We start from the raw sequence: 55,813 nt of genomic DNA on the forward strand, positions 1-55,813 counted from the left end.
CGACTTCACCGCATTGGGCGTAATGGAGTCGATGGTCATCAGCACCTTGGAAGAGGCGATCTGCTGGGACAGGAAGGGCATGCCAAGGGTGCCGATGCTGAACGCCAGCATGGACATCACCAGGGCGGCAACCACCACGTTCAGCGCGCCGCCTAGGATCCGGTCCAGGGCGCGCAGCGGCGCGAAGTTGAACCAGCGCCGCACTGCCGCACCCAATGCAGCTCCGGCAGCGTGACCCACCAGGACCAGCACGACGGCGGTCGCGATCACCGCTGCCAGCCGCCAGCCTTCATCCGGGACCCAGCCTGAAACCAGCGGAATGGCGAAGAACGCTGCCGCAGCCCCGGCAACGAAGCCCACAATGCCGCCAAGCGTTACCGCCAGACCGTTCCGCAGCCCTGCCAGCAGGTAAAAGAGCAGGGACAGCCCCAGAATGATGTCCAGAACGGTGAATCCGAGCACAAAGAGCTCCAATATGATGTAAGTACACGTGCGTGGCGGGGCGGGTTTACGCTTTTGCCTCCCGAGTCTAGCGGTCGGCGCTGACGGTTCCCGGGGCGCTGTAACGGCGCCCACACCAGCCGGGGCGTTTTATCATCCGAGGGCGAACAAAGCTATTACGGCTGTCACATGCCCGTTCGGTGCGGCAAGATAGTAGAAGCGACAACTATTAACAGGAGATTTCATGGATATCGAGGTATTGCGCCGCGCGCCTTTGTTCGCCTCACTGGGAGACGACGTCTTCGCCGCACTGACCGACGAACTCACCGAGGTCGATCTGTCCCGCGGAGCCTCTGTCTTCCGCGAGGGCGACCAGGGCGACCAGCTCTATTTCATCGTGTCCGGAAAGATCAAGCTGGGGCGTTCCGCTCCTGACGGCCGCGAGAACCTGCTGGCCATTCTTGGCCCGGGCGAACTGTTCGGCGAGATGGCTCTGTTCGACCCGAGCCCCCGCACCGCCACTGCAACCGCTGTGTCAGAAACGCGCCTGGCAGGCCTGCGCCACGAGAACCTGCGCGCCCTGATCGAGACGCGCCCGGAGGTGTCCGTCCAGCTGCTGCAGGCACTGGCCCGCCGCCTGCGCCGCACCAACGAGTCCCTGGCCGACCTGGTGTTCTCGGATGTTCCGGGCCGTGTAGCCAAGGCGCTCCTGGACCTTGCGGACCGCTTCGGCCGCCCCGCGACCGACGGCATCCTGGTGGCCCACGAACTGACGCAGGAAGAGCTTGCCCAGCTGGTCGGCGCTTCCCGCGAAACCGTCAACAAGGCCCTGGCCGAGTTCGTTCAGCGCGGCTGGCTGCGCCTGGAAGCACGCGCCGTCGTCATCCTGGACGTGCAGCGCCTCCGCCAGCGCTCCCGCTAGGTTTTTCCGGCATACAAAGCGGCACCGCTTCCTTTCGGAAACGGTGCCGCTTTTGTATGCAGCTCTTCTCAGCGCCCGCGGTGCCCGGAACCTTCCGCGGCGTCGGTGGCCGTCACGCGCAGGGCGTATCCGTCACCGGCCTCCACAAGCTCGGGCTGGAACACTTCGTTCGCCCGCCGGTGCGCCAGGTAGGCGATGCAGCCGCGGGCCTTGGCCAGCTTCTCGATCATCAGCGCAACGGCAGGAACGGTGAGCTGTTCCAGGGTCAGTCCCACGGTGTCCGGCTGGCCCACTTCATCACCGAGGGCCGTGGTCCCGGCACGCTCCATCTCCACCGAAGCTACCCGCCACTGACCCCAGACGCCCTTGGATTCAAGCAGCGAAGTTTCCTGCCCCAGCGGCTGGACGGCAGCGAAATAGCGGGTATCGAAGCGGCGCAGCGCAAAGTCTGCGGTCAGCCAGTGCGTCAGCGGGCGCAGCAGGTCACTGCGCAGCCCCAGGCCACGGCGGGCCAGCAGGGCCGGAAAGGACTCATCGCCGGAGGCAATGCCAACCCGCGCCGCCATCCAGTCCGGTCCCCGGTTGCTTTCCAGCAGGGTGGACTCGTCCGGCCCTGCCAGCAGCACACCGGTTTCCTCGAACAGCTCCCGTGCCGCAGCTACGACGTGGCGGCGGGCTTCCTGCGGATCGTCCATCCCCAAGGTTCGAGCCCACTCGGCCGGTGACGGCCCGTACCAGGGCAGCGAATCGCTGTCGGATTCCTCCAGGCTGCCGCCGGGGAAGGCGATCTTGCCCAGCGGGGATTCGCCTCGTCGGTAGCGCAGAAAGACTTCGGCTCCCTGGCGGGAGTCGCGCAGCAATAGGACGGACGACGCCGCCCGCGGCTTGCGGGCGGCTCCTTCACCGCGTTCAAACCAGCTTTGAGCTGCGCCCTGTTGCCAGGGCGGCAACTGGAAATGCCGGGTGGAGACGTTAGGCAAATTCGGCGATCACTTCCACTTCCACCGGGGCGTCCAGCGGCAGCACTGCCACGCCGACGGCGGACCGGGCATGGCTTCCGGCTTCGCCGAACACCTGGCCCAGCAGCTCGGACGCTCCGTTAATAACTCCCGGCTGTCCGGTGAAGGACGGGCTGGAGGCGACGAAACCAACAACCTTGACGATCCGGGTTACCCGGTCCAGGTCGCCGATCTGCGCCTTGATGGCGGCCAGCGCGTTGACGGCGCAGCGCGCGGCGTAGGCCTTGGCTTCCTCCGCGGTGACCTCCTCGCCGACCTTGCCGGCAGCCAGCAGCGCACCGTCAATGAACGGCAGCTGGCCCGAGGTATACACGTGGTTTCCGCTGACTACGGCCGGAACATAGGCCGCGACCGGGGCTGCGACCGGGGGCAGTTCCAGGCCGAGTTCAGCCAGGCGCTGTTCGACGGCGGAAACCGCCTCCGGTGCAGCGCTCATCAGGCCTTCTCCCGCTTCATGTAGGCCACCGAACCGGTGCCGTTCGGGGCCGGGGTAATCTGCACCAGCTCCCACCCTTCCTCACCATGCATGTTCAGCACGGCACCGGGGGTGTGCAAAGGCAGCGGTGTAATGAAGTATTCCCATTTGCTCATGATCCAAAGACTAGCGCGTGCTTGTAGACTGATCGGCATGGCAGCTCGCAAATCCCCTTTTTTTGACACTGCTACCACTCTGGGCAAGATCGTCGCCTTCTTCGGCGTGAGCGCATTGTGCGGTGTCCTGGCCGCCGGGCTGCTGGTGCCGGCCGCGGCTGCCGCAGGCACGGCTGCCTCCGGTTCCATTCAGTTCTTCGACCAGCTCCCCTCCGAGCTGCAGCGCGGGGCACTGGCTGAACCCTCCCGTATCTATGCAAACGACGGCTCGCTGATCGCCACTCTGTATGAGGAGAACCGGCAGCCGATCACGCTGGACGAAGTCTCCCCGCACATGATCGACGCGATGCTTGCCATCGAGGACGACCGCTATTACGAGCACGGCGGTGTGGACCTGCAGGGCATTTTCAGTGCCATCGTCTCCAACGTCACCTCTGACCGAACCCGCGGCGCGTCGACCATCACCCAGCAGTACGTGAACAACGTGATCATCGATACCAACCTTCAGGAAGGCGGGGAGGTAGTCTTCAGCGGCCAGAAGACCGTCGGCGACAAGCTGCGCGAAATCAAGCTGGCGATCGCAGTCGAGAAGGAACTCAGCAAGGACGAGATCCTGGAGGGCTACTTCAACATTGTGCCGTTCAGCGGCACCACCTTCGGAGTCCAGGCTGCCGCCCGCTACTTCTTCAACGTTGATGCCAAGGACCTGAGCATCGCCCAGGCGGCCCTGCTCGCCGGCGTCGTCAACGGACCGACTTTCTACAGTCCGGAACTGAATCCCGACCGCTCCCTGGCCCGGCGGAACCTGGTGCTTGAAGCCATGCTGGAAAAGGGACGCATCACCCAGGAGGAGCACGACACCGCCGTCGCGACGCCCCTGGAACTGGTCCTGACTCCGGTCCCCAGCAACTGCGTGGGAGCAGCCCAGGCACCCTACTTCTGCGACTACGTGGAGCACCTGATCCTCGGCGACCCGGCTTACGGTGCTGAGCTCGAAGACCGCAAGAAGCTGCTGTACCGAGGCGGGCTGAACATCACCACCACGCTCAACCCGGTGCTGCAGGAAGCCGCTCAGGCAGCGATCAACGAAACCGCGAATCCGGACACCACCGATCCCGAAATCGGCCACTCAATGGTCAGCGTTGAGCCGGGAACCGGCAACATCCTGGTCATGGCCCAGAACACCCGGTATACCCCGGAGCTGGCGGACGGCAACTCCGTGCAGAACTTCAACGTGGACGTCTACCAGAACGGCGATCAGAGCAAGTTCCTGAACGGCCTGGGCGGATTCCAGCCCGGCTCCACGTACAAGCCGTTCACCGTCGCCGCGTGGCTGGATTCCGGCAAGACGCTGAACGCCACCCTGAACGGCAACAAGCGGACCTACCCGGCCGGACACACCTGGAATGCCAGCTGCCTGCCCGGCGGCAGGTACGCCATCCTGGACCCGTGGACTCCTATTAACTACGGCGACACGAACTACCGGACCACCACCGTGCTTGAAGGCCTGGCCCAGTCGCTGAACACCATCACGCTGGCCTCCGCCAATGAGCTGGACCTGTGCAAGTTCCAGCAGATGGCCTTTGCCTCCGGCGTACACAACGGCAAGAGCGCCGGCGGTGAACCCGAGATGCTCGCCGTGAACCCGCCGTCCACCTTCGGCGGCGGCGGCGATGCTTCTCCGCTGTCCATGGCCACCGGCTTCGCAACTTTCGCCGCCGAGGGCCTCAAGTGCGAACCCCGTGCGCTCGTTTCCGTGAAGAGCAGCGACGGAACCGAATTCCCGGTCCCGGAGGAGAACTGCGAGCAGGTCATGCGCAAGGAAGTGGCGCAGGGCGTGAACATGGCAACGCAGCGCGTGATGACCAACGGCTCCGGCCTCAACCTTCAGGTTGGCGTGCCGATTGCCGGCAAGACCGGCACCAACGACTACCGGTCCCAGACCTGGTTCATGGGCTACAGCACCGGCCTCTCCACCGCATCCTGGATCGGCAACTGGAAGGCCAACAACACGTCTATGTCGGACAAGCTGATCGGCGGCCGGTACTACCCGGAGATTGACGGCTCGCTGATCGCCGGACCGTCCTGGAAGAACTTCATCCAGCGGGTCCCGGGCCAGTACGAAGCGAACCCGTTCGCCAATCCGCCGGCGAACATCGTGGGCCAGGCACCTGCCCCGCGGCCGGCTCCGAGCTCCCCTGCCCCGAACCGGGACAACAATCGGGGCAACGGGAACAATGGCAACAACCAGAACAACGACGACTGATCTTGGCAGCTGAAAATCCGGTGGCCCCGGTCCTTCGATCCGCCGCGTGGACTGCCGGCAGCCTCGCTGCTGCCGGCGCCGCGGCCTTTGCCTACGGGTCCCTCATTGAGAGGAACCTCTTTGGCATCCGCACCGAGACGCTGGCCGTGCTGCCTCCGGGCAGCAGGCCCATGCGCGTCCTGCACCTCTCGGACATCCACTACGTCCCGGGACAGGACCGCAAGACCCGGTGGCTGCAGTCCCTGGCGGATCTTGAACCCGACCTCGTGGTGAACACCGGCGACAACCTGAGCCACCAGCAGGCCGTGCCGCCGCTGCTGGAAGCGCTCAAGCCGCTGATGCGTTTCCCCGGTGTGTTCGTTCCCGGGTCCAATGACTACTACGCGCCGGTGCTGAAGAACCCGTTTACCTACTTCACGTCGCCGTCCAAGCTGCGGAAGAACCCGGCCAAACTGCCCTGGGCTGACATGTTCACGTCCTTTGGGAATGCCGGCTGGATCGACCTGACCAACCGGAACCAGTCCGTGGTCCTGAACGGACTGCGCCTGGACTTCTCCGGCGTCGACGATCCCCACCTCAAGCGTGACCGGTACGCCGGCTTCCCCGCGGGCAGTTCGACGTCGGGCTCCGCCCGGCACCTGCGCATCGGCGTCGCCCATGCCCCGTACCAGCGCGTGCTGGACTACTTCACCGACGGCGGCGCGCAGCTGATCCTCGCCGGCCACACACATGGCGGCCAGGTCTGCATCCCCGGCTACGGTGCGCTGGTGAGCAACTGCGACCTTCCCACCTGGCGGGCCAAGGGCCTGACGGACTGGGAGCACAATGGACGCACCGTGCCGCTGAACGTTTCTGCCGGCATTGGCACGTCCCGGTTCGCTCCGGTGCGCTTTGCCTGCCGCCCCGAGGCCGTCCTCCTCACCCTCACCCCCGCCGAAAGGCCAGTTACGGCTCCTTAGAGCGCCGAAACGAGCCGCAACTGGCCTCTCGGCGGGAAGGGCCGAAACGGGCGCGCGGCGTCGTAACCACGCCCGGCGTGGCCTAGGATTGAGCGGTATCCGGCCCGCACCCACCGGCGCGGACCTCTCCGTCTTGAAGAGGATTCATGCCCCCGCAGACATCATTGTGGCAATCCCTGGGGCGCCTGTACCCGCACATCAAACCGATCCTCCCCCGCCTGTTCCTGGGTTTCCTCTGCGCAATCGGGGCCAGCGTCGTCGCCCTGGCCATCCCGCAGGTGCTCCGAGTCCTGGTGAACTCCTACCTGCAGCCCGGCGGGGCGGTGACCGCACTCTGGTGGGCCACCGGCATCGTCCTGGCGCTGGGCACGCTGGAAGCAGTGTTCATGGCGCTGCGGCGGCAGTTCGCCGTCGCGCCGTCCACAATCGTGGAGACCAGCCTCCGGACCTCCTTCTACCGGCACCTGCAGGCCCTTTCCGTTGCGTTCCACGACCGCTGGGGATCCGGCCAGCTGCTCTCCCGCGCCATGAGCGACCTGAACCTGATCCGCCGCTGGATGGCTTTCGGTGCCCTGATGCTGATCGTCACCGCGCTGACCGTGCTCATCGGCGTGACCATCATGTTCTTCACCGCCTGGCAGCTTGCCATCGTCTTCCTGCTCGCCGCCGTGCCGATCATCGTGTACGGCTTTCGGTTCCGCCGCTTCTACGGCCGGGTATCCCGCCAGAGCCAGGACCAGGCCGGTGATCTGGCCACCACCGTCGAGGAATCGGTGCACGGCATCCGGGTCCTGAAGGCCTTCGGACGCAGCTCCGAGGCACTGGACGCGTTCGAGGAGCAGGCCGAGGGCCTGCGCCAGACCGAGGTGTACAAGGCCAACTCGCTGGCAAAGTTTTCCCTGGTGGTGACCCTGCTGCCCGAGGCGGCGCTGGCAGTATCACTCGTACTGGGCATCCTGCTGGTCAACGACGGCCAGGTCAGCATCGGCGCCCTCGTCGCGTTCTTCGCCACCGCCGCCGTCGTCGCGGGTCCCGTGGAGTCCATGGGGCCGCTGCTGTCCATGACCCTGACCGCGGCCACCGCAATCGACCGGCACTTCGAGGTCATGGATGCCCGCCGCACCATCACTGATCCCGAGCACCCGGCGAAGCCGGATGAGGTCCACGGGCAGCTCTCCTTCGAGGACGTGCATTTCGCCTACCCGGACGCCGCTGCCGATCGGAAGGACGTGCTCGACGGCGTGAGCCTGGATCTGCGCGCCGGTGAAACGATGGCGCTGGTTGGCATTACCGGCAGCGGAAAGTCCACGCTGCTGCAGCTGGTCCCCCGGCTGTACGACGTCACGGCCGGCAGCATCCGGATCGACGGCATCGACGTGCGGGACTATCCGCTGCAGGAACTGCGGCGGATAGTGTCCGTCGCCTTTGAAGACACCACACTGTTCTCCAGCTCGGTCCGCGAAAACGTCCTGCTCGGGGCGGACGCCGCCACCGACGCCGAAGCGGAGCACACCCTGCGTGAAGCCCTGGAAGTCGCCCAGGCACAGTTTGTCTACTCCCTGCCCGACGGCGTGGACACCCTGATTGGCGAGGAGGGCCTCAGCCTCTCCGGCGGCCAGCGCCAGCGTGTGGCCCTGGCGCGGGCGATCGCTGCCCGGCCCACGGTGCTGATTATGGATGATCCGCTCTCCGCGCTGGACGTGCGCACTGAGGAACTGGTGGAGCACCGGCTGCGCGAAGTCCTCGCGGACACCACCACCCTGGTGGTCGCGCACCGTCCCTCCACAGTTTCCCTGGCCGACCGGGTTGCCCTGATGCAGGACGGCAGGATTGCCGCCGTCGGCACCCATGCCGAGCTGCTGGCTGGCAGCGAACACTACCGCCATGTGATTGCCAGCCTGCCGGCGGCGCCGCAGGACCTGGACAGCGGGCTTGAAAATGAGAGCGAGGTTCTCCGGTGAGCCGGTTCAGTATCCGCCGCGGCGGCGCTCCCGTCCCCGGAACCCAGTCCGGGCCCGGGGAGCAATCCGGAGCCGGCGTCGGCACGGCAGGTGAGGACAACCTGGACCTGGACCGGGAGCAGAACCGGGCGGTGCGGCGTCGTTCGCTGTCCCTGCTCACGTCCCTGGTCCGTCCCAACCGCGGCCGGTTCATCTTCACCATCGCCCTGGTGGTTTTCTCCCAGGCTGCCCGGGTGGCCGGACCCGCGATCATCGCTTTCGGCATCGACCATGCACTTCCTGCCTTGCAGGACGGCAGGTCGCTGCCGCTGCTGGCGGCCGGCGGAACGTACCTGCTGGCTGCGGTCCTGGCGGCCGGGCTGACCGCGGGCTACGTCCGGTCCACCGCCCAGCTCAGCCAAGCGATGCTGCTGGACCTGCGGCTGCGCGTGTTCCGGCACACCCAGCGGCTCAGCCTTGAATTCCACGAACGCTACACCTCCGGCCGGATCATCTCGCGGCAGACCTCGGACCTCGAGGCGCTGCGCGAACTATTGGATTCGGGCATCAGCTCCCTGACCTCCGGAGCGATGTACATGGTGTTCGTAGCCATCAGCATCTTCGCGCTCGACTGGCGTACCGGCGTGCTGCTCTGCGTCGCGTTCGTGCCGATGTTCCTGCTGACCCGCTGGTACCAGAAGCGTTCCCAGATCGCCTACCGCGCCTCACGGGTCACCTCCGCCCGGCTGATTGTGCACTTCGTCGAAACGATGACAGGCATCCGCGCAGTGAAGGCGTTCCGCCGCGAAACCGTGAACGCGCAGAAGAATGACGAACTGGCCGAGGACTACCGCCGGGCCACGCTGCGCTCCATCAATCTCAACGGTGTGTTCCAGCCCGGGCTAATCTTCATCGGCAACGCCACCGTGGCGGTGGTGCTGCTGGTGGGCGGCTACCGGGTGCTCGACGGCGGCCTCGAAGTCGGCGCGCTGCTGGCGCTGCTGCTCTACGCCAAGCGGTTCTTCCAGCCCGTGGACCAGATGGCCATGTTCTACAACTCCTTCCAGTCCGCGTCCGCGGCCCTGGAAAAGGTCTCCGGCCTGCTCGAAGAGGTACCGACCGTGCGCCCGCCCAAACACCCGGTGGAACTCCGGGACGCCAAGGGGGACGTAAGGTTCGACGGCGTGGAGTTCCGTTACGGGGACGGCCCCCTGGTACTCCCCCGCCTGGACCTGCACATCCCCGCCGGCCAGACCGTGGCGCTGGTGGGCCAGACGGGCGCCGGCAAGTCCACGCTGGCCAAGCTGATCGCCCGGTTCTATGACCCGTCCGCCGGCGCGGTCCTGCTGGACGGCACCGATCTGCGGGACCTCACCCAGCGGGACCTGCGCCGCGCCGTCGTTATGGTGACGCAGGAAGCGTTCCTGTTCAGCGGCTCCGTGGCGGAGAACATAGCGCTGGGCAAACCCGGTGCTTCGCCCGAGGAGATCGAGGCCGCCGCCCGCGCCGTGGGCGCCCATGACTTCATTGAATCCCTGCCCGAGGGGTACGAGACCGATGTAAACAAGCGCGGCGGCCGGGTCTCGGCCGGGCAGCGGCAGCTGATCAGCTTTGCCCGCGCGTTCCTCGCAGATCCGGCGGTGCTCATCCTGGATGAAGCGACGTCGTCCCTGGACGTTCCCAGCGAACGTCTGGTGCAGCAGGGGCTGAAGACCCTGCTGGGCAACCGCACCGCGCTGATCATCGCGCACCGGCTCTCGACCGTGGAAATCGCGGACCGGGTGCTGGTGATGGATTCCGGCGAGGTGGTGGAGGACGGCACCCCGGCCGAGCTCACCAGCGGCACCGGACGTTTCGCGGCCCTGAATGCGGCCTGGCAGGACTCGCTCGTGTAACGCTGCAGCACCGGACCGGAGGCTGATTTCGCGCTCCCGCAGGTTGTCGAGTACACTTGTAAAGTTGCTTCGCCGGGAGGGAAACCTCCGGATAGGCAGTGGTTACGGGGTGTGGCGCAGCTTGGTAGCGCGCGTCGTTCGGGACGACGAGGTCGCAGGTTCAAATCCTGTCACCCCGACCAAAACAAGAAGGGTCCATCGTTTTCGATGGGCCCTTTTTGCTGCCCTTTTTCTCTGTTTGCCCAGCTGCCGTTCCGCAGTTTTCCCTTCGGACCCGGGTACGCTTCATCCCGGGCCACAGCCGCCTGCCAGCAATGACCACGGAGGACACATCCATGAGCATCACCCCTGACATGATCCGCTCGCTCGTCCCCTTTGCTGAACACCTGGGCGTGGATTTCCCGGATCTTGGTCCGGACCGCGTCGTCGCACAGCTTCCCGGGCGGCCGGAGTACGGGACCATCGGCGGCGGCGTACACGGCGGTGCTGTTATGGCCCTGGCTGACATTGCCGCAGCAGTCATGGCGGTTATGGCTTCCGGGGACCCTTCCGCTGCACCGGCAACGATGCAGTCCTCGACCAACTTCCTCAGCCCGGCACGCGGGACCCTTACCGCTGAGGCGCAGGTGACCCGGACCGGGCGCACCACCGTGGTCGATGTGCGGGTAACGGACGGATCCGGGGAAACCTGCGCGCTGGTGCGCCAGATCGTGTCAGTGAAACGCGCTCAGCAGCCGGTTTCCGCCGCCTCTTGAACCACTGACCTCGGCGGGTATGCTCGGTTCCACGCCGCCCCTACCGCCCAGGAGTTCCCATGGCCGTCCGCGTGGATCTGAACATTTCCGTGGATGGGTACGCCACCACCACGGACCAGACGCCGGAGAGCCCGTTCGGGGAAGACTGGGGCCGGCTGGTGGGCCCGTACACGGCCACCCGCACGTTCCAGGAACGCGTCCTGCAGCGCAGCGGCACCGGCACCACCGGAGTGGATGAGAAGTATGCCGCCGCCTACTTCGAAGGTATCGGCGCAGAGATCATGGGCGCGGGAATGTTCGGGCTGCACAACTTCCCGGACGATCCCGAGTGGAAGGGCTGGTGGGGCGACGAGACGCCGTTCCAGTACCCGGTCTTTATCCTCACCCATGATGCCCGTGAGCCCATCGAGATGCCGGACGGAACCCGCTTTGAGTTCCTCTCCGCCTCACCGCAGGATGCCCTGGACCTGGCGGTCGACGCCGCGGGCGGCCAGGACGTGCGGATCGGCGGCGGACCCACAGTGGTCAAAGCGTTCCTGGAAGCGGGGCTGGTGGACCGGATCCATGTGGGCATCACGCCAATCCTGCTGGGCCGGGGCATCAACCTCTGGGAGGGTCTGCGCGGCCTGGAAGACGGCTACGAGGCCGTCGCCGAAGCGGCCGACGACGGCGTCACTCATCTGACGTTCTCCCGCTGAGTTCACGCACCACGCGTTCAAAACACTGCAGGCCCCGGGAAACTCCCGGGGCCTGCGGTGGAAAACCTAAACGAAAGTCTTTCCGGTCAGCCGTTCGTACGCCTCGACGTACCGGGCGCGGGTGCGTTCGATGACGTCGGCGGGCAGGGCCGGCGGCGGGGTATCGGATGCCTTGTCCCAGCCGGATTCGGCGGAAGTCAGCCAGTCCCGGACGTACTGCTTGTCGAAGGACGGCTGGGCCTTGCCAGGTTCGTACAGGGACGCGTCCCAGAACCGCGAGGAGTCCGGGGTCAGCACCTCATCGCCCAGAGTGACCAGGCCGGTGGCCGGGTCCAGCCCGAACTCAACTTTGGTGTCCGCCAGGATGATTCCGCGGTCCCGGGCAATGGCCTCGGCCGTGGTGTAGATCTCCAGGGTCAGGTCCCGGATTTTGGCGGCCGTATCGGCACCGACAGCTGCCACGACGGCGTCGTAATTGATGTTCTCGTCATGCTCGCCCACTTCAGCCTTGGCCGACGGAGTGAAGATGGCCGGTTCGATCCGGGAGCCGTCAACCAGTCCCGCCGGAAGCGGCACGTCGCACACGGTCTGCGACTGCCGGTACTCGGCCAGCCCGGACCCGGTGAGGTAGCCGCGGGCAATGGCTTCTACGGGGTACATTTCCAGCTTTTTGCAGATCATGGCACGGCCGGCCACTTCGGCCGGTATGCCCTCGTCCGCGGAAAGAACGTGGTTGGGGACGTTGGCCAGCTGGTCGAACCACCACAGGCTCAGCTGCGTGAGGATCCGGCCCTTGTCCGGGATGATGCTGGAGAGCACGTGGTCGTAGGCACTGATCCGGTCGCTGGCCACAACCAGCACCCGGTCCTGGGCGGCATCCGGGCCGGCGGGCACGTACAGGTCCCGCACCTTGCCGGAGTAGATATGTGTCCAGCCCTGCAGCTGGGGTGCGCTGCTCATGCCAGGTCCTCTTCGATGTCCACTCCCGCGCTGCCGGCAGGCACCACGATTTCGCCGCGCTCGGCTTTCAGTGCGATGTCCCGGCGGTGCTGGGATCCCTCAAGCTCAATGGCGTCGACGCCTTCGTAGGCCAGCTGCCGGGCCTGGGCCAGGTTCTCCCCCAGCGCCACGACAGCCAGGACACGCCCGCCGGCGCTGACGATTTCGTTGGCTTCGATGGCGGTACCGGCGTGCAGGACGTGCACGCCCTCGATCGCCTCGGCTTCCACCAGGCCCAGGATCGGATCTCCGGTGCGTGGGGTGTCCGGGTAGTTTTCGGACGCGACGACGACGGCGACGGCCGTGCGCGCGTCCCACTTCAGCTGTTCCATGGCATCCAGTTCGCCCTTGGCTGCTGCGAGCAGCAGCCCGCCGAGCGGGGTCTTGAGCCGGGCCAGCACGGCCTGGGTCTCCGGATCGCCGAACCGGGCGTTGAACTCGATGACCCGCAGGCCGCGGGAGGTCAGTGCCAGACCGCAGTACAGCACGCCCACGAACGGGGTGCCGCGGGATGCCATCTCGTCCACGGTGGGCTGGGCCACCCGGGCAATGACGTCTTCCACGAGGTTGGCCGGTGCCCATTCCAGCGGCGAGTAGGCACCCATGCCGCCGGTGTTGGGACCTTCGTCATTGTCGAAGATGCGCTTGAAGTCCTGGGCCGGTGCCAGCGGCACCACATGCCGTCCGTCGGAAAGGACAAAGAGGGAAACCTCGGGGCCGTCCAGGAATTCTTCGATCACAACGGTTCCACCGGCGTCGAAGCAGGCCTGCGCGTGGGCCAGGGCTTCGTCGCGGTCTGAGGTGACAACCACGCCCTTGCCCGCTGCCAGCCCGTCGTCCTTCACCACGTACGGAGCGCCAAAGGTGTCCAGTGCATCGGCGGCTTCTTCGGCGGTGGCAGCAACCCGGGCCATGGCGGTGGGCACGTTCGCCTCGGCCATGACCTGCTTGGCGAACGCCTTGGATGCCTCCAGCTGGGCTGCTTCGCGGGACGGACCGAAGACCGGAATCCCGGCTTCCACCAGGGCGTTCGAGACGCCGGCGGCCAGCGGAGCTTCCGGGCCCACGACGACGAGGTCGGATCCAAGCTCGCGGGCGAGAGCGGTGACCGCTTCCGGATCGCTGGCGTTAATTGAATGGACTGGCACTACCTGCGCGATACCGGCGTTGCCGGGAGCCGCATGGACTTCCGTAACGTAGGGGTCGGCCAGCAGGGCCCGGACAATGGCATGTTCGCGGCCGCCGGGGCCAACAACGAGAACCTTCACAAGAGTTCAGACTACTGGCTGCGATGCACGCCTCGAAAGCCGCCGCGGCTCCGTGACGCGGCCCCTGCCGGTACGGTTTTTGTCCTGAACCGTTGCCCGGGAGGTTCGGCCGCCGGATAGTGAAACGTGGCGGTGCTTTCGGCCCGCCGGTCCGGGCAGTGAGGCAGGCTGCCTCGATGGCGGTGCCGGGGCGGTCATCGCTCCCCTGCCTCGCTGCCCGTGCCGTCCGCCCCGGCAAGGCCCGTTCCGCGCCCCGCCGGAGACGTCCCGGCCCCTCGCCCGGACTTCCGTAGACTGGCAGTATGTCTGCCACTTTCACTGCCTCCGACGCCGTTGAACTTGCTGTCCTGGAGCGCAACGGCTTCATTGAATCCCGTCACGTGGGTTCCGCCGTCGTGCTCTCCGGTGACGGGTCGGTGGTGACCGCCCTGGGCGACATCACCACCCCGGTTTTCCCGCGTTCGTCCCTGAAACCCTTTCAGGCGGTGGCCGCTATGCAGGCAGGTGTGCCGCTGCGCGGACCGCAGGTGGCGCTGGCCGCTGCCAGCCACATCGGCGCGAAGGAACACACCGACGTCGTCCGCGGAATGCTGGAAGCCGCCGGCGTCACCGAAGCGGACCTTCAGTGCCCGGTGGACTGGCCGCAGGACGAACAGGCACGGACCGAGCTGATCCGCTCCGGCAAGGGCAAACAGCGCATCGCCTTCAACTGCTCCGGCAAACATGCGGCATTCCTGTGGGCGTGCACCGAGAACGGATGGGACACCCGCACCTATCTGGACCCCGCCCACCCGCTGCAGCAGGGAATCGTCCGGGTCTTCGAGGATTTCTGCGAGGAGAAGGCCGCGCACTGGGCAGTGGACGGCTGCGGCGCTCCCCTGGCCGCGGTGTCGCTGACCGGCCTGGCCCGCGGAATCGGGAAGCTGGCCAAGGCGCCGTCGGACAAGCACGGCGACGCACGCGCCGCTACCGTTGCGACGGCCATGCTGGACTACCCCTGGGCCGTCCACGGCACCGGCCGGGAGAACACCGTGGTCATGGAAGACCTTGGCATCATCGCCAAGAGCGGTGCTGAAGGCGTACTTGTCCTGGGAACCGAAACCGGAGTGTCGGTCGCCCTGAAGATGCTTGACGGCAATGGCCGCGCCGCCACGTTGGTGGGCCTGACCCTGCTCGCCGCCAGCGGTGCCATTGACCCTGAGGGCGTCTTCAAGGTTCTGGCCAAAACCGTTCCGCCAGTCCTCGGCGGCGGAGAGCCCGTAGGCAGCCTTCGGCTGGCCGCGCCGGTCACCGCCCTGCTGGATTAGTCATGGCACGGCGCAGGATTTCTTCGGCCGACGGCATGGCTGCCCTCACCACGGCATCGGCTGGGCCGGCAGACCGGAACACCACGGCGACGGCGGTTCGCTACGCCCTGGAGGAACTCGCAGAACGGGTGCCGGGCAACTCCGTGGAGGTGCGGGTGCCGCCCTTCGGCGTCACCCAGTGCATTCCCGGGCCCCGGCACACCCGGGGAACTCCCCCGAATGTAGTGGAGACCGACGCCGCCACCTGGCTGGGGCTCGTCACCGGCACCCTGGCGTGGGCGGACGCGGTGGCGGGCGGCAGGGTTTCGGCCTCCGGACTGCGTGCCGACCTGTCCGAATGCCTGCCGCTGTTTCCCCGCCTTGCGCCCGGCGGAACAGCATAATCTCTACTGCCGGTAGAATTTGGGCATGACTTCCGAGCAGCACAGCCCTGAACGCCGCGAGATCACCATCCGCCGTGCTCCCCGCTTTGTACCTTTTATGGCCCTGGGCGCGGTCGTTGCCTTCATTGTGGCGCTGTTCATGGCGTACAGCGGTCCTGAAAATCCGCAGTACACGCGCGAAGCGGTGCTGGGATTCTTCACCGTGATGTTCGCACTGCCCGGCGTCGCCCTGGGCTCCATTGCCGCCCTGATCCTGGACCGCATCAGCATGCGCCGCTCCGAACATGCAGTGGTTGAAGCAGCCGACGACGAGCCCGGTAGCACAGGCACTTCCCCCGCCGCGTAACGCTCTGTCCCGGAGCCGGATGAAACCGGCGGGCGTGAGAGAATGAGTTCCATGGCACGCGGCGACGGAATGCTTTCCCACGATCTTATGCCCGGCGAAAAAGGACCGCAGGATGCCTGCGGAGTCTTTGGCGTCTGGGCCCCCGGCGAAGAGGTAGCGAAGCTTACCTATTACGGCCTGTATGCGCTGCAGCACCGCGGACAGGAGTCCGCCGGCATTGCAACCAGCGACGGCAGCCGGATCAGCGTCTACAAGGACATGGGACTGGTCTCCCAGGTCTTTGACGAGACAACCCTGAACACCCTCCTGGGCCACATTGCAATTGGGCACTGCCGGTACTCCACCACCGGCGCCTCGCACTGGGCCAATGCCCAGCCCACCCTCGGCGCGACGGCAGCCGGCACGGTAGCCCTGGCCCACAACGGAAACCTGACCAACTCCGCTGAACTTTATGAAATGATCCTGGCCCGGCAGGGCCGTCCCCGTTCGGGTGAAATCGCCCAGGGCAACACTTCTGACACTGCGCTGGTCACCGCCCTGCTCAACGGCACCGACGGCCGTTCACTGGAAGAAACCGCGCTGGAGCTGCTGCCCAAGCTCCGCGGCGCCTTCTCCTTCGTCTTTATGGATGAAGGCACCCTGTACGCAGCACGCGACACTTACGGAGTGCGCCCGCTGGTCCTGGGCCGGCTGAACCGCGGCTGGGTGGTGGCCTCCGAAGGTTCCGCCCTGGCCACCGTCGGTGCGAGCTTCATCCGCGAGATCAAGCCGGGTGAATTCATCGCCATCGATGAGAACGGCATCCGCTCCCAGATGTTCGGGGAGCCGACGCCGGCAGGCTGCGTTTTCGAGTACGTCTATCTGGCGCGTCCGGACGCCTCCATCAACGGCCGTTCGGTGTACGAATCGCGCGTGGAGATGGGCCGCCAGCTCGCCCGCGAAAACAACGTCGAAGCGGACATTGTCATTCCGGTCCCTGAATCCGGCACTCCCGCCGCCGTGGGCTACGCTGAGCAGTCCGGCATTCCGTTCGCGCACGGGTTCGTGAAGAACTCCTATGTGGGACGTACCTTCATCCAGCCGAGCCAGACGCTGCGCCAGCTGGGCATCAAGCTGAAGCTGAACGCCCTGGAATCAGTGATCCGCGGCAAGCGCGTAGTGGTGGTGGACGACTCGATCGTGCGCGGCAACACCCAGCGCGCAATCGTTCGGATGCTGCGCGAAGTCGGCGCCAAGGAAGTCCACGTCAAGATCTCCTCCCCGCCCGTGCAGTGGCCCTGCTTCTACGGCATCGACTTCGCCTCCCGGGCAGAGCTGATCGCCAACGGCGCCAAGGTCGAAGAAATCTGCACCTCGATCGGTGCCGATTCACTGGCCTACATCTCCGAAGACGGCATGATCGGCGCAACCCAGCAGCCCCGCGAAAAGCTCTGCACGGCATGCTTCACCGGCCAGTACCCGATCGAGCTGCCTCCGGCCGACCGGCTGGGCAAGAACCTGCTGGAGACCCCGTCCGATGCGGACGGCTCCAACGGCTGCGACCCGGGCCCGGACAGTGAATTCGAGACCCTCCTGACCCCAACAGACAAGAAAGAATCGGTATGAGCGCGAGCGAAAACGCCATCACCTACGCCTCCGCAGGGGTGGACGTCGAGGCCGGTGACCGGGCCGTCGAACTGATGAAGGCAGCGGTCAAGGCCACCCACAATGATTCCGTGCTTGGCGGGGTGGGCGGATTCGCCGGCCTGTATGACGTCTCCCGGCTGCTGACCTACAAGAAGCCGCTGCTGGCCACCTCCACCGACGGCGTCGGCACCAAGGTCGCCATCGCCCAGGCGCTGGACATCCACCACACCATCGGGTTCGACCTGGTGGGCATGGTGGTGGACGACATCGTGGTTGTGGGTGCCGAACCCCTGTTCATGACCGATTACATTGCCTGCGGCAAGGTTGTCCCCGAGCGCATCGCGGACATTGTCCGCGGCATCGCTGCCGCCTGTGAGGTTGCCGGCACCGCACTGGTGGGCGGCGAAACCGCCGAGCACCCCGGCCTGCTGGGCGTTGATGAGTACGACGTCGCCGGTGCAGCCACCGGCGTGGTGGAAGCAGCAGACCTGCTGGGCCCGGAGCGCGTGCGGGAGGGCGACGTCGTTATTGCCATGGCGTCTTCCGGCATCCACTCCAACGGCTACTCGCTGGTGCGCCGCGTGATCAACCACGCCGGCTGGCAGCTTGAGCGCCAGATTCCCGAGCTGGGCCGCACACTGGGCGAAGAGCTCCTTGAACCGACCCGTGTCTACGCTGCCGACTGCCTGGACCTGGCCCGTTACGCCCCCGCCGGCGTGCACGGCTTCAGCCACGTCACCGGCGGCGGCCTGGCCGCCAACCTGGCACGCGTGCTGCCCAAGGGCCTCGAAGCAACCGTGGACCGTTCCACCTGGGAACTGCCGCCGGTCTTCAAGCTGGTCAGCGAACTGGGCAACGTGCCGCTGCCGGACCTGGAGCGCACCCTGAACCTCGGCGTCGGAATGGTGGCCATCGTGGACGCCGCCGGTGCCGACGCCGCTCTGGCCCGCCTGGCCGAGCGCGGTGTTCCGGCCTGGACCATGGGAACCGTTGGCGCTGTATCGGATTCCGAGACCGGCGATCCCAACTATGTGCAGGGCGCCAAGGGCGTCGACGGCGGTGCCGTCCGCCTGGTGGGCAGCTACGCGTAAGTTCCCGCGGGGAGCCGCCCACACTTCATCGAGATGACAGAAACTGCCTGTATCAGCCTTGATACGGGCAGTTTCTGTAATCTCGCGGGGGGAATGGGAGGCCCAGGCTTCCCGGGGCGGGCGTCCGCCGGGGGAAATTTCGCCCCTTAACGCCCTTCAGCGGATCCACCATGATGGTGATCCGCTGAAGGAGGGCAATTAGCTTGCCGAAGAATGAAAGTCTGCCGGCATCTATCCGATGCGGCGGGAACCCTCATCCTCGTCGTCTTCATCGCCAAATTGATCTGCGTACTTATCCTCGTACGCCGAGTAATCCGGCTCGGCCGGTTCCTCGGGATATCGACTCGACGGACGGCTCGAGGGTCCTGACAGCTCGCGCTGCAGGGCTGAGTAATCCGTGGCAGGAGTGAAGTACTTCATCTCGCGTGCCTGCTTGGTTGCTTTTGCCTTTTGACGGCCGCGCCCCATGGCGTGACCCCCTTTTTGCGTCGATCCGGAGGTGGTCGCTCGGGCAGGAGAGCGAGGCCCCGGAATATTTGGTCAATTTGTCGTAACTACAGGTTACATGTTTTCCCGCTGGGTTGTGCCCCTCAGGACCCGCAGGCGCACTCAACTTCCTAGTTTAGTCCTTTCCCCCTCCCGGCGCGTACTGCGCCCCGACCTGCAAATTCGCTAAAGTCGGGGAGGAACAGATACCGCGGGACACCTTCGCGGCCATGGACAGGGAGGACCGGCGTTCACCATGAGCGATCAAAAGAGGACACCGCGGCAGGGACCGGCCCTGCCCGGGAAGTCCCATCGCCCCTCCCCCGCGAACGGGAGCACCGCTGCAGGCAGCGGCGTTTCCAAGGGATCCGGCTCCAAGCCACCGCCCCGCAAGACCGCACCCCCGGTCCGGAACAACCCCTCCACAAGGAGCATTCCAGTTATCAAGCCCCAGCAGCCTGCCTCCAACGGGCGCCCCGGCCCCGGCGACCCCGCTGACCGGACGTCCGGCCCGGCGAAGCCGCTTAAGCCGGCTAAACCCGGCAAACCCGGCAAGGCCGGCAGAACAAAGCCCGCCGGCGCCAAGCGCCCGGCGGCTGCAAAGCAGGGCACAGTTCCGAAGGGCCTGCTTGGTTCCAAGGGAGCAAAGCGCCCCGCAGTCCGTCCCGGCCCCGGAGCCAAGCAGAATTCCGGGCCGGCAGACGAGCCCACCTCAAGCCCGGCCAAACCGAACAAACCGAACAAACCGAACAGCCAGGCTGAGCGTAAAGACGATTCTGTCCAGAAGGACCCCGCGGGCAGCACCCCCGGTGGCGGTGCCGGTGCCGGTGTCCCGGCAGGTTCGCAGCTACCCGGCGGCAGCGGGGCCCCGCCCGCCGCAGCTGCCGACGCGGAACGCGGCACCGGCTCCGCGGAGCCTGCCCGGGGCTCAGTCCCAGATCTGTCCGCGCACACGGACTCCCCCGAGTGGCTTTCCGGTTCCCATGACGCGGACCTGTGGGAAGGCGCTTTCGACGCCGAGACGCAGGACGCAGCCCCGGCGGAGCCCAGCATTGTCCCGGCTGAAGACGTGCATCTGGAAGAGCCGTCCCTCGATACACCGTCCATCAGTTCGGATGCCGCAGAAGCCGCTTCCCTTCCCGAGACCGCTGCCGAAGTCCGCGCGGTTTCCGAGGAAGCCGTTGAAGCAGGCAAGCAGGCAGGAATTTCCGAGCCCGCGCCGGAAGGCACGGAAGTCGCAGTCGAGCCCGGCACCGGCCTCACCGACCTTGAGCCGGCCATTGAGAAGCCTGGTGAAGCAGCGGACGGCATGCCGGCAACGAAGGACAAGCCGTCCGGAGAGGGCAGGACTCCCGGCAAGCAGTCCGACGACGATGAACCCGGTGGACCTGGGAAGGACACCGCACCCGGGAAAGCAGCTGAACCCGAAACATTGCCGGACAGCCCGGCCGGGGCGCCGGCCGGGGAATCCGGCGACGGCAAACCCGAAGACGAGTCCGGTGAAGACAAGCCCGGCGCCAGCACATCCGCAGACAACACGTCCAGGGAGAAGCCGGGCGCAACTGCAGTGAGCGAACCGGCCGGGAAAGCAGCCGGAGACCAGGCAGCAGACAAGTCCGGCCCTGCCGGGGACCCGAAGGCATCGGCAGGCTCCGGTCCTGCGAAGGACCCGGAACCCGCCGGGGACAAGAAGTCGCCGAAGCCGGAGGTGGACTCCAAAGCGAAGACCGGACCTCCGTCGATCCGGACCTCGACCGTTCAGAGCGGCAGCACGGACATCGCTGCGCCCGTCACCGATTCCTTCGAATCACTGACGCTGACCAAGAAGGATCCCGTGGAAACGGGCCTCACCCACACGGTGAATCCGTCCGGTTCCAGCGCGGTCCCGGCTGATTCCCGCCGTGCACGGCGTACCCGTGAAGCGGAGGAAGCTGCGGCCCGCGGCAAGGGCCCCGGCAAGACGACGCGTGCCCTGGTGCTGCTGGGTTCCATCCTTATTGTGGTGCTGCTGGGCATCTGGCTCGCCACAATCATCGCGGACAGCAACCGCGAAGAAGGCGTGCTTGAAGATTCGGTAGCTCCGGTGGACCTGGAAGCAGGCGCCTGCCTGCAGGACTTCCAGAGCGTGAACTCCGAGGTGACTGTGGTGACCTGCGAAACGCCGCACAATGCGCAGCTGGTGGCCAGCCAGTCCTACGCGGACTCCGACACCTTCCCGGGCACCGACGCCCTGGCTGCTAAGGCCGAAGAGGTCTGCTCCTCCGTGATCTACACCGATGCTGCTTCGAAATACACGGATCTGGAACTGAACCGGGCAGTTCCCACGCAGAGTTCGTGGGACGCCGGTGACCGGCGTGTTGACTGCTTTGTGGTGGCACCCGGTGAGGACCTGACTGAGTCCCTGATCGTCCAGCCGTAAGTCCACGGCGAAAAGGGAGGCCCGCTAAAAAGCGGGCCTCCCTTTTTTGCTGTCTTGGCTCTCCGGTGGAGAACCTAGCCGACGGGCGCTGCTGTCTGGACACTCAGCCCCGGCTCTGCCAGCTCGTCGCCCATGACCTCCTGGCGGTCCACCAGCACGGTGTCTCCGTCCGAAATCCGTCCGGCCAGGATGCCCTTGGCCAGCTTGTCGCCGATCTCGCGCTGCACCAGGCGGCGCAGCGGGCGGGCGCCGTACGCCGGATCGTAGCCGGTCAGGGCCAGCCATTCCCGTGCGGCGTCAGTGACGTCCAGGGTCAGACGGCGGTCCCGCAGCCGTGCGGCCAGCGCCTTGACCTGCAGGTCCACGATCTCGGAGAGTTCTTCGAGGTTCAGCGGATCGAAGAGGATGACGTCGTCAAGGCGGTTCAGGAACTCCGGTTTGAAGTTCGCGTTGACCATGGACATCACCGATTCTCGCTTCTGTTCCTCCGTCAGCCCGGGATCGACGAGGAACTGGGAGCCGAGGTTGGAGGTCAGGATCAGGATCACGTTGCGGAAGTCCACGGTGCGGCCCTGCCCGTCGGTGAGCCGTCCGTCGTCGAGCACCTGGAGCAGGATGTCAAAGACGTCCGGGTGGGCCTTTTCGACTTCATCAAGAAGGATCACGGAATACGGACGCCGCCGAACGGCTTCCGTAAGCTGGCCGCCCTCCTCGTAGCCGACGTACCCCGGAGGGGCACCAACCAGGCGGGAAACCGTGTGCTTCTCCGCGTACTCACTCATGTCCAGCCGGACCATGGCCCGCTCATCGTCGAAGATGAACTCTGCGAGCGCCTTGGCCAGCTCGGTCTTTCCGACGCCGGTGGGACCCAGGAAGAGGAAAGATCCGGTGGGCCGGTCCGGATCGGCAACCCCGGCACGGGACCGGCGAACGGCGTCCGAGACGGCCTGCACAGCCTTGGTCTGGCCGATCAGCCGCGACCCGATGACGGATTCCATGTCCAGCAGTTTCTGGGATTCACCCTGCAGCATGCGGCCGGCCGGAATGCCTGTCCAGGATGAAACCACCTCGGCGATGTCGTCTGCCGTAACTTCCTCCGAGACCATCAGCTCCCGGGCGCCGTCGCCGTACTTGTCCTCCTCAGCTTCCTGCGCGGCGTCGAGCTCCTTCTGCATCGCAGGGATTTCGCCGTAGAGGATGCGGGAGGCTTCGGTCAGGTCCCCGTCACGCTGGGCCTTCTCGGCAAGGGAACGCAGTTCGTCGATGCGTGCCTTGATGTCGCCCACCCGGTTCAGGCCGGCCTTCTCCGCCTCCCAGCGGGCGTTGAGGGCAGCGAGCTGTTCCTTCTTGTTCGCCATGTCCTCGCGCAGGACTTCCAGGCGTTCCAGCGAAGCTTCATCCGTTTCGCCGCTGATGGCCAGCTCCTCCATGGTGAGGCGGTCGACGGCGCGGCGCAGCTCGTCGATTTCCTCCGGTGCGGAGTCAATCTCCATGCGCAGCCGGGACGCTGCCTCATCCACCAGGTCGATCGCCTTGTCGGGGAGCTGGCGGCCCGTGATGTAGCGGTTGGAAAGGGTGGCTGCGGCAACCAGGGCGGAGTCGGCGATCGCCACCTTGTGGTGTGCCTCGTAGCGTTCCTTCAGGCCGCGCAGGATCCCGATGGTGTCCGGGACGCTGGGTTCGCCGACGAACACCTGCTGGAAGCGGCGCTCAAGCGCGGCGTCCTTTTCGATGTTCTCCCGGTATTCGTTCAGGGTCGTGGCGCCGATGAGCCGCAGTTCACCGCGGGCCAGCATGGGCTTGAGCATGTTTCCGGCATCCATGGACCCCTCGGCCGCGCCGGCGCCGACCACAGTGTGGAGTTCATCAATGAACGTGACGATCTGGCCCTCGGAGTTCGAGATCTCTTCCAGGACAGCTTTGAACCGTTCCTCGAATTCGCCGCGGTACTTTGCCCCGGCCACCATGGACCCCAGGTCCAGAGAGAGCAGGGTCTTGCCGCTGAGGCTTTCCGGGACGTCACCGGCAACAATGCGCTGGGCCAGGCCCTCAACCACTGCGGTCTTGCCGACACCCGGTTCACCGATTAGGACCGGATTGTTCTTGGTACGCCGGCTGAGGACCTGGATGACTCGGCGGATCTCCGAGTCGCGTCCGATCACCGGGTCAAGCTTGCCGGCACGTGCCATCTCGGTGAGGTCGGTGCTGAACTTCTCCAGCGCCTGGAGGGTATTCTCCGGATCGGCATTGGTCACTTTGCGGTCTCCTCGCACACTAGGAAGGGCACTGGCCAGGACGTCGTGGCCTGCATTGTTATCCCGCAGGGCCTTGCCGGCGGGACCGTTGTCCACCGAAAGCGCCAGCAGCAGGTGCTCCGTGGAAACGTAGGCGTCCCCCAGCTGCGCGGCCTCCTGCTGCGCAGTATTGATCACCTGCAGCAGCGGCCGGGAAAACTGCGGCTGCTGGACGGAGGAACCGGAACTGGAGGGAAGGTCGTGGATGGCGTTGCTGGCGGCAACGCTGACGGCGTCGGGATTCGCGCCGGCCGCTTTCAGCAGCGCGACCGCCACGCCCTGGCGCTGGTCCATGAGCGCTTTAAGCAGGTGCGCCGGTTCGATCTGGGGATTGCCGGCGGTGGTTGCGTTCATGGCCGCAGCCTGCAGCGCTTCCTGGCTCTTGTTCGTGAACTTGGTCTCCACGGCGGGCTCCTTTTCAGGCTCAGGTAAACCGTTCAAGCTCCCGGCGGACTGGCCAGCACCTGCAGGAACAGGACACGCAACCCAGAAGGTTCCCAGCTCCGGCTGGAGCCCACTGAGCCTGCTCGCTTCATCCGACCGTACTCAACTAACTTGAGTGTACTTCACTCAACCTTGCCTGTAAAGTTTTCCACAGGCATCAACCCGTCGCTGACCTGCGCTTATTCTGGGCCAGGCAACGGCGCATGCTGCCGCTCAAATTCATCCCAGACACGCTCCCATTCCGTGTTGCGCGCCCGGTACAGCTCCTGCTCCGCTTCCTCCATCTGACTCCAGCTCACAACATTGGGCCCTGTCTCCCTGCCGTGAACATGCGCGTCCAGGCGGTCCAGGAAAAACTCCCAGCCTGGGCCGGCTGCCCAAGCGGTGGCTTCGGGATCTATGACCGCGAACCTCTTGCGGACGGAGGCATAAAGCAGCTCCACCCGGGTTGAGCCATCCACATCTGTCAGGTGGATCTCGAGCTCTCCCGGATTGCCGTGCGGCGGAAGCCAGGTGACTGTGAGCATGCGGGGAGGATCGCAGCGCAGGATCGTCCCGGTGGAGAAGCCGTCGATTTCATAATCACCGCCGCGCCGCAGTTCACCCCTCGGCTCCGCGAAGTAAACAGCCAGCCGGGCGGGGTCGGAGAGTGCATTCCAGACTTCCCCGATCGGCTGGTGCAGGTCCCGGCCGATTACCAGCATCCGTGCATGTCCGGCCTGGATTTGGCGAAGGCCAAAAGTCCGCTCTGTCTCGGATAGCAACACGTCCAACTCGGACATTCCCGCTCCTTCAGCTTGCCGTCATCACGGTCCCAAAGGAGGCTTCCGGATCGATCCAGCGGTCCGGCCGGAGGTCCCCCGGAACCGGTAAGTGTGAGGTGCACCACGTATTCCGCACCTCTTTGGAGGTTAGCAGGACAGTACCCGGACAGGACAGGCCCGGCAGCATGGTTGCCGTGATCCGGAGCAGTGACGACGGCTGGGGACCCAGGCCGGCGAGTTTGACCCGTGTCACACAAATCCGCGCCAAACAAGGGCACTTGCTAGGGTAAAAGTCACGACTAAGGGACCTTACTTTTTATTCGCACAGCCTTGAAGGACGTCATGACCAAGACTGCAGAATCCGAAGCGCCGCCCGCGGCCGTGGAGAAAACCCGGACAAACAAGGTGGTTTTTACCGGCTCGGCCGTGGGAATCACGGCGATTGCGCTGTGGGCCATGATCTCCACCGAATCCGCCGAGGAAGTCATCGGAACCATGGTTGGCTGGGTCTCCACCAACATGGGCTGGTACTACTTCCTGGTGGTGACCATGGTGGTGGTTTTCGTCCTGGTCCTGGCACTCTCGGGGATCGGCAAGACCAAGCTCGGACCCGACCACTCCAAGCCGCAGTTCGGCCTGTTTACCTGGGGTGCCATGCTCTTCGCGGCGGGCATCGGAATCGACCTGATGTTCTTCTCGGTCTCCGAACCGGTCACCCAGTACCTTGCCCCTCCGACCGGTGACGGCTCTACCGCAGAAGCCGCACGCCAGGCACTGGTGTGGACTCTCTTCCATTACGGCATCACCGGCTGGGCACTCTACGCACTGATGGGCCTGGCCCTGGGCTACTTTGCCTACCGGCACAACCTGCCGCTAAGCATCCGCTCCGCGCTCTATCCCATCTTCGGGAAGAAGATCGACGGCCCGCTGGGGCACGGCGTGGACATCGCTGCCCTGCTGGGCACCATCTTCGGCATCGCCACCTCACTGGGCATCGGCGTCGTGCAGCTGAACTACGGCCTGAGCTTTATGTTCGGCCTCCCTGAAAACCTCACCGTGCAGATCGCACTGATCGCCCTCTCCGTGATCATGGCTATCGTCTCCGTGGTCTCCGGCGTTGAAAAGGGTATCCGCCGCCTCTCCGAACTCAACGTCATCCTGGCTCTGGGCCTGATGGTCTTTATCCTCATTGCCGGCAAGACGAGCTTCCTGCTGGACGGGATCGTGCAGAACATCGGCGACGTGCTTAGCCGCTTCCCCGGGATGACCCTGGACACCATGGCCTACGACCGGCCGGATGAATGGCTCTCCGGCTGGACCCTGTTCTTCTGGGCCTGGTGGATCGCCTGGGCACCGTTCGTCGGACTGTTCCTGGCCCGCATCTCCCGCGGCCGCACCATCCGCCAGTTCGTGCTCGGCGTCATGATCGTGCCCTTCGCGTTCATCCTGCTGTGGATCTCCATCTTCGGCAACAGCGCCCTGGATCTGGTCATGGGAGGCAACGCAGCGTTCGGCGAGGTGGCCATGAACCAGCCGGAGCGGGCCTTCTACGGACTGCTGGAGCAGTTCCCCTGGCTGCCCGCCACCGCAGCCATCGCCACCTTCACCGGCCTGCTGTTCTACGTGACCTCCGCAGACTCCGGCGCCCTGGTGATGGCCAACTTCACCTCGCACCTCAAGGACGCCGATTCTGACGCACCGAAGTGGATGCGCGTTTTCTGGGCTGTCATTACCGGCCTGCTCACCCTCGCCATGCTGATGGTGGGCGGCGTGACCACCCTGCAGAACGCCACCATCATCATGGGCCTGCCGCTGTCCATCCTGCTGCTGTTCATCATGCTCGGGGTCTACAAGGCACTAAGAGTGGAGAACTCCCTTGCCGCCAGCTTCCGCGCCTCCCTGCCGAGCATGATCGCCGGCCGCAGCCCGGATCCCCGCGGCGGACGCACCTGGCGCCAGCGCCTGACCCGCGCCATGTCCTATCCCGGACGCCGGCAGGCAGCACGTTTCGTGGAAACCGTGGCCTGCCCGGCGCTGGCCGAGGTGCATGACGAGCTCGAGGCCAAGGGCGCCGAAGTCTCGCTCTCCCAGTCGGAGGCCGGCAGCGGCATCCTGTCCGCTGACCTGACCGTTGGCCTGGGCGATGAACGCCCGTTCAAGTACCAGGTCTATCCCGTGGAGTACGAGACCCCGTCCTACGCCCTGCGCAGCGCGTCCGCCGAGACGAAGTACTTCCGCATGGAGGTGTTCTCGCTGGAGGGCAGCCACGGCTACGACGTCATGGGCTACACCAAGGACCAGCTGATCACCGATGTCCTGGACCACTACGAGCGCCACCTTGAATTCCTGCACCTCAACCGGGAGATGCCCGGAAACACCGCAATCACCGAAGACCCGGTTGTGAAAGACAACTGGGACGCCGACTTTGTCGGCGGGGAGGAGAAACGATGAGTACACCGGCAACACTTTTCATCGACGGGGCGTGGGTTCCCGCATCCGACGGCGGCACCCGCGAAATCCGCAACCCTGCCGACGGCGAGCTGGTCACCGTGGTTTCCGAGGCCACCTCACAGGACACCCAGAAGGCCATCGCCTCGGCCCGGTCAGCGTTTGACCGCGGCGAGTGGGCGGCTGTCCCGGCTCCGGAGCGCGGCGACTTCCTGCTCCGGGTCGCAGCCGAGCTGAAGGCCCGCAAGGCCGAGTTCGCCCGCGCCGAGACCCTGGATACCGGTAAGCGGCTGTCCGAGAGCGAAATCGACATGGACGACATCGCTGCCTGCTTCACCTACTTTGGAAAGATCGCCGGCCAGAACGCCGGCCGGATCGTGGACGCCGGGAACCCCGACGTCGTCTCCCGGATTGAGTACGAGCCGGTTGGCGTGTGCGGGCTGATCGCACCCTGGAACTACCCGCTGCTGCAGGCTGCCTGGAAGATCGCCCCCGCCCTGGCGGCCGGCTGCACCTTTGTGCTCAAGCCCTCGGAGCTGACGCCGTCCACGTCCATCCTGATGATGAAGGTCCTGGCGGACCTGGGCCTGCCCCGCGGCACGGCCAACCTGGTGCTCGGTGCCGGTGCGGTGGCCGGCGCGCCGCTGGCCGAATCGCCCGACGTCGACTTGGTTTCCTTCACCGGCGGCGTCGCCACGGGCAAGACCATCGCGGCCGCGGCAGCAGGCACGGTCAAAAAGGTCGCCCTGGAGCTGGGCGGCAAGAACCCCAACGTGATCTTCGCCGACGCCGACTTCGACGCCGCCCTGGACAACGCCCTGAACGCAGCCTTCGTCCACTCCGGCCAGGTCTGCTCCGCAGGCGCCCGCCTGATCGTCGAAGAGCCAATCGCTGAACGCTTCGTCGCCGAGCTGGTCCGCCGCGCCGAACAGATCCGCATGGGCGGCCCGTTCGATGAAAACGCCGAGACCGGACCGCTGATCTCCGCCGCCCACCGGGACAAGGTGACGGACTACGTGAAGAATGCCGTGGCGGAAGGCGCCCGGGTACGCTGCGGCGGCACCTGGGGCACCGGTGAGCTGGAAAAAGGCTTCTACTACGCGCCCACTGTCCTGGACAACATCCAGCGCGGCAGCTCCGCGCTTCTGGAAGAGGCCTTCGGCCCGGTAGTCACCGTGGAGACCTTCAACGGTGAAGACGAGGCCGTTGCCCTGGCCAATGACACCGCCTACGGCCTGGCGGGAGCCGTCTGGTCCGCCGACGCCGGCAAGACGCAGCGCGTGGCCCGCAGGCTGCGCCACGGCACCGTCTGGATCAACGACTTCCACCCCTACCTGCCGCAGGCCGAATGGGGCGGCTTCGGGATCTCCGGCGTCGGCCGGGAACTCGGCCCCACCGGACTGGGCGAATACCAGGAAGCCAAGCACATTTACCAGAACATCAACCCCCAGGTGACCGGCTGGTTCACCGACCACGGAAAGGTCAACTAAGTTCCATGACTGATCTGCACAAGAGCGAGTTCGACTACATCGTCATTGGCGGCGGCTCCGCCGGGGCGGCCGCCGCGTCCCGGCTCAGCGAGGACCCGTCCGTTGAGGTAGCACTGGTGGAGGCCGGCCCGGATGACCGCGGGCTGGAAGAGATCCTGCAGCTTGACCGCTGGATGGAGCTGCTTGAATCCGGCTACGACTGGGACTACCAGATCGAGCCCCAGGAGAACGGCAACTCCTTTATGCGCCAGGCCCGCGCCAAGGTGATGGGCGGATGCTCCAGCCATAACTCCTGCATTGCCTTCTGGGCACCGCGGGAAGACATTGACGAATGGGAAACCCGCTTCGGCGCCGAGGGCTGGAACTCGGAAATGGCGTTCCGCCTCTATAAGCAGCTGGAAAAGAACGAGGACGCCGGTCCGGATGCCCCGCACCATGGGGACAGCGGGCCGGTGCACCTGATGAACATCCCGCCGAGCGACCCCTGCGGCGTGGCGCTGCTGGATGCCTGCGAGCAGGCAGGAATCCCGCGGGTGAAGTTCAATACCGGTGAAACCGTGATCAACGGGGCCAACTTCTTCCAGATCAACCGGCGGGCGGACGGCACCCGCTCCTCCTCGTCCGTCTCCTACATCCACCCGATCATGGACCGGCCCAACTTCACCCTGCTGACCGACCTGCGGGCCCGGGAACTGAAGTTCGGCGAGAACAACCGCTGCACCGGCGTCGACGTGGTGGACGGGCAGTTCGCCCGCACCCACACCCTCACGGCACGCACCGAGGTGATCCTCTCCGCCGGGGCGATCGACTCCCCCAAGCTGCTGATGCTCTCCGGCATTGGCCCGGCAGACCACCTGGCGGAGCACGGCATTAACGTCCGGGTGGACTCCCCCGGTGTGGGCGAGAACCTGCAGGACCACCCGGAGGGTGTCATCCAGTGGGAAGCGAAGAAGCCGATGCCCGAAACCTCCACGCAGTGGTGGGAAATCGGCATCTTCACCCAGACGGAAGAGGGCCTTGACCGCCCAGACCTGATGTTCCACTACGGTTCGGTCCCGTTCGACATGCATACCCTCCGCCAGGGTTACCCCACCACGGAGAACGGGTTCTGCCTGACCCCGAATGTCACCCACGCCCGCTCCCGCGGCACCGTGCGGCTGCGCAGCCGGGACTTCCGCGATAAGCCCATGGTTGACCCGCGCTACTTCACGGATCCGCATGACATGCGCGTGATGGTCTACGGCATTAAGAAGGCCCGCGAGATCGTTGCATCCCCGGCTATGGCCGAGTGGGCAGGCCGCGAGCTGTACCCGGGACCGGACGTGCAGACGGACGAGGAAATCACCGAGTACATCAGGAAGACGCACAACACGGTTTACCACCCGGCCGGCACGGTCCGGATGGGAGCGCCCGACGACGCCATGTCACCGCTGGATCCGCAGCTGCGGGTCAAGGGCGTCACCGGGCTGCGCGTGGCGGACGCCTCGGTCATGCCCGAGCTCACCACAGTGAACCCGAACATCACCACCATGATGATCGGTGAGCGTTGCGCTGAGCTGGTGCGGCAGGACCGCGCCGGCACCGGCGCCGCTGCCCAGGCCGCAGTGGTGTAGCTCCGGGGTCCACGGCTAACGGACAAACTGACGGAAGCGGACACGGGTGCCGGCCGGCACCCGTGTCCGCTTCTTCTACCGGCTTTTTCGTTCCGCCCCGGTACCCTGAGCGGATGGGGAAACACCGCTGGCTCGCGTCCGTTCTGTCCGTTGCCGTCCTGGGGCTCTCGCTGAGCGCGTGCTCTGCTGACGGCCCGGCACCCGATGAGGCGGCGCAAACCCTCGCGGACGGACTGGCTGAACTGGATGTCTCGGGAAGTGTGTTCCTGGACGCCACCGCGGAAGAAGCCAACGCCCTCCTCACGGACTGGACCTCTGGCATGGCCCCGCTGAAACCGTCCGTCAGCGTCGCATCCGTGGAGGAAACCGGCGATGGTGAGGCAGTGGCTACGCTGAACTATGTCTGGGACGTCAACGCCTCGGACAACGATTACACCTACGACACCACGGTGGCACTCCAGCGCGGCGAGGACGAGGAGTGGCAGGTCCGCCTCACTTCGGAAACGGTTCATCCGGATTTGGCTCCGGAGGACTCCCTGCTGCTCGAAACCGGACCCCGCCAGCGCGGAGATATCCTCGGCACCGGCGGCCAGGTGCTGGTTACGGAGCGGCCCGTCTGGCGGGTAGGAATCGACAAGACCCGCATAGCGGAGGAACAGCTCGAGGCCTCCGCCACGGCCCTGGCCGAATTCCTGGAACTGGATCCGGCTCCGTTCGCCGAGCAGGTCAAGTCCGCCGGCCCGGAGGCATTCGTTGAAGCGATCACTCTGCGGCAGGATGCAGTGAGTCCGCCGAATGTTTTCCAGGCGGAGGTCGCGGAGATTCCCGGCGCAGCTGCGCTGGCCTCTACCCTCTCCCTGGCCCCCACCCGCACTTTCGCCCGGGCTCTGCTCGGCTCCGCCGGGGAAGCGACGGCAGAACTGATCGAAGAGTCCGATGGCAGGCTCTCTCCCGGTGACGTCACCGGGCTGTCCGGACTGCAGCGGGAATATGACGAAGTGCTGCGCGGCGCAGATTTCGTAAGTGTCCGGACCGTCACGGCCGACGGCACCAGCTCGGCGGTGCTCTTCGAGGAACCCGGCGAACAGGGTGAGCTGCGCACCACCCTGGATGCCGGAATGCAGGAGCTCGCGGAGTCCGTGCTGGAAGACGAACCTTCGGCTTCGGCACTGGTGGCGATCCAGCCTTCCACCGGCCACGTGCTGGCCGTGGCCAACGGTCCCGGCAGCCAGGGACAGCAGACCGCGCTGCTGGGGCAGTACGCCCCCGGGTCCACCTTCAAGCTCGCCACCACCCTGGCCATGCTCCGCGCCGGCGCCACGGCGCAAAGCACGGTTTCCTGCCCGGCAGAACTGAACGTCGATGGGCGGAATTTCAACAACGCCAGCACCTACCCCGCTCAGTTCCTGGGCGAGATTCCGCTGATCCAGGCCTTCGCCCAGTCCTGCAATACCGCCTTCATCAACGCCCGCGGTGAGATCTCCCAGTCGGCCCTCGCCGAGGCGGCCCGGAGCCTGGGCATTGGAGTGGAATCGCCGATCGGCACCGGGGCGTACTTCGGGTCCGTGCCGGACACCGCGGAGGGCACCGCCCATGCCGCCTCGATGATCGGGCAGGGCCAGGTGCTGGTCTCTCCCTTCGCGCTGGCCGTTGCCGCTGCTTCCATCGGAAACGGAAGCCTCGTTTCCCCCGTGCTGGTCGAGCAGGCAGAAGGTGAGGCAGCGCCGTCGTCAGCCTCTCCGTCCGCTGCGGAAGGCACACCCCTGACGGCGGACGAAGCCGCGGCGCTGCGGGAAATGATGCGCGCGGTAGTGACCGACGGCGGTGTGCAGCTGCTGGGATCGGTTCCGGGCGAACCCGTGCTCGCCAAGACCGGAACAGCGGAGTTCGGTTCAGACGTTCCGCCGCGCACCCACGCCTGGGTGACGGCACTTCAGGGCGACCTGGCCGTCGCGCTGTTCATCGAGGAAGGCGAACTCGGATCCACATCCGGCGGACCGGTGATGAAGGCGTTCCTGGACTCTCTGGCCGGAAGCGCCCAATAAGCCCTGCCGGTGCCTCACTTCGAGGGCTTCGTGTCCCCTTTTCCCCGGCGCGCAGCTAGCCTTCCCGCATGGGGAAGAACCGCCTATCCGCTGCCATCCTTGCCTTCTCATTCCTGGGCCTCCAGCTGGCCGGATGCTCTGCTGAAGAGCGTCCCGGGCCGGAGGAATCCGTCGCCTCGCTGGCGGACGGCCTCTCCAGGCTGGATGTCACCGGAAACGAGTTTGCCGGTTCAACGGTTGAGGCGGTCAACGGCATGCTGGAGTACGAGGTCTCCGGCATGAAGATCAAACCCTCCGTCACGGTCACCAAAATCGAGGAAGTCTCCGCCAATGAGGCCGTCGCCACCCTGAAGTACGTGTGGGACGTCAACGCGTCGCCGGAGGACTACAGCTACGAGACCACGGTGACCCTGGAACGAGGTCCGGACACCGGCTGGCAAACCCGCTTCCGCTCCACCACGGTGCACCCGGACCTGCTTCCGGGAGAGCGTCTGGTACGCAAAGCGACGCCGCCGCCGCGGGCCGATATTCTCGGTGCCGGCGGCTCCGTCCTGGTCCGCCACTGGCCGGTTTGGCGCGTGGGCCTGGATAAGTCGGTACTGCGCGGACATGAGTATGCCGTCTCGGCGTTTTACCTTGCCCAGTATCTGGGCCTGGATACGGATGCGTACACCGCCGAGGTGCAGGCTGCCGGAGCCGACGCGTTTGTGGAAGCCGTTACGGTGCGCCAGGACAAAGTTATTCCGGCCTTCGAATCTGACATCGCCACCGTTCCCGGCGCTGCAGCGCTGTCCGAGAGGCGGGTGCTAGGACCAAGCCCCGGCTTCGCGGCAGACCTGCTGGGGACGGTAGGACCGGCAAGTGAGGAGCTCGCCGCCGGCAGCTCCATGGCTCCCGGAGATCTGGCCGGCCAGTCCGGGCTGCAGCGCGAATACGATTCGCAGCTCCGGGGCTCTGACGCCGTAACGGTTCGTGTCATGAGCCCGGACAATTCTCCTTCGCCGCCGCTCTTTGAAGCTCCGTCGGAACCAGGCGTTGCTCTGGAGACCACCCTTGACCTGCGGGTCCAGTCCCAGGCGGATGCCCTGCTGGCTGACACACCCGGCGCTTCCCTGGTTGCCGTCCAGCCCTCCACCGGCAATGTCCTGGCCGTAGCCAATTCCCCCGGCGGCAAAGGAAGCCAACCAGCACTGCTGGGCGAATACTCCCTGGGCAGCTCATTCCAGCCGGTTACCGAGCTGGCCCGGCTGCGGTCCGGTGAGGCCGGGGAGGGAACGGAAGACGACGGCGTTCCAGCCAGCCTGGCCTCCGCTGCCCAAAGCCTGGGTCTGGGGGTTTCCGCCGGCTTGGGAACCCAGGCATACTACGGCGGAGTGCCGGACGGTTCCGATGATGCCGAGGCGGCTGCGTCCGTGGATGAACCGGGCACTGTGCTCGCCTCACCTTTTGCCGCGGCAGCCGCCGCGGCGTCGGTGGCCAGGGGCGAGCGGGTCTCTCCCGTGCTGGTCCTCAATCCGGCTGCGAAGCAGGATTCCGGGAACGGGGAAACAGAGTCAGCGGAGCCGCCGCCGGATGGGGAGGACGCCCCGGCGCTGACCGCAGATGAGGCCGATGAACTGCGGTCCGCACTGCGTGCCAACGTTGCCGGGGAACGCGCGGATGAGCGCCTTCAGGTGCTGGAGTCCGTATCCGGCAAACCTGTCCTGGCCGCAGCAGGCACCGCCGGAACCGGCGGAGAAAAGCCGGACCACGCCTGGGTGGCCGCGATCCAGGGCGACCTCGCCGTAGCCGTCTTCCTGCCGGGAAGCACAGCGGACCCGGCCGCCGTGGCGGCAGCGTTCCTCGAGGGCCTGGCAGGCTAGCGGTAGTTCGGGCCGGGATACGTTCCGTACGGGGCGTTCCGGCTGTACGGCACCAGGCCGGGGCCCGACGTCGGCACGATCCGCTTTCCCAGCGGCGTCAGCGAAATAGGGATCATCTTCAGGTTCGCGATCCCCAGCGGGATGCCGATGATGCTCAGGAACATAGGGATGGCTGTGGCGATGTGCCCAAAGGCAATCCAGATGCCGGCAACGATCACCCAGATGACGTTCCCCAGAGTGGCCAGCACCCCCGTCCCGCGCCCGTTGTCCACCACGGTGCGGCCGAAGGGCCACAGCGCGTAGGAGGCGATCCGGAAGGATGCGATGCCGAACGGAATAGTCACGATCAGCACACAGCAGACAATCCCGGCCACAACGTAGCCAAGAGCCAGCCAGATGCCGCCGAACAGTAGCCAGATGATGTTCAGGATTGCCTTCATGAGCCCATTGTTCTCCATTTGGCCTGCGGAGTCACGGCTGGCTGCTTACCGGCCTGGCTGTGGTTATGCCTAGACTGGGGACATGCCGCCAACCAATGATGCAGGGCTCCCCGTCGAACTCGGATCCAGCGACTGCTGGGACTACATCCGCCAGGCCTCCGTGGGGCGGCTGGCCGTGGTGGTCGACAGCCATCCGGAGATCTTCCCCATTAACTTTGCCGTGGACCACGGTTCAGTTGTGTTCCGAACGGCCGAGGGCACCAAGCTCTCCGCTGCGCTCCACGATTCCGCAGTGGCATTTGAAGTCGACGGCTATGACGACCGGCTCGGCTATGCCTGGAGCGTCGTTGTGAAGGGCACGGCTTCCCAGCTCGAGTCGATCAAGGATGTCCTGGACTCCGCCGAACTGGAACTCTTCCCCTGGCAGACCGGGGAAAAGAACCACTTCATCCGGATCGTCCCCTCGCAGACAACCGGCAGGCGCTTCCTGATCAGCAACGCCGCACGCCGTCATGTGCTTGAAGCGCGCCGCCGCCAGGCCCTCATCGAATAGTCATGAGCACTCCCCTGGTGCGGTTCGCATCCCTTCCCTCCCGGCCCTGGGGCTCGAATTCAGGCCGTTCCAAGGACCTGGCTGCCGGACCGGCAGGCCCTTCGGGCAGCCCCGGCTGGCGTCTGTCCGCCGCGACCATCGAAAAGTCCGGTCCCTTCACGTCCTTCGAGGGCACTGACCGGATCACCGTCCCGGTAGAGGGCGAACTGCTGCTCCTGAACGTGGACGGCACCGAGCACGCCATGGAGCGCCTCCGCCCGCTGCGCTACCCCGGCGACGTCCCGGTGCAGGCGTCCCTGCCCACCGGTGAGGTAACAGTGCTGAACACCTTCGTGGACCGGGAAAGCTACGGAGCTGCCGTCATGGTGGTGGAACTGTCCAAGAAGAACCCGCCGTCCCTCGGCCCGGACCAGTTCCTGGTACTGCTCCACGGCTCTGCCAAGGCAGTACTCGAGGGCGGAAAGCGCACCGAAGACCTTGACCTCCTGGACACCGTGGCCGGCGGAGACGACCGGCCGCAGGTGCTGGGCCGCGGATTTGCCGCCGTCGTGAGCTTCTATCCCCTGGACTAAGCAAACGGGGGAACCGAAGCCGGAGGGGCTGTGCCGCGGGCCTACGGGTGCCTAGCATCTAGCATGAGCACTTCACTGAATGAGCTGCCCCGGATCGGGGCGCCGGCTTCCCGCGGACTTGGAGCGGCAGGTTTCACCACGCTCCGCCAGCTTGCCGGTGTGCCCCGCGAGGACCTGGCCCGGCTGCACGGGGTGGGCCCAAAGGCCCTGGACATGATCGATGCCGCACTAAAGGAGCACGGACTCAGCCTGCGTTAACCGCGAAGGCCCTGCACCCGAAGCGGGTACAGGGCCTTTGCTATGCGTTGCGGCTAGCGGCCGCGGCGTTCATTTGAAGCCGGTGCCGTTGCGCGGCGGGGACCGGCGGCGCGTGCCGGCCGGCCGCTGCCTGCCGGAGCGGCAGAACGGGTTCCGCCGGCGCGGTGAGTTCCGGTTGCTGCCACGTCGCCGGCGCGCTGGCCGGTAGCGGGACGGCGGTTGCGGCCCTGCGACGTGGCTGCGGCAGCCGATCCGCGGCGGCCCTCGGGGCTGCGCTGGGCGCGGGGCGCGTCAGCCGAAGCAGTGCGCTCGGCCGAGACGCGTCCGCGGCCGCCTGCACCGCCGCGTCCGCCGGCCCGGGTTCCGGCACCGGAACGGGCTGCGCGCTTGCGCTGGGCGTTGGCGCCGGTGGAGCGTCCTGCCCCCTGCTGCGGGGACTTCGCTGCCAGCTGGGCTGCACGAACGTGCGGCTCCACCACGGCTGCGCGCTCACCGATGAGCTTGGCAATGGACGGGGAGTTGTGCGAGACCTTCTCGATCGAAACGTCGACGCCGGCAGCCTTCATCAGCTTGGACACCTCGCCCTTCTGCTCGGGCAGGGTCACCGTAACAACGGTTCCGTCCGAACCGGCACGCGCGGTGCGGCCGGAGCGGTGCAGATATGCCTTATGCTCCGTGGGCGGATCGATGTGGACAACCAGCTCGACGTCGTTCACGTGGACACCGCGGGCGGCGACGTCGGTGGCGACCAGGACGCGGACGTCGCCGGAGGCGAACTCGGCCAGGTTCCGGTCACGGGCGTTCTGCGAGAGGTTGCCGTGCAGGTCAACCGTGGGGATGCCGCTGTCCGTGAGGAACTTGGCCATCTTGCGGGCGTGGTGCTTGGTGCGCATGAACATGATGCGGCGGCCCTGGCCGGAAGCCAGTTCCTTGACCAGCAGCTTCTTCGCCGTCTGGTCCTGGACCAGCAGCACGTGGTGCTCCATGGTGGTGACCGCGGCCTGCGGATCATCCACGGAGTGGGTCAGCGGGTTGGACAGGTAACGGCGGACGAGCTTGTCCACGCCGTTGTCCAGGGTGGCGGAGAAGAGCATGCGCTGGCCCTTTTCCGGGGTGCGGTCCAGCAGGCGCTGCACCACCGGGAGGAACCCGAGGTCGGCCATGTGGTCAGCCTCGTCCAGCACGGTGATTTCAACTGACTCCAGGCTGATGACCTTCTGCTTCATCAGGTCCTCGAGGCGTCCCGGGCAGGCGATGACAATGTCGACGCCGGCGCCGAGTGCCTTTTCCTGCCGCTGCTGGGAAACGCCGCCGTAGATCACGGTGGTGTTCAGGCCCAGCTCGGCAGCGAGCGGCTCAATCACGTTGTTGATCTGCGTGGCCAGCTCACGGGTCGGTGCCAGCACCAGGCCCAGCGGGCGGTTCGGCCGGCGGCGGTAGGCTGCTTCAGCTTCAGCCAGCCGGGTGACCAGCGGGAGGGAGAAGGCGAGGGTCTTGCCGGAGCCGGTGCGTCCGCGGCCCAGGACATCCCGGCCCTTGAGGGTGTCCGGAAGGGTTTCCACCTGGATGGGGAACGGCTCAGCGATTCCCTGGGCGGAGAGGTTGGAGACAAGTGCCTTGGGTACGCCAAGGGCAGCAAAAGTGGTCATGAAAAGACAGGCAACTTTCGGTAAGTGGCCCCCTGTGCCATCTGGCGCAGAGGGTTCGCCGAAGAAAAGTCAGACAGTGTCCACCGGCCCGTAACTAACGGGCGGGACAAAAGAAAGCGTTCATCGACGCAGGTTGCGCTGCTTACACACGCGGCTTTTAGGCGCGGCAGTCGCAACAACTTGCCCCAGTTTACCGGATCAGCGCCAGTTACCTAATTACGGGTGCTTAGTGCGGACACAGTGGTGTGCCCGCACACGGTTAGCATTAACAGTGATGACTACTGACCCAGCCCTGCCCGTTTCCGATGCCGCCGACGGGTCCGAGAGCCCGGATTCCGTGCATTTCCGGGCCCCGGTGTCCTTTGTCCGCAGGGGTTCGCGCCTGCAGGGACGCCGCCAGCAGGCCTGGGATGAGCTCTCGGATGTCTTCGTCATCGACGTTCCGCGTGTGCATTCCGACACGTCCGTGGACCCGGACTACGTGTTCGACGCCGAAGCCGCCTTTGGCCGCAAGGCTCCCCTCGTCGTCGAAATCGGTTCCGGACTGGGCGAAGCCATTACCCATGCAGCGGAGCAGAACCCGGAGAAGAATTTCCTGGCCGTGGAGGTGTACCTGCCCGGCCTGGCGCAGACCCTGCAGCGCATCGGCCAGAAGAACCTGACCAATGTGCGCGTGGTGCAGGCCAACGCCCCGGAGGTTTTGACCACCATGCTTCCCGCCGGCTCCGTAGACGAACTGTGGGTCTTTTTCCCCGACCCGTGGCACAAGACCCGCCACCACAAGCGCCGCATGGTGAAGGACACCTTCGCCGAACTGGCTGCCCGGGCACTGGTGCCCGGCGGGCTTTGGCGGCTGGCCACCGACTGGTCCGACTACGCCGTTCAGATGCGCGAAGTCCTGGATGCTTCCCCCCACTTCGAAAGCCTGCACCCCGGTGAGCGATCCGGCGCCCACAGCCCGCTGACGCAGGTCCGCGCACAGGGGCTGGAAGGCAAGGAACCCAGCGACGGCCCGGACACCCGCGGCGGCTGGGCCCCGCGCTTCGAGGGCCGGATCCTCACCAGCTTCGAGAACAAGGCACACCAGGCCGGACGGCTTATCTTCGACCTGACGTACCGCCGCATCTAGTCCACGGCAACGGCTTGACCCCACCCCCGAAGGCAGCCGGCTGATTGCCGGGCCGTCCCGGGGACTAACGCGAAGGAACAGAAGATGATGACCCTCAAGGAAAAGCTCCAGGCCGATGTGACCGCCCATATGAAGGCAGGACGGAAGCTGGAACTGACAACAGTCCGCAATGTCCTGGGCGAAATCGGCACCCGCGAGAAGTCCGGGAAGACTCCCGTCGAGCTGACCGATCAGGAGGTCATTTCGCTGCTGCAGAAGGAAGCAGCCAAGCGCCGTGACACCGCCCGTATCTACACCGAGGCCGGGCAGCAGGACCGCGCTGACGCGGAAATCGCCGAGGCCGAGGTGATCGAGGCATACCTTCCCGAGGCGCTGAGTGAAGAAGACGTCACCGAGATTGTGGACGCCGTCATCGCCGAGCTCAGAGCCAGTGGAACCGAGCTCAGCATGCGTTCAATGGGCCAGGTCATGAAGCCGGTCACCGCCAAGGTCGCCGGACGCTTCGACGGCAAGGCCGTCAGCGACATCGTCCGCTCCCGGCTCGCCTAGCCGCCCGCCGGGGAGCCTCGCCTGCCCGGTCCAGAAATGAAACGCCCCGCCCGCACTTACCTCTTGTGCCAACGTGGTTTGTAGTGCAAACTACTTTGCATGAGTAGAAACGAAGCAGACCAGCGCCCCGCGGGCGCGACGGAGCAGCCACCGGCACCGGGCCGGCTGGACCCTTCAGCCACAGGGGAACTGCCGCTGGACCTGCACGCCGCGCTGCGGGTGGTCCAGGATGCAGAACGTTCCGCCCGCCGGACCCTCGGCGGAAACACGGCACTGGTCTACCTGATCTGGGGCATCACCTGGCTCATCGGCTACGGCTCGCTGTGGGGCACGCAGCAGGGCCGGCTTCCGCTGGAACGGGCAGCAGCCCTGACGATCCTCGGCATCGCCCTGGCAGCAGCCACACTCACCACCATCGTCCTCTTCGCCCGCAGCAGCCGCGGCGTCCGCGGGCAGTCCGCTTTCCAGGGCGGCATGTACGGGATCGCCTGGGCACTGGGTTTTACCGTCATGGGCGCGCTGAGTGCTGTGATCGGCCGGGCAGTGGATGACTTCTGGCTGCGCGGCCTGCTCATCAATTCCATCGCTGTCCTGATCGTCGGCCTGCTCTATATCACCGGCGGAAGCGCCTTCAATGACAAGGCACAGTCCTACCTGGGCATCTGGCTGCTGCTGGTCACCATTGCCGCCCTGGTCTCCGGTCCCGACTGGTTCCTGGCGGTGTTCCTCTTCCTGGGAGCCACCGGGCTGCTGGCAGGTGCCGCCGTCGAGTACCTGCGCACGCGCCGGCAGCGGGACGGCTCTGCACATGCCTGAGCTCGACCCGGTAATCCACGCCGAATCCCGGCTGCGGGCCCTCACCACGCTGAACGAAGTCGGTGAGAACAACCAGATCGCCTTCACCAAGCTGCAGAAGATGCTGGAGATGACTGCCGGCAACCTCTCCACCCATCTGCGGAAACTCGAAACCGCCGGCTACATAGAGGTCACCAAAACGATCGAAGGCCGAACCCCCGCAACCTATGTGGGCATCACTCCCGAGGGAAGAGCCGCCTACGCCCGCTACCGCAAGAATCTCTCCGATCTGCTCTCCGGCCTGGCCTAACGGCCGTCACCCCGATGCGTCAGGAGCCCGCGTTATGACAGTCCCTTCCCCTCCCCGCCGGGAAATCCTGGCCGGCGCCTACGGGGTCCGTAAAAGCTACGGGTCCCTCACCGCTCTGGACGGAGTCGACTTCGCCGTCACCGCGGGCGAGACCGTGGGCCTGCTGGGACCCAACGGGGCCGGCAAATCAACGCTGCTGAACCTGCTCAGCGGACTCCGCCAGCCTGATTCCGGCCGCGTAGAACTCTTTGGCCGTGATCCGCGGAACCCGCACGCCCGCCAGCTGCTGGGCACCACACCGCAGGCGACGTCGGTGCCTGCCACCCTCTGGGTTCGGGAAACCGTGGACTTCGTCGGCTCCCACTATGCGGACCCCATACCCACGGCTGAACTGCTGGACGGGTTCGGGCTGGGGTCTGCGGCCGGCAAGCAGTGCGGCGGGCTTTCCGGCGGGCAGCAACGCCGGCTGCTGGTGGCCCTGGCCCTGGTGGGACGCCCCCGCCTGGTCATCCTGGATGAACCCACCACCGGGCTGGACGTCGAAGCGCGGGAAAACCTGTGGGAACGGCTGGCCGACTACCGTGCCGGCGGCGGAACCCTGCTCATCACCAGCCACTATCTTGACGAAATCCAGACGCTGGCCAGCCGTGTGGTGGTCATCAACGGCGGGTCAGTGGTCGCGGACGGACAGGTGGATGAGATCCGCAGCCGGGTCAGCGTCAGCCGGGTCTCCTTCCACACCGCGCTTCCGGCGCCCTTCTTCGAAGCGCTGCCGGAAACGGTGTCTGTGACCCTGTCCCCCTCCGGCGCCACCACCGTCCTTACACACGACGCCGATGCCACGGTCCGCACGCTGGTCCGGCAGGAAGTGGATTTCCGCGGGCTCGAAGTCCACGCCGCGAGTCTGGAAGAAGCGTTCATTTCCCTCACCCACTCCGCCTCCGGCGCGGAACCGCTGCCGGACGGCAGCCCCATGGACAGGAAGGCATCACGATGAGCAGCACCGCAGCGCTTCCCAGCAGCACCCCGGCTCCGGCGAACAAGCCGCTCTTCACCCTGATCCGGATCCATACCCGGGCCCAGGTTCTGGAACAGCTGCGGATTCCGGTGGCAGTGCTGTCCTCCACCGTCTTCCCCACCCTGGCGCTGGTCTTTTTTGTGCTGCCGCAAACCGCGGTGACCTCCGACCCCCAGGCCTCGCTGATGGCCATTGCGCAGCTGGCGGTCTTTGGGGTGATGAGCGCGTTCCTGTTCAACTACGGAATCGGCGTGGCGGAGGAGCGGGCCAATCCGTGGAGCAGCTACGTGCGCACACTGCCTGCCGGTGCTTTTCCTGCGACGGTGGCACGCGCGGTGACCGCCATGATGTTCGCGTTCTTCGCACTGATCCCGGTCCTCATAGTCGGTGCCACCACCACGGCAGGGCTGCAGCTGTACACGGACGGAACCCTGTCCTGGTGGCGGATACCGGCGTCGGTTGTGGTGTGGCTGCTGTGCGGGCTGCCGTTCCTGTTCCTGGGACTGCTCATTGGGTACCTGTGCACGTCCAAGGTGGCGATCGCGGTGACGCAGGTGGTCTTCTTTCCGCTGGCCTTCGCGGGCGGGATGATGCTGCCCCCGGCTATTTTCTCTCCCGGGCTGAACACTTTTTCGCTTCTCCTGCCGTCCCGGGCAGCCCGGGACATTTCAGTATCGGCACTCTCCGGTGAGAACCTGGCTGCGACGTCGGTGTTCTGCTTCCTGGCGTGGACCGTCCTGCTCTGCGCGGGAGCGTTGTGGGCCAACCGGAGGGACCAGGGCCGCCGTTTCCGTTAGGCCGAAAACCCGGCACTGCGTGCTAGTTGGCGCGGAAGAACTCGCCGCGGTCCGCGGTGTAGCCAAGTTCGGTCTCTACCGCGGCGCCTTTTCCGGCGGGCAGTGCCATGACGCGGCGGCTGCGGGCCACCAAGGCGGCCAGACCGGTGCGTGCAGGCACCTTCGAGGCAGGGGGCCGCTGGCCGCGGGACAGCGTAACCACGTCTCCGGCCAGGCCCGCAGCAAAAACGCGTCCCATATCTGAACTGCGCTGCTGGATCTGGTCCAGCTCGGCAGAGAGCTGGTCCACCCGTTCACGCAGTCCGCTCACCTGCTGCTGGAGGTGCATGATGCGCTTGATGCCTTCCAGGGAGACGCCCTCCTGGGAGAGGCGCTGGACCTCCCGCAGCATCTCGATGTCCCGCTGGGAGTACCGGCGGGACCGGCCGGGAGCCCGGCTGGGGCTCACTATGCCCAACCGGTCGTACTGCCGCAGGGTCTGCGGATGCATGTCGGCAAGCTCTGCGGCAACCGAGATCACGAAGATCGGCGCATTGACGTCTATGCCCACTGCCCTCTCCTTCGTTCCTTGCATGTTGTCGTTATAGTAGCCGGGCGCCGGACGGGCACGGCCGAGGCGCTACAGGCGCGCCTTGGAGGCCAGCCTGGACCGGGGGTCTTCACCCTTGGTCGCCTCGGCGAACGCTTCCACGGCAGCCTTGGCATCCTTGTTCAGATGCGAAGGAACCGCCACGTCCACTGTCACCAGCAGGTCGCCGTTGCCCTTGGAAGTGTGCACACCGCGGCCCTTGACCCGCAGCGTGCGCCCGGACGGCGTCCCGGCCGGAACCTTGAGTTTGACCTTGTCCGCGGTGAGTGTGGGCACCTCGATGGTCGCGCCCAGTGCCGCTTCGGGGAATGTGACGGGAACGTGGATACGGATGTTGTTGCCGTCACGGACAAAGAAGTCATGCGGGGTGACGTGCACGGTGACCATCAGGTCACCGTTGCCCGCGGCACCGGGCATGCCCTTGCCGCGCACCCTGATGCGCTGGCCGTCCTTGACGCCCGCGGGAACACGGACTTCCACCACTTCACCGCTGGGCTCGCGCAGCCCGATGACGGTTCCATTGATGGAGCCTGCGAAGGAGATGGTGGTGCTGGCCGTGCGGTCCGCACCCTTCTGGGGCGGTGCTGAGCCGAAGCCGCCTCCGCCGCCAAAACCGCCGCCGCCAAACAGGTCAGCGAACTCCGGCGGAATGTTGCTGCCGCCGGTGCTGTAGGTGGTACGGCGCGACCGGCCTGAAGACTGGCCGAACAGGCCGCCGAAGATGTCCTCGAATCCAGCGCCGGCACCGCCTGCAGGGCCGCCTCCGCCGCCGGCGGAGAACCGGGCGCCGCTGCCCATGGCCCGAATCGCGTCATACTGCTGGCGTTCTTCGGCGTCGGACAGCACTGAATAGGCCTCGGAGACGTCCTTGAACATCTTCTCCGCGGACGGATCATTCTGGTTCTGGTCCGGGTGGTATTTACGGGCGAGCTTCCGGTACGACTTCTTGATGTCGGCGTCGGAAGCGTCCTTGGGAACACCCAGAATCTTGTAGAAATCCTTGTCGACCCAATCCTGGCTAGCCAATTGGTGTCCCCTTCCTGTGTCTTGCATAAAACAACGCTTAAGCCGGCTCCAATGCGGAGCCGCCAGGGACCGCCCAGCGGCGGTCCCTGGCGTGAGTGCTACTGCTCCGGAACGGAGACGATCACCTGTGCCGCACGCAGCACCCTCTCGTTCGCCTTGTAACCGGTCCGCAGGATCTGCGTGACGGTGTCAAAGGTGACGTCCGGGCTCTGCTGCTGGATCAGTGCTTCATGGACGTTCGGGTCGAACTCCACTCCGGTCTCGTCGATCCGGGTCAGGCCGTAGCCCTTGAGCGTGTTTTCCAGCTTTACCGCGATCGAGGCGAAGGGCCCCTCCGCGAGGTCGCCGTGCTGGCGTGCCGCCTCGATGTCATCCAGGACCGGCAGGACGGAATTGAGCATTCCGATCACAGCCATTTCCCGGGCGACGTCGCGGTCACGTTCCACACGGCGGCGGTAGTTCACGTACTCTGCCTGCAGCCGAAGCAGGTCGTTGCGCAGTTCCGCCGCTTCGGGCGATCCCGCAGCCGCCGGCGCCTCAGCGCCGGCGCTGTTCAGGATCTCCTCAGCCTGGGACAGCGCATCGCCCTCGGCGCCGCCCTCCGCGGCGGGCTGTGCGCCCGCCTCGGAGGATCCTGCCTGCTGTGACTGTGGTTCCAGGTTTTCCTCCGGCTCGTTGCCCGGAGTCTGGTTTCCGTTCGCGTCCTCAGCAGCCATGGCTACTTCTTTTCTTCGTCGTCGACGACTTCGGCATCCACGATGTCTTCATCGCCTGCAGCCGAACCGCCTGCACCTTCGCCTGCTGCGGAACCGCCCTCAGCGCCGGCGCCTGCACCCGAGTCCCCGGCTGCCTGTGCCTGCGAGTAGATGGCTTCGCCAAGCTTGGTCTGGGAGGCCTGCAGCTTCTCGAACGCGGTCTTCACCTCGTCGTCGTTGTCGGTGCCTTCCAGCGCCTTCTTCAGCGCATCGACGTCGCCCTTGACCTCGGACTTGACGTCCTCGGGCAGCTTGTCGTCGTTGTCGGTGAGGAGCTTGTCCACCGAGTAGGCCAGCTGCTCGGCGGAGTTGCGGACGTCAGCGGCCTCGCGGCGCTTCTTGTCCTCGGCAGCGTGCTCTTCAGCTTCGCGGACCATGCGGTCGATGTCTTCCTTGGAGAGGGAGGAACCGCCGGTGATGGTCATGGACTGCTCAGCACCGGTGCCCTTGTCCTTCGCGGAGACATGGACAATGCCGTTGGCGTCGATGTCGAAGGTAACCTCGACCTGCGGCACGCCGCGCGGAGCCGGCGCGATGCCGGTCAGCTCGAAGGTGCCCAGCGGCTTGTTGTCCCGGGTGAACTCGCGTTCGCCCTGGAAGACCTGGATGGCCACGGAGGGCTGGTTGTCATCAGCCGTGGTGAAGGTTTCGCTGCGCTTGGTCGGGATGGCCGTGTTGCGCTCGATCAGCTTGGTCATCACGCCGCCCTTGGTCTCGATGCCCAGGGAAAGCGGGGTGACGTCGATCAGCAGCACGTCCTTGCGCTCGCCCTTCAGGACACCGGCCTGCAGTGCTGCACCAACGGCCACAACCTCGTCCGGGTTCACGCCCTTGTTCGGCTCCTGGCCGCCGGCCAGTTCCTTGACCAGCTCGGAAACAGCCGGCATACGGGTGGAACCGCCAACCAGGATGATGTGGTCGATGTCCGAGACCTTGATACCGGCTTCGGAGATGACGTCGTGGAACGGCTTCTTGGTGCGGTCCAGCAGGTCCTTGGTCAGGTCCTGGAACTTGGCCCGGGAAAGGTGCTCATCCAGGTGGACGGGGCCTTCGGGGGTCACCGAGAGGTACTGCAGGGAGATGTTGGTGGAGGTGGCCGAGGAGAGTTCCTTCTTGGCCTGCTCCGCCGCTTCCTTCAGGCGCTGCAGGGCAATCTTGTCCTTGGACAGGTCTGCGCCCTTGGCCTTGGCCTGGCTCAGCAGGTAGTCAACAATCCGCTGGTCCCAGTCGTCGCCGCCGAGGCGGTTGTCACCGGCCGTGGCGCGGACCTGGATGGTGGAGAAGTCATCTTCATCCTTGCCGACTTCCAGCAGGGAGACGTCGAAGGTACCGCCGCCGAGGTCAAAGACGAGGATGAGTTCGTCTTCCTTGCCCTTGTCCAGGCCGTAGGCCAGTGCTGCCGCGGTGGGCTCGTTGACGATGCGCAGGACGTTCAGGCCAGCGATCTCACCGGCTTCCTTGGTGGCCTGGCGCTCGGCGTCGTTGAAGTAGGCCGGGACGGTCACGACGGCGTCGGTGACCTTTTCGCCGAGGTAGGACTCGGCGTCGGCCTTCAGCTTCTGGAGGATGCGGGCGGAGATTTCCTGGGCGGTGTACTTCTTGCCGTCAATGTCCACGCTCCAGTCGGTGCCCATGTGGCGCTTGACCGAGGAAATGGTGCGGTCGATGTTGTTGACGGCCTGGCGCTTGGCGATCTCGCCAACCAGGACCTCACCGGACTTCGCGAAAGCAACAACCGACGGGGTGGTCCGGCCGCCTTCGGCGTTGGCGATGACGGTGGGCTCGCCGCCTTCCAGGACGGAGACAACGGAGTTGGTGGTTCCGAGGTCGATACCTACTGCACGTGACATATTTGCTTCCTCTTTCCTTGGAAATCGATGGCCGCGGCTCCCGGGTTCCGGCCGTTCAAGTGCCGGACCCTTCCGCTGCTGCCACCCGTAGCGCATATTGAGCGTTCTGCACTCAACTTTACCTCCGGGCTGGATTTTGTCAACAAAGTTGAGTGGGATGGACTCAACTTTGTTGCTGTCCCGGCACCGTCAGCTGCCGAGCGCGTGGAGCAGGGACCGGGCCCAGAACTCCGCTTTTTCAATCTCCCCTGACAAAAGCGGACCTTCGGTTCCTTTCACATAGAAGGGCTGCGGAGCGGAGATGATTTCCGCCCCGCGGGAACTGAGTTCATCGGAGAGCTTCCGGGCGGCGTCACCGTGGATGAACAGCCGGACACGGGTGTCGAACGCCGCGGCCCTAATGCCCCTGAGCTGGTCCCGGCCCAGCGCTTCAAGCGCAGCGGAGATGATCGGCGTCGGCCGCCACCCGTTGATCGGACTGCCGACCACCAGCAGGTCACCGGAATGCAAGTTCTCCGGGCGGAACTGCGGCACCTGGACCGCCTGAGCGTCCACGCCCTCAAGGGAGCCTGCGATCGCCTCGGCTATGCGGCGGGTGTTGCCGTAGGCAGAGTCGTAAAGGACAACGGCCTTCATCCGCGGGTTCCTTTCCTGCGCGCCTCCCGGTTCTATCAAGGCACCGCCGCAGCGCGGCGCACAAGGGGTTCCCCGAATCCACGGCCGCTCAGAAGCAGTCCGGATGTGACACACCATGACCTCGGGCACCCTCCGCGGCAGCCAAACCGGCCCTGGTCCGCGTATCGTCCTGCTATGCCTCAGGACACTTACTCGCATGGACACCACCGCAGCGTAGTGAGCGCGCACGCGACCCGCAGCGCCGCGGATTCCGCCGCCTACCTGCTCCCGCACCTCCAGCCCGGCCTGCGCGTCCTTGACGTGGGCTGCGGTCCCGGCAGCATCACGGTTGACCTCGCGGCAGTGGCTGCACCGGGTTTGGTTACCGGAATGGACCGGTCCGAAGACGTTTTGGTCCAGGCCCGCGCCCTGGCCGCGGAGCGCGGGGCAGACAACGTTGAGTTCCAGCCCGGAAACGTCTACGACCTCGACTTCCCGGACGACACCTTCGATGTTGTGCACGCCCACCAGGTGCTCCAGCACCTCACGGACCCTGTGGCGGCACTGCACGAAATGCGCCGCGTCACCCGCCCCGGCGGGCTGGTGGCAGTGCGCGACGCCGACTACCGCGCCATGAGCTGGTATCCGGACGTTCCGGAGCTGGAGGAATGGATGCAGACTTACCAGCAGATCGCCCGCGGCAACCGGGCCGAGCCCAATGCCGGCCGCCGCCTGGTTGCCTGGGCTCTGGAAGCTGGGTTCACCGAACTGGAGCCGTCGTCGTCGAACTGGCTCTACGCCACCGAGGAACGGCGCCGGTGGCACGCCGGCGCCTGGGCTGACAGGGTGCTCCACTCCGCCTATGCCGAGCAGGCGCTGGAACGCGGGCTGGCAACCGCTGAAGACCTGACCCGGATAGCCAACGGCTGGAAGCGCTGGGCGGATGCACCGGACGGCTGGTTCCTGATGCCCAACGGGGAGCTCCTGGCCAGGGCATAACGGCGCACAGCTCACGGAAAGGACGGACGGCCTGCGCTGGGTAGGCTGGAAAGATGTACCGAATCATTACGGTTTGCACCGGCAACATCTGCCGCTCCCCCATGGCCCAGTTCTGCATTGAGCGTGCCCTTGCCGAAGCCGGTCTCGAGGCGCAGACGGAGGTGGATTCCGCCGGGGTGACGGGCTGGGAAGCCGGAAGGCCCATGGACCCCCGCACAGCGGCAGAACTGCTCAAGCACAACTACCCGGGGCCCGCCCTGGACAGCTTCAGGGCCCGCGCCTTCGAGGCGGAATGGTACGGCTCCCGGGACCTGATCCTGGCCCTGGATTACGGTCACCTGACCCATTTGCAGGCCGAAGCTCCGCAGGCGGACCGGGACAGGATCCGAATGCTGCGCAGCTTTGACCCTGCCGCCGCCAGGCTTCCGGCCAGCGAACAGGGCATCGATGATCCCTGGTATGGAGATATGTCCGACTTCGATTCCTCCTACGCCCTGATCGAGGCTGCAGTGCCCGGCGTGGTGGACTACGTCCGCACGGCCCTGGCGGACCGCAGCCGATGACCGCTGCCGCCGGGCGCCCGCTGCTGATCGGCGTCGACGGGTTTTCCGGTGCCGGCAAAACCAGCCTGGCCTTGGAGCTGGCTGCCGCGCTGCGGGTTCACCGCTCCGTGGCTGTGTTCCACCTGGAAGACGTCTATCCCGGCTGGGACGGCCTGCAGGCGGGCATGGACTACTACCGGCGCGAGGTGCTTACCCCGCTTGCTGCCGGACAGCCTGCCGCCTGGCAGGCCTGGGACTGGGAAGCCGGCCGCTACGACCAGCTCCGGGAGACTGACCCCGCGGACATTGTGATCTTTGAAGGCGTGGGCGCCGGACACCGTGCTGCCCGCGGCCTGCTGGACGCCGTGGTGTGGGTGCAGGCGCCGGCGGAACTCCGAAAAGAACGCGCGCTGGCCCGCGACGGGGAGACGTATGCGCCGCACTGGGACCGTTGGGCCGCGCAGGAAGCCGCGTGGGCTGCTGCGGACCCCGCTGCCGCGGAGGCTGAGGTCCTCCTCACGAGCGGCCGCGCAGACTTTCCGCTGCACCAGTATGTGCTGCGCGCACTGGATTCCCTTCCCTTCCCGGCGCCAGGACTCGGCTTGCCCTCCGCCCGGCTTGCGGTCTCTGTCCGGAGTGTGCCGGGCACGCCGGATCCCCAGGCGCTGTTCGGCACCCTGTTCGGCAGCAGCCCGAACGCGGTGTGGCTGGACAGTTCCGATGCCGGCTCCGCAGGCGCCGGGGGCAGCCCTCCCGATCGCAGCAGGTTCAGCATTATGGCCGACGACGGCGGGCCGCTGGGCAGGCATGCCGTGCACAGGGCCGGGAACACCCGGGTGACGTGGGGTCCGGTAGAGGTAAACGTTCCCGGGCCGTTCTTCCGCTGGCTGGATTCCGAGTGGGGCGTCCCCCGGGTTTCGGTTCCGTCCGGGTATCCCGGCCCGTTCGCCCTGGGCTGGATGGGAGCACTGGGGTACGGGCTGAAGCGGGAAACCGGTGCAGCGGCGGAGCCGGCGCCGGGAACCCCGGCCGCGGACGCCGCCCTGGTTTTCGCGGCCCGTGCCGTGGTGCTGGACCATGCCCTGGGCCAGGTTCACCTTCTGGTGCTGCAGGATGCGGATGTCGAGGAGCCCGGCGGCACCGAACCCGGAACGCCCTGGCTGGACCGTGCCCGCGCCGCGCTCAGTGCTGCCCCGGCCGAGCGGTCCGGTGTTGCAGCCGGCCCGGGCGCCCGGGCGCAGGACTCGGTCAGCGCACCCGTGTTCGCCTTCCGGGACAGCCGCAGCGAGTACCTGGCCAAGGTCCGCCGGGCCCAGGCGGAGATCCGGGAGGGCAACAGCTACGAAATCTGCCTGACCACAGCACTGGAGGGATCCCTGCCGGAGCCGGTGCCAGCACAGCAGGTGCAGGAACTGTACGGCGCACTGCGTCGCCGTAGCCCGGCGCCCTTCGCCTCGCTGCTGCGGGTGGGCGGGGTTGCACTTCTGGGCACTTCCCCGGAACGCTTCCTGCGGATCAGCTCCGGAGGGGCTCTGCGCGCCGAACCGATCAAGGGCACCCGTCCGCGGGGATCCTCTCCCGCAGAAGACGCGGCACTGCGGCAGGATCTGCTGGAGAGCGTCAAGGACCGGGCAGAGAACATCATGATCGTGGATCTGATGCGCAACGACCTTTCCCGGCTGGCCGTTCCCGGGTCGGTGACTGTCCCGCGGCTGTGTGTGGTGGAAAGCTACGCCACGGTACACCAGCTGGTCAGCACCATCGACGCGCAGCTGGCCCCGGGTGCCAGCCGGGCCGAAGCCGTGGCCGCTGCCTTCCCTGCCGGCTCAATGACCGGGGCGCCGAAGGTCAGCACCATGGCCATCCTGGACGGGCTCGAAGCGGGGCCGCGCGGCTTCTATTCCGGAGCGGTGGGCTACTTCTCCCTGACCGGCGCCGCGGATCTCTCGGTAGTCATCCGCACCCTGGTCCTGCAGCCGGACGCTGCCGGAGGCACTTCGCTCAGCCTGGGTGTTGGCGGAGCTGTGACCTCCGGATCGGACCCGGAGGCGGAATGGGAAGAGGTCCGCACCAAGTCCCGGGGCGTGTTGGGCGCCCTGGGGTCGGAGGTCCCCGCCGGCTAGGTCCCCACTCGCAGGGGCTGTCTTACTGCAGGGTGGCCGTGAGGCGTGCGACGTTGTCCACGTACCGCTGCCACACGGGACGGTTGCGCCATTCGTCCAGGATCAGCTCTTTGGACAGGCCGCGGTAGGTGTCTTCGATCTGGCGCATCTTCTCTACGATGTTCCCGCCGAACATCATCATGGAGACTTCCAGGTTCAGCGAGAAGGAACGCATGTCCATGTTGGAGGAGCCCAGGACGGCGACGTCGTTGTCCACGGTGAAGTGCTTGGCATGCAGCACCAGCGGCGCGGGGTACTGCCAGATCCGGATGCCGGCCTCCAGCAGCACCTCATAGTAAGAGCGCTGGGCGTGGTCCACCAGGAACTGGTCGCCGCGCTCGGAGACGAACAGCTCCACCTGCACGCCGCGCTGCGCCGCCGTCGTTATGGCGTAGAGCAGGGAATCATCCGGCACGAAGTACGGGCTGGTGATGGAGATCCGCTCGGAGGCGGAGTACAGCAGCGAGGTGAACAGGCGCAGGTTGTTCTCCGTGGTGAAACCGGGACCTGAGGGGACCACCTGGCAGGTGATGTCGCCGGGCTTGGACGTCCCCTCGTACAGGCTCAGTTCCTGTTCGAGGTTCTCGTCCGTCTCCATGTTCCAGTCGGTGGCAAACACCACGTTGATTTCATCCACTACCGGGCCTTCCAGCCGGCTCATGAGTTCAACCCATTTGCGGCCGATCCGGTGGTTTCGGGGTTTGCGGTAGCCCGGTTCCACGAGGTTCTGCGAGCCGGTGAAGCCGATATCGCCGTCGACGACGAGGATCTTGCGGTGGTTGCGCAGGTCCGGCCGCCGCCAGTGGCCGCGCAGCGGCTGGATGGGCAGCATGGGGTGCCACTGGATCCGGCTGGACTTCAGCTCCTTGAGCAGCTGGCGGTAGCCCTTCACCCGCAGGGTGCCAATGTGGTCGAACAGCAGGCGGACCGTGACACCGCGGTCTGCCGCATCCCGCAGGGCACTGAAGAACTCCCGGGTCACGGCGTCGTAGCTCATGATGTAGAACTCGACGTGCACGTACCTGGTGGCGCCGCGGACCGCTTCGGTCATCTGGCGGATGGATTCCTCGTAGTCCCGCTGGAGCTCAACCCGGTTGCCGTCCAGGCTGGGCAGCGAGCCGAGCCGCCGGTTCAGTTCCACGGCGGAAAGCACCCAGTCCGGACCTGAATAGGAGGAGGACTCAGCTTCGAGCTCGCGGGTGTTTTCACGGACCCTTTTGTTGATCATGGTCTGGCGTTCAACCCGCTGTTCGGAGAGCCGGTGATTGCCGAACAGGGCGAACACGATGATCCCAGGGACAGGCAGGAAGAAGATGGCCAGCAGCCAGGCCATGGCCGTAGTGGGACGCCGGTTGCCCGGCACCACGCCGAGGGCGATGATCCGGATTGCGAAGTCGAGAATCGTCAGGCTCGTCGCAAGCCAGTTAGGAGCAGTAACCGTCCACCACACGTGCGCTAATCCCTCCGACCACCCAACCGTCCCTTCAGCCTAGCGCCCGGGATCGGCCGCCGCGGCCACTAGGCTTGCTGCATGACTGTTTTGGTATTCCTGGACCCCGCATATCCGGCCGGCCGCATCGCGGATGCCTCCGTGCCGCAGCTGATGGCCACGGACCTCGGCGCGACCCGCGGCGACGGCGTTTTCGAATCGATGCTGGCCGTGGACGGGCGTCCCCGGAAGCTGGCCATGCACCTGGAGCGGATGGCGTCCTCGGCGGCAGCCCTGCAGCTGGACTTTCCGTCACCGCAGATGTGGGAGCCCGCCATTGCGACAGCGATGGCTGAGTTCACGCGCGTGCACGGCGATGTCCCCGCGGTAGTGAAGCTGATGCTGACCCGAGGCCCCGAAGGCGCCGGAAGCCCAACCGCGTGGGTAGCTGCGTCCCCCGTTCCGGAATCCAGTGCCCGGCAACGCGAGGAGGGCCTGGACGTACTGCTGCTGGACCGCGGCTACGATTCCTCCGTGGCCGAGCGCGCACCTTGGCTGCTGCTTGGCTCCAAGACGCTGTCCTACGCAGTGAACATGGCGGCTATCCGGTTCGCCAAGCAGCACGGCGCCGATGACGTCATCTTTACGTCCTCCGACGGCAAGGTCCTGGAGGGCCCCACCTCCACCGTGGTTCTGGCTGTGGTGGAAGACGGAATGAAGACCCTGCTCACCCCTGAGCTTGAAAGCGGGATCCTGCCCGGAACCACGCAGAGCGCCCTGTTCGCTGCGGCGGAGAAGGAAGGCTGGCAGCTTGGCTACGGCCCGCTGGAACCGTCACACCTGATGCAGGCCGACGGCGTGTGGCTGATTTCCAGCATCCGCCTGCTCGCGCCGGTGAAATCGATCGACGGAAACCCGGTGCCGGTCTCCCGGGAGCTTACCGATGAACTGGCCGCCCTGGTGGAAACCGTTCTGTAGTGCCCGGCTCAGCGCCGGCGGGGACAGCCTGGTTGGCTGCCACCGCCGGCGCCGGGCTTCTAGGACAGGATGAAGTTGAACGTCCCGGCTGCCGCAGCAGCCCACACGGCCGCTGCAGCCAGCCCGAGGCCGTAGGCCAGGACCCACAGATCAATGCGGCTGAAGGTGGACGCCCGGGCCCAGGTCCGGTCATTGCTTCCGAAGCCGCGGGCCTCCATGGCGACGGCAAGCCGGGTGGCGCGGCGGATGGCCTGGATCAGCAGCGCCAGTCCCTGGCCCAGGAAGTTCCGGAACCTTCCCAGCGGGGAGGCAGCGGCGTCGGCCCCCCGGGCGTGCCGGGCCAGTCCCAGCGTGCGCCATTCCTGGACCAGCAAGCCCACCAGCCGCATCGCTGCCAGGGCTCCGAGGACAAACCGGGAGGGCAGGTGCAGCCGCTGCGCCAGGGCGTCCGCGAGGTCCGTCGCATCAACGGTGACCAGCAGGAAGATACCCGGCAGCGCGATCGCCAGTCCGCGCAGGCCGATCGCAATGCCGGCGGCCACCGAGTCCGTGGTGAACAGCAGCGGTCCGGCGTCCAGCAGCACCTCGCCGGTTTTTTCCGCGAGCAGGGCGGTGCCGTAGGCGCCCACAGCGGCGGCGATCAGCAGCGGCCAGATCCGCTTCACCAGGGTCCAGGGATTGATCCGCAGCAGCGGCAGCAGTGCCAGTTCCCCGGCCAGCACCACGGTGGCGCTGACCCAGTCCACCGTCAGCAGCACCGCAATGGTGACGGCGACGGCGGCGCCGAGCGTGGAGAGCGGATTCGCCGCCGCCAGCCGGGACTGCCTCAGACCCGGAACCGCCCGCGGAGCGGAGCTGCGGACTGCCTGGGCGCTCATGCTGCGGCTCCTGCTGCCGGTTCCGCAGGGAGCAGAGAGGCTCGGCCGCCCTGCACCCGGAGGACCTGGCCGCCGAGCGCTGCAATGAATTCCCGGTCATGCGTCACGGACACGACGGCGCAGCCGGAGTTCCGGCGCTGTTCCGCGAGCAGGGAGACCAGTTCCCGCCATGTATTGGCGTCCTGGCCAAAGGTGGGTTCGTCCAGGAGCAGGATGTCCGGTGACGTGGCGAGCATGGTGGCCACAGACAGCCGCCGTTTCTCACCCCCGGAGAGCGTGAAAGGGTTGACCGGCAGAAGCGCGGTCAGCCGCAGCCGGCCGGCTAGTTCATCCACTGTCTCCCGGACCTCTGCCTCGCTGCGCCCGGCCCGCCGCGGCCCGAAGGCCAGTTCTTCCCGGACAGAGCCGGTAAGGAACTGATGCTCGGGTTCCTGAAACACCGTTCCGATGCGGGTTACCAGCTGCGCGGACTTCCACTTTGACGGGACCGCTCCCGCGTCCCGGGCCAGGGCCGGAGCAGCGGTCAGTTGCCCGCCGCGCGGACGCAGCAGCCCGCCCATGGTCAGCGCCAGCGTGGACTTGCCCGCGCCGTTGGGTCCGGTGATGCCCAGGGCATCCCCTGCCCGCAGGGACAGGTTCACCCCGGAGACCACTGCCGGATCCCTTGGGGCGCGGGCAACGTCAAGCGCTTCCGCGGCCAGCAGCTCAGCAGCTCCCGCACCAGGCGGAACCGGCGGCGGCACGTCCAGCGCGGCGCCGGGAAGCCACACCCCTGCCTCAGAGAGGCGGGAACGGGTCCGTTCCGCGGAGAGCACCTCCTGGGGCGGGCCGTCAGCCAGCAGTCCCCCGCCGGCGTCGAGCACTATCACCCGGTCCACCAGCTGTGCCCAGGCAGCCACCCGGTGCTCCACCACAATCAGTGTGGCGCCGGTCCGGTCCAGGACCCGTTCCACAGAGTCCCGGATCTCCAGGACGCCGTCCGGGTCAAGGTTCGCCGTTGGTTCGTCGAGCAGCAGCAGCCCCGGAGCCATGGCCAGGATCGAGGCCAGGGCCAGGCGCTGTTTCTGGCCGCCGGAAAGCGCTGCAGTTGAGTGTCCCAGCGGCACCCGGAGTCCGACGTCGTCCAGCGCAGCGTGCACCCGTTCCCAGATCTGCGTGCGGGGAACGCCCAGGTTCTCCGCGCCGAACGCAACCTCGTCCCCCACCCGGGAAAGCACAATCTGCGACTCGGGATCCTGCAGGAGCAAGCCTGCCCGGCCGCGTGCCGCCTGCGGGTGTGCGCCGTCGAGCCGCAGCGACCCGGTTTCCGTGCCGCCGGTGTCCTCGCCGAGGACGCCGGCGAGGGCATGCAGCAGGGTGGACTTGCCCGCTCCGGAAGCGCCCAGGAGCAGGACCCGCTCCCCCGGGTGAATATCAAAGGACACACCGGCAACGGCCTGCGCCTTGCGTCCGGCATGCCGCCATCCCCAGTCCCGGGCGCTGACCGCCACGGGATTCGCTGTGCCCATGGTTTATGCGTCCGCCGTGCGCCCGGAGGCGAAGGCGGCAA

At 66.3% G+C, this 55,813-nt stretch carries 51 protein-coding genes and 1 tRNA gene (2 of these 52 cut by a window edge); 32 read left to right on the forward strand and 20 right to left on the reverse strand.

All coding sequences use genetic code 11. The annotated features are described in order from the left end of the window. Positions 1–462, reverse strand: partial view of a MarP family serine protease gene (locus tag ACWGQ2_RS05945; protein ID WP_452015246.1) — the start only. Its footprint begins 720 nt before the window's first position; the window shows 462 of its 1,182 coding nt (coding positions 1–462); it begins with the start codon at positions 460–462; its stop codon lies off the left edge, out of view. Between the two features lie 223 nt (positions 463–685). Between ACWGQ2_RS05945 and ACWGQ2_RS05950 the strand changes: the two genes are divergently transcribed. Beyond that, complete coding sequence (locus ACWGQ2_RS05950) at positions 686–1,363, forward strand: Crp/Fnr family transcriptional regulator (protein WP_055239104.1); 678 nt, start codon at positions 686–688, stop codon at positions 1,361–1,363. 68 nt (positions 1,364–1,431) lie between these two features. Here ACWGQ2_RS05950 and ACWGQ2_RS05955 read toward each other — a convergent pair whose 3' ends face one another. The 3 genes from ACWGQ2_RS05955 to ACWGQ2_RS05965 are packed head-to-tail and all read right to left on the reverse strand — an operon-like array spanning position 1,432 to position 2,973. Beyond that, positions 1,432–2,343: an NUDIX hydrolase gene (locus ACWGQ2_RS05955; protein WP_452015248.1), complete on the reverse strand. Its 912-nt coding sequence runs from the start codon at positions 2,341–2,343 to the stop codon at positions 1,432–1,434. After that, positions 2,336–2,818: a RidA family protein gene (locus ACWGQ2_RS05960; protein WP_452015250.1), complete on the reverse strand. Its 483-nt coding sequence runs from the start codon at positions 2,816–2,818 to the stop codon at positions 2,336–2,338. The genes ACWGQ2_RS05955 and ACWGQ2_RS05960 overlap by 8 nt, the downstream gene beginning before the upstream one ends. After that, complete coding sequence (locus tag ACWGQ2_RS05965) at positions 2,818–2,973, reverse strand: DUF4177 domain-containing protein (protein ID WP_141653630.1); 156 nt, start codon at positions 2,971–2,973, stop codon at positions 2,818–2,820. Before ACWGQ2_RS05965 ends, ACWGQ2_RS05960 begins: the two co-directional genes overlap by 1 nt. Before the next feature lie 37 nt (positions 2,974–3,010). Here ACWGQ2_RS05965 and ACWGQ2_RS05970 point away from each other — a divergent pair, with 37 nt between their 5' ends. From ACWGQ2_RS05970 to ACWGQ2_RS06000, 7 genes are all read left to right on the forward strand, one after another. Beyond that, positions 3,011–5,239: a transglycosylase domain-containing protein gene (locus ACWGQ2_RS05970; protein WP_452015252.1), complete on the forward strand. Its 2,229-nt coding sequence runs from the start codon at positions 3,011–3,013 to the stop codon at positions 5,237–5,239. A 2-nt stretch (positions 5,240–5,241) separates the two neighbouring features. After that, complete coding sequence (locus tag ACWGQ2_RS05975; RefSeq protein ID WP_452015254.1) at positions 5,242–6,198, forward strand: metallophosphoesterase; 957 nt, start codon at positions 5,242–5,244, stop codon at positions 6,196–6,198. Between the two features lie 146 nt (positions 6,199–6,344). Beyond that, positions 6,345–8,159 carry an ABC transporter ATP-binding protein gene (locus ACWGQ2_RS05980; RefSeq protein ID WP_452015256.1) on the forward strand — a complete coding sequence of 605 codons (1,815 nt, stop codon included), beginning with the start codon at positions 6,345–6,347 and terminating at the stop codon, positions 8,157–8,159. Positions 8,160–8,260: 101 nt separating this feature from the next. After that, entirely contained in the window at positions 8,261–10,033 is a 1,773-nt protein-coding gene (locus ACWGQ2_RS05985) for an ABC transporter ATP-binding protein (RefSeq protein WP_452015378.1), read from the forward strand. 105 nt (positions 10,034–10,138) lie between these two features. Beyond that, positions 10,139–10,215, forward strand: a tRNA-Pro gene (locus ACWGQ2_RS05990). Positions 10,216–10,368: 153 nt separating this feature from the next. Further along, positions 10,369–10,788, forward strand: a complete 420-nt coding sequence (locus tag ACWGQ2_RS05995; protein ID WP_452015258.1) for a PaaI family thioesterase — start codon at positions 10,369–10,371, stop codon at positions 10,786–10,788. A gap of 59 nt (positions 10,789–10,847) precedes the next feature. Next, positions 10,848–11,486 (forward strand): dihydrofolate reductase family protein, encoded by a 639-nt coding sequence (locus tag ACWGQ2_RS06000; protein WP_452015260.1) that lies wholly within the window; start codon positions 10,848–10,850, stop codon positions 11,484–11,486. A gap of 66 nt (positions 11,487–11,552) precedes the next feature. On the opposite strand, the gene ACWGQ2_RS06005 is transcribed toward ACWGQ2_RS06000, so the two are convergent. Then, entirely contained in the window at positions 11,553–12,446 is an 894-nt protein-coding gene (locus tag ACWGQ2_RS06005) for a phosphoribosylaminoimidazolesuccinocarboxamide synthase (protein ID WP_452015262.1), read from the reverse strand. After that, a complete protein-coding gene (gene purD, locus ACWGQ2_RS06010; RefSeq protein WP_452015264.1) occupies positions 12,443–13,753 on the reverse strand; it encodes a phosphoribosylamine--glycine ligase in 1,311 nt (436 codons plus the stop codon). Before purD ends, ACWGQ2_RS06005 begins: the two co-directional genes overlap by 4 nt. A 302-nt stretch (positions 13,754–14,055) precedes the next feature. On the opposite strand from purD, the gene ACWGQ2_RS06015 reads away from it, so the two are divergent. Genes ACWGQ2_RS06015 through purM form a run of 5 tightly spaced genes read left to right on the forward strand, consistent with a single transcriptional unit; the run spans position 14,056 to position 18,506 of the window. Then, entirely contained in the window at positions 14,056–15,060 is a 1,005-nt protein-coding gene (locus tag ACWGQ2_RS06015) for an asparaginase (RefSeq protein WP_452015266.1), read from the forward strand. Between the two features lie 2 nt (positions 15,061–15,062). Beyond that, positions 15,063–15,443: a sterol carrier family protein gene (locus tag ACWGQ2_RS06020; RefSeq protein ID WP_452015268.1), complete on the forward strand. Its 381-nt coding sequence runs from the start codon at positions 15,063–15,065 to the stop codon at positions 15,441–15,443. A 25-nt stretch (positions 15,444–15,468) separates the two neighbouring features. Then, positions 15,469–15,789, forward strand: coding sequence for an NrfD/PsrC family molybdoenzyme membrane anchor subunit (gene nrfD, locus ACWGQ2_RS06025; RefSeq protein ID WP_452015270.1), 321 nt, complete (start codon positions 15,469–15,471; stop codon positions 15,787–15,789). 51 nt (positions 15,790–15,840) lie between these two features. Continuing rightward, positions 15,841–17,394, forward strand: a complete 1,554-nt coding sequence (gene purF / locus ACWGQ2_RS06030) for an amidophosphoribosyltransferase (protein WP_452015272.1) — start codon at positions 15,841–15,843, stop codon at positions 17,392–17,394. After that, a complete protein-coding gene (purM, locus tag ACWGQ2_RS06035; RefSeq protein WP_452015274.1) occupies positions 17,391–18,506 on the forward strand; it encodes a phosphoribosylformylglycinamidine cyclo-ligase in 1,116 nt (371 codons plus the stop codon). Before purF ends, purM begins: the two co-directional genes overlap by 4 nt. A gap of 231 nt (positions 18,507–18,737) precedes the next feature. Here purM and ACWGQ2_RS06040 read toward each other — a convergent pair whose 3' ends face one another. Then, entirely contained in the window at positions 18,738–18,974 is a 237-nt protein-coding gene (locus ACWGQ2_RS06040; RefSeq protein WP_152226029.1) for a DUF3073 domain-containing protein, read from the reverse strand. A gap of 274 nt (positions 18,975–19,248) precedes the next feature. Here ACWGQ2_RS06040 and ACWGQ2_RS06045 point away from each other — a divergent pair, with 274 nt between their 5' ends. Beyond that, positions 19,249–21,411 carry a septum formation family protein gene (locus tag ACWGQ2_RS06045; RefSeq protein ID WP_452015276.1) on the forward strand — a complete coding sequence of 721 codons (2,163 nt, stop codon included), beginning with the start codon at positions 19,249–19,251 and terminating at the stop codon, positions 21,409–21,411. 74 nt (positions 21,412–21,485) lie between these two features. Here the strand turns inward: ACWGQ2_RS06045 and clpB are convergent, their stop codons facing one another. Continuing rightward, positions 21,486–24,110, reverse strand: coding sequence for an ATP-dependent chaperone ClpB (gene clpB, locus ACWGQ2_RS06050; protein ID WP_452015278.1), 2,625 nt, complete (start codon positions 24,108–24,110; stop codon positions 21,486–21,488). A 218-nt stretch (positions 24,111–24,328) separates the two neighbouring features. Further along, on the reverse strand, positions 24,329–24,931 hold the full coding sequence (locus tag ACWGQ2_RS06055) for an SRPBCC domain-containing protein (protein ID WP_452015280.1): 603 nt from the start codon (positions 24,929–24,931) through the stop codon (positions 24,329–24,331). A gap of 324 nt (positions 24,932–25,255) precedes the next feature. Here ACWGQ2_RS06055 and betT point away from each other — a divergent pair, with 324 nt between their 5' ends. The 5 genes from betT (at position 25,256) to ACWGQ2_RS06080 (ending at position 34,371) form a co-directional block, all read left to right on the forward strand. Beyond that, on the forward strand, positions 25,256–27,364 hold the full coding sequence (gene betT, locus ACWGQ2_RS06060) for a choline BCCT transporter BetT (RefSeq protein ID WP_325791555.1): 2,109 nt from the start codon (positions 25,256–25,258) through the stop codon (positions 27,362–27,364). Continuing rightward, positions 27,361–28,851 (forward strand): aldehyde dehydrogenase family protein, encoded by a 1,491-nt coding sequence (locus ACWGQ2_RS06065; RefSeq protein ID WP_452015282.1) that lies wholly within the window; start codon positions 27,361–27,363, stop codon positions 28,849–28,851. The genes betT and ACWGQ2_RS06065 overlap by 4 nt, the downstream gene beginning before the upstream one ends. Before the next feature lie 5 nt (positions 28,852–28,856). Continuing rightward, a complete protein-coding gene (locus tag ACWGQ2_RS06070) occupies positions 28,857–30,464 on the forward strand; it encodes a GMC family oxidoreductase (RefSeq protein WP_452015284.1) in 1,608 nt (535 codons plus the stop codon). A gap of 113 nt (positions 30,465–30,577) precedes the next feature. Continuing rightward, entirely contained in the window at positions 30,578–32,509 is a 1,932-nt protein-coding gene (locus ACWGQ2_RS06075) for a penicillin-binding transpeptidase domain-containing protein (protein ID WP_452015286.1), read from the forward strand. Between the two features lie 68 nt (positions 32,510–32,577). After that, positions 32,578–34,371 (forward strand): hypothetical protein, encoded by a 1,794-nt coding sequence (locus tag ACWGQ2_RS06080; protein ID WP_452015288.1) that lies wholly within the window; start codon positions 32,578–32,580, stop codon positions 34,369–34,371. Here the strand turns inward: ACWGQ2_RS06080 and ACWGQ2_RS06085 are convergent. Continuing rightward, complete coding sequence (locus tag ACWGQ2_RS06085) at positions 34,368–34,811, reverse strand: YccF domain-containing protein (protein WP_452015290.1); 444 nt, start codon at positions 34,809–34,811, stop codon at positions 34,368–34,370. The two genes, ACWGQ2_RS06080 and ACWGQ2_RS06085, sit on opposite strands and share 4 nt — an antisense overlap. 82 nt (positions 34,812–34,893) lie before the next feature. Here ACWGQ2_RS06085 and ACWGQ2_RS06090 point away from each other — a divergent pair, with 82 nt between their 5' ends. The 3 genes from ACWGQ2_RS06090 (at position 34,894) to ACWGQ2_RS06100 (ending at position 36,194) form a co-directional block, all read left to right on the forward strand. After that, positions 34,894–35,364 carry a pyridoxamine 5'-phosphate oxidase family protein gene (locus tag ACWGQ2_RS06090; protein WP_452015292.1) on the forward strand — a complete coding sequence of 157 codons (471 nt, stop codon included), beginning with the start codon at positions 34,894–34,896 and terminating at the stop codon, positions 35,362–35,364. Between the two features lie 2 nt (positions 35,365–35,366). After that, positions 35,367–35,936: a HutD/Ves family protein gene (locus ACWGQ2_RS06095; protein ID WP_452015294.1), complete on the forward strand. Its 570-nt coding sequence runs from the start codon at positions 35,367–35,369 to the stop codon at positions 35,934–35,936. A gap of 63 nt (positions 35,937–35,999) precedes the next feature. Next, positions 36,000–36,194: a DNA-binding protein gene (locus tag ACWGQ2_RS06100; protein WP_452015296.1), complete on the forward strand. Its 195-nt coding sequence runs from the start codon at positions 36,000–36,002 to the stop codon at positions 36,192–36,194. A gap of 53 nt (positions 36,195–36,247) precedes the next feature. Here ACWGQ2_RS06100 and ACWGQ2_RS06105 read toward each other — a convergent pair whose 3' ends face one another. Beyond that, entirely contained in the window at positions 36,248–37,843 is a 1,596-nt protein-coding gene (locus ACWGQ2_RS06105) for a DEAD/DEAH box helicase (RefSeq protein WP_452015298.1), read from the reverse strand. A 274-nt stretch (positions 37,844–38,117) separates the two neighbouring features. Here ACWGQ2_RS06105 and trmB point away from each other — a divergent pair, with 274 nt between their 5' ends. The 6 genes from trmB to ACWGQ2_RS06135 all read left to right on the forward strand — a co-directional run bounded on the left by trmB (position 38,118) and on the right by ACWGQ2_RS06135 (position 42,441). Beyond that, positions 38,118–38,972 (forward strand): tRNA (guanosine(46)-N7)-methyltransferase TrmB, encoded by an 855-nt coding sequence (gene trmB, locus ACWGQ2_RS06110; RefSeq protein WP_452015300.1) that lies wholly within the window; start codon positions 38,118–38,120, stop codon positions 38,970–38,972. 84 nt (positions 38,973–39,056) lie between these two features. Further along, a complete protein-coding gene (locus tag ACWGQ2_RS06115) occupies positions 39,057–39,521 on the forward strand; it encodes a GatB/YqeY domain-containing protein (RefSeq protein ID WP_452015302.1) in 465 nt (154 codons plus the stop codon). A 99-nt stretch (positions 39,522–39,620) separates the two neighbouring features. Then, entirely contained in the window at positions 39,621–40,337 is a 717-nt protein-coding gene (locus ACWGQ2_RS06120) for a hypothetical protein (protein ID WP_452015304.1), read from the forward strand. Continuing rightward, positions 40,330–40,626 carry a transcriptional regulator gene (locus ACWGQ2_RS06125; RefSeq protein ID WP_452015306.1) on the forward strand — a complete coding sequence of 99 codons (297 nt, stop codon included), beginning with the start codon at positions 40,330–40,332 and terminating at the stop codon, positions 40,624–40,626. Before ACWGQ2_RS06120 ends, ACWGQ2_RS06125 begins: the two co-directional genes overlap by 8 nt. 34 nt (positions 40,627–40,660) lie before the next feature. Beyond that, positions 40,661–41,623, forward strand: coding sequence for an ABC transporter ATP-binding protein (locus tag ACWGQ2_RS06130; protein ID WP_452015308.1), 963 nt, complete (start codon positions 40,661–40,663; stop codon positions 41,621–41,623). Continuing rightward, positions 41,620–42,441: an ABC transporter permease gene (locus ACWGQ2_RS06135; RefSeq protein ID WP_452015310.1), complete on the forward strand. Its 822-nt coding sequence runs from the start codon at positions 41,620–41,622 to the stop codon at positions 42,439–42,441. The genes ACWGQ2_RS06130 and ACWGQ2_RS06135 overlap by 4 nt, the downstream gene beginning before the upstream one ends. A 22-nt stretch (positions 42,442–42,463) precedes the next feature. Here ACWGQ2_RS06135 and ACWGQ2_RS06140 read toward each other — a convergent pair whose 3' ends face one another. From ACWGQ2_RS06140 to ACWGQ2_RS06160, 5 genes are all read right to left on the reverse strand, one after another. After that, entirely contained in the window at positions 42,464–43,015 is a 552-nt protein-coding gene (locus tag ACWGQ2_RS06140) for a heat shock protein transcriptional repressor HspR (RefSeq protein WP_452015312.1), read from the reverse strand. Positions 43,016–43,060: 45 nt separating this feature from the next. Beyond that, positions 43,061–44,056, reverse strand: coding sequence for a DnaJ C-terminal domain-containing protein (locus ACWGQ2_RS06145; protein WP_452015314.1), 996 nt, complete (start codon positions 44,054–44,056; stop codon positions 43,061–43,063). Positions 44,057–44,154: 98 nt separating this feature from the next. After that, the gene (locus ACWGQ2_RS06150; RefSeq protein WP_452015316.1) at positions 44,155–44,772 is read right to left on the reverse strand and encodes a nucleotide exchange factor GrpE; all 618 of its coding nucleotides are present in this window, start codon (positions 44,770–44,772) and stop codon (positions 44,155–44,157) included. A 2-nt stretch (positions 44,773–44,774) separates the two neighbouring features. Then, positions 44,775–46,661, reverse strand: a complete 1,887-nt coding sequence (gene dnaK, locus ACWGQ2_RS06155; protein WP_452015318.1) for a molecular chaperone DnaK — start codon at positions 46,659–46,661, stop codon at positions 44,775–44,777. 189 nt (positions 46,662–46,850) lie between these two features. Then, the gene (locus ACWGQ2_RS06160) at positions 46,851–47,297 is read right to left on the reverse strand and encodes a flavodoxin family protein (RefSeq protein WP_452015320.1); all 447 of its coding nucleotides are present in this window, start codon (positions 47,295–47,297) and stop codon (positions 46,851–46,853) included. A 174-nt stretch (positions 47,298–47,471) separates the two neighbouring features. Between ACWGQ2_RS06160 and ACWGQ2_RS06165 the strand changes: the two genes are divergently transcribed. Genes ACWGQ2_RS06165 through ACWGQ2_RS06175 form a run of 3 tightly spaced genes read left to right on the forward strand, consistent with a single transcriptional unit; the run spans position 47,472 to position 50,940 of the window. Beyond that, on the forward strand, positions 47,472–48,275 hold the full coding sequence (locus ACWGQ2_RS06165; RefSeq protein WP_452015322.1) for a methyltransferase domain-containing protein: 804 nt from the start codon (positions 47,472–47,474) through the stop codon (positions 48,273–48,275). A 53-nt stretch (positions 48,276–48,328) separates the two neighbouring features. Beyond that, positions 48,329–48,838 carry a low molecular weight protein-tyrosine-phosphatase gene (locus tag ACWGQ2_RS06170; protein WP_452015324.1) on the forward strand — a complete coding sequence of 170 codons (510 nt, stop codon included), beginning with the start codon at positions 48,329–48,331 and terminating at the stop codon, positions 48,836–48,838. Continuing rightward, positions 48,835–50,940 (forward strand): chorismate-binding protein, encoded by a 2,106-nt coding sequence (locus ACWGQ2_RS06175; RefSeq protein ID WP_452015326.1) that lies wholly within the window; start codon positions 48,835–48,837, stop codon positions 50,938–50,940. Before ACWGQ2_RS06170 ends, ACWGQ2_RS06175 begins: the two co-directional genes overlap by 4 nt. A 22-nt stretch (positions 50,941–50,962) precedes the next feature. Here ACWGQ2_RS06175 and cls read toward each other — a convergent pair whose 3' ends face one another. Further along, on the reverse strand, positions 50,963–52,429 hold the full coding sequence (cls, locus tag ACWGQ2_RS06180) for a cardiolipin synthase (RefSeq protein WP_452015328.1): 1,467 nt from the start codon (positions 52,427–52,429) through the stop codon (positions 50,963–50,965). An 81-nt stretch (positions 52,430–52,510) separates the two neighbouring features. On the opposite strand from cls, the gene ACWGQ2_RS06185 reads away from it, so the two are divergent. Further along, entirely contained in the window at positions 52,511–53,386 is an 876-nt protein-coding gene (locus tag ACWGQ2_RS06185; RefSeq protein ID WP_452015330.1) for an aminodeoxychorismate lyase, read from the forward strand. 59 nt (positions 53,387–53,445) lie between these two features. Here the strand turns inward: ACWGQ2_RS06185 and ACWGQ2_RS06190 are convergent, their stop codons facing one another. The 3 genes in view from ACWGQ2_RS06190 to ACWGQ2_RS06200 are tightly spaced (at most 3 nt apart) and all read right to left on the reverse strand, a layout consistent with a single transcriptional unit that may run on beyond the window. Beyond that, complete coding sequence (locus ACWGQ2_RS06190) at positions 53,446–54,264, reverse strand: energy-coupling factor transporter transmembrane component T family protein (protein WP_452015332.1); 819 nt, start codon at positions 54,262–54,264, stop codon at positions 53,446–53,448. Continuing rightward, entirely contained in the window at positions 54,261–55,772 is a 1,512-nt protein-coding gene (locus tag ACWGQ2_RS06195) for an ABC transporter ATP-binding protein (protein ID WP_452015334.1), read from the reverse strand. The genes ACWGQ2_RS06190 and ACWGQ2_RS06195 overlap by 4 nt, the downstream gene beginning before the upstream one ends. 3 nt (positions 55,773–55,775) lie before the next feature. Next, positions 55,776–55,813, reverse strand: the final stretch of a protein-coding gene (locus ACWGQ2_RS06200; RefSeq protein WP_452015336.1) for an ECF transporter S component. The gene runs 562 nt beyond the window's last position; 38 of the gene's 600 nt are visible here — the last part of the coding sequence; the start codon falls outside the window, past its right edge — the gene reads right to left on this strand; the stop codon is at positions 55,776–55,778.

The sequence above is a fragment of the Arthrobacter sp. NPDC055585 genome, from assembly GCF_053619115.1.

Bases quoted from the DNA above. Each gene is read 5' to 3' on its own strand.
- ACWGQ2_RS05950 (WP_055239104.1), top strand. From the start codon at position 686: ATGGATATCGAGGTATTGCGCCGCGCGCCTTTGTTCGCCTCACTGGGA.
- ACWGQ2_RS05960 (WP_452015250.1), bottom strand. From the start codon at position 2,818: ATGAGCGCTGCACCGGAGGCGGTTTCCGCCGTCGAACAGCGCCTGGCT.
- ACWGQ2_RS05965 (WP_141653630.1), bottom strand. From the start codon at position 2,973: ATGAGCAAATGGGAATACTTCATTACACCGCTGCCTTTGCACACCCCC.
- ACWGQ2_RS05970 (WP_452015252.1), top strand. From the start codon at position 3,011: ATGGCAGCTCGCAAATCCCCTTTTTTTGACACTGCTACCACTCTGGGC.
- ACWGQ2_RS05980 (WP_452015256.1), top strand. From the start codon at position 6,345: ATGCCCCCGCAGACATCATTGTGGCAATCCCTGGGGCGCCTGTACCCG.
- ACWGQ2_RS05995 (WP_452015258.1), top strand. From the start codon at position 10,369: ATGAGCATCACCCCTGACATGATCCGCTCGCTCGTCCCCTTTGCTGAA.
- ACWGQ2_RS06000 (WP_452015260.1), top strand. From the start codon at position 10,848: ATGGCCGTCCGCGTGGATCTGAACATTTCCGTGGATGGGTACGCCACC.
- ACWGQ2_RS06005 (WP_452015262.1), bottom strand. From the start codon at position 12,446: ATGAGCAGCGCACCCCAGCTGCAGGGCTGGACACATATCTACTCCGGC.
- ACWGQ2_RS06015 (WP_452015266.1), top strand. From the start codon at position 14,056: ATGTCTGCCACTTTCACTGCCTCCGACGCCGTTGAACTTGCTGTCCTG.
- ACWGQ2_RS06020 (WP_452015268.1), top strand. From the start codon at position 15,063: ATGGCACGGCGCAGGATTTCTTCGGCCGACGGCATGGCTGCCCTCACC.
- nrfD (WP_452015270.1), top strand. From the start codon at position 15,469: ATGACTTCCGAGCAGCACAGCCCTGAACGCCGCGAGATCACCATCCGC.
- purF (WP_452015272.1), top strand. From the start codon at position 15,841: ATGGCACGCGGCGACGGAATGCTTTCCCACGATCTTATGCCCGGCGAA.
- purM (WP_452015274.1), top strand. From the start codon at position 17,391: ATGAGCGCGAGCGAAAACGCCATCACCTACGCCTCCGCAGGGGTGGAC.
- ACWGQ2_RS06040 (WP_152226029.1), bottom strand. From the start codon at position 18,974: ATGGGGCGCGGCCGTCAAAAGGCAAAAGCAACCAAGCAGGCACGCGAG.
- ACWGQ2_RS06045 (WP_452015276.1), top strand. From the start codon at position 19,249: ATGAGCGATCAAAAGAGGACACCGCGGCAGGGACCGGCCCTGCCCGGG.
- ACWGQ2_RS06055 (WP_452015280.1), bottom strand. From the start codon at position 24,931: ATGTCCGAGTTGGACGTGTTGCTATCCGAGACAGAGCGGACTTTTGGC.
- betT (WP_325791555.1), top strand. From the start codon at position 25,256: ATGACCAAGACTGCAGAATCCGAAGCGCCGCCCGCGGCCGTGGAGAAA.
- ACWGQ2_RS06065 (WP_452015282.1), top strand. From the start codon at position 27,361: ATGAGTACACCGGCAACACTTTTCATCGACGGGGCGTGGGTTCCCGCA.
- ACWGQ2_RS06070 (WP_452015284.1), top strand. From the start codon at position 28,857: ATGACTGATCTGCACAAGAGCGAGTTCGACTACATCGTCATTGGCGGC.
- ACWGQ2_RS06075 (WP_452015286.1), top strand. From the start codon at position 30,578: ATGGGGAAACACCGCTGGCTCGCGTCCGTTCTGTCCGTTGCCGTCCTG.
- ACWGQ2_RS06080 (WP_452015288.1), top strand. From the start codon at position 32,578: ATGGGGAAGAACCGCCTATCCGCTGCCATCCTTGCCTTCTCATTCCTG.
- ACWGQ2_RS06085 (WP_452015290.1), bottom strand. From the start codon at position 34,811: ATGAAGGCAATCCTGAACATCATCTGGCTACTGTTCGGCGGCATCTGG.
- ACWGQ2_RS06090 (WP_452015292.1), top strand. From the start codon at position 34,894: ATGCCGCCAACCAATGATGCAGGGCTCCCCGTCGAACTCGGATCCAGC.
- ACWGQ2_RS06095 (WP_452015294.1), top strand. From the start codon at position 35,367: ATGAGCACTCCCCTGGTGCGGTTCGCATCCCTTCCCTCCCGGCCCTGG.
- ACWGQ2_RS06100 (WP_452015296.1), top strand. From the start codon at position 36,000: ATGAGCACTTCACTGAATGAGCTGCCCCGGATCGGGGCGCCGGCTTCC.
- ACWGQ2_RS06105 (WP_452015298.1), bottom strand. From the start codon at position 37,843: ATGACCACTTTTGCTGCCCTTGGCGTACCCAAGGCACTTGTCTCCAAC.
- trmB (WP_452015300.1), top strand. From the start codon at position 38,118: ATGACTACTGACCCAGCCCTGCCCGTTTCCGATGCCGCCGACGGGTCC.
- ACWGQ2_RS06115 (WP_452015302.1), top strand. From the start codon at position 39,057: ATGATGACCCTCAAGGAAAAGCTCCAGGCCGATGTGACCGCCCATATG.
- ACWGQ2_RS06120 (WP_452015304.1), top strand. From the start codon at position 39,621: ATGAGTAGAAACGAAGCAGACCAGCGCCCCGCGGGCGCGACGGAGCAG.
- ACWGQ2_RS06125 (WP_452015306.1), top strand. From the start codon at position 40,330: ATGCCTGAGCTCGACCCGGTAATCCACGCCGAATCCCGGCTGCGGGCC.
- ACWGQ2_RS06130 (WP_452015308.1), top strand. From the start codon at position 40,661: ATGACAGTCCCTTCCCCTCCCCGCCGGGAAATCCTGGCCGGCGCCTAC.
- ACWGQ2_RS06135 (WP_452015310.1), top strand. From the start codon at position 41,620: ATGAGCAGCACCGCAGCGCTTCCCAGCAGCACCCCGGCTCCGGCGAAC.
- ACWGQ2_RS06140 (WP_452015312.1), bottom strand. From the start codon at position 43,015: ATGCAAGGAACGAAGGAGAGGGCAGTGGGCATAGACGTCAATGCGCCG.
- ACWGQ2_RS06150 (WP_452015316.1), bottom strand. From the start codon at position 44,772: ATGGCTGCTGAGGACGCGAACGGAAACCAGACTCCGGGCAACGAGCCG.
- dnaK (WP_452015318.1), bottom strand. From the start codon at position 46,661: ATGTCACGTGCAGTAGGTATCGACCTCGGAACCACCAACTCCGTTGTC.
- ACWGQ2_RS06160 (WP_452015320.1), bottom strand. From the start codon at position 47,297: ATGAAGGCCGTTGTCCTTTACGACTCTGCCTACGGCAACACCCGCCGC.
- ACWGQ2_RS06165 (WP_452015322.1), top strand. From the start codon at position 47,472: ATGCCTCAGGACACTTACTCGCATGGACACCACCGCAGCGTAGTGAGC.
- ACWGQ2_RS06170 (WP_452015324.1), top strand. From the start codon at position 48,329: ATGTACCGAATCATTACGGTTTGCACCGGCAACATCTGCCGCTCCCCC.
- ACWGQ2_RS06175 (WP_452015326.1), top strand. From the start codon at position 48,835: ATGACCGCTGCCGCCGGGCGCCCGCTGCTGATCGGCGTCGACGGGTTT.
- ACWGQ2_RS06185 (WP_452015330.1), top strand. From the start codon at position 52,511: ATGACTGTTTTGGTATTCCTGGACCCCGCATATCCGGCCGGCCGCATC.
- ACWGQ2_RS06190 (WP_452015332.1), bottom strand. From the start codon at position 54,264: ATGAGCGCCCAGGCAGTCCGCAGCTCCGCTCCGCGGGCGGTTCCGGGT.
- ACWGQ2_RS06195 (WP_452015334.1), bottom strand. From the start codon at position 55,772: ATGGGCACAGCGAATCCCGTGGCGGTCAGCGCCCGGGACTGGGGATGG.